Annotated in this window: 39 protein-coding genes and 1 rRNA gene (2 of these 40 cut by a window edge); 15 read left to right on the top strand and 25 right to left on the bottom strand. The window is 71.8% G+C overall.

The genetic code is table 11. The features are described from left to right. Positions 1-923, bottom strand: the 5' portion of a protein-coding gene (locus WMF44_RS21740) for a sigma 54-interacting transcriptional regulator (protein ID WP_437301016.1). Its footprint begins 475 nt before the window's first position; the window shows 923 of its 1,398 coding nt (coding positions 1-923); it begins with the start codon at positions 921-923; the stop codon falls past the left edge of the window. A 422-nt stretch (positions 924-1,345) separates the two neighbouring features. On the opposite strand from WMF44_RS21740, the gene WMF44_RS21735 reads away from it, so the two are divergent. Continuing rightward, positions 1,346-2,962: a cellulose binding domain-containing protein gene (locus WMF44_RS21735; RefSeq protein ID WP_437301015.1), complete on the top strand. Its 1,617-nt coding sequence runs from the start codon at positions 1,346-1,348 to the stop codon at positions 2,960-2,962. A 297-nt stretch (positions 2,963-3,259) separates the two neighbouring features. Further along, positions 3,260-4,276 carry a glycoside hydrolase family 11 protein gene (locus WMF44_RS21730; RefSeq protein WP_437301014.1) on the top strand — a complete coding sequence of 339 codons (1,017 nt, stop codon included), beginning with the start codon at positions 3,260-3,262 and terminating at the stop codon, positions 4,274-4,276. An 87-nt stretch (positions 4,277-4,363) separates the two neighbouring features. Here WMF44_RS21730 and WMF44_RS21725 read toward each other — a convergent pair whose 3' ends face one another. Next, on the bottom strand, positions 4,364-5,164 hold the full coding sequence (locus WMF44_RS21725) for a DeoR/GlpR family DNA-binding transcription regulator (protein ID WP_437301013.1): 801 nt from the start codon (positions 5,162-5,164) through the stop codon (positions 4,364-4,366). A gap of 190 nt (positions 5,165-5,354) precedes the next feature. Between WMF44_RS21725 and WMF44_RS21720 the strand changes: the two genes are divergently transcribed. After that, on the top strand, positions 5,355-6,572 hold the full coding sequence (locus WMF44_RS21720) for an MFS transporter (protein WP_437301012.1): 1,218 nt from the start codon (positions 5,355-5,357) through the stop codon (positions 6,570-6,572). 65 nt (positions 6,573-6,637) lie between these two features. Here the strand turns inward: WMF44_RS21720 and WMF44_RS21715 are convergent, their stop codons facing one another. Then, positions 6,638-7,267, bottom strand: a complete 630-nt coding sequence (locus WMF44_RS21715) for a class I SAM-dependent methyltransferase (protein WP_437301011.1) — start codon at positions 7,265-7,267, stop codon at positions 6,638-6,640. Positions 7,268-7,405: 138 nt separating this feature from the next. On the opposite strand from WMF44_RS21715, the gene WMF44_RS21710 reads away from it, so the two are divergent. Beyond that, positions 7,406-8,671: a sulfotransferase family protein gene (locus WMF44_RS21710; protein ID WP_437301010.1), complete on the top strand. Its 1,266-nt coding sequence runs from the start codon at positions 7,406-7,408 to the stop codon at positions 8,669-8,671. A 30-nt stretch (positions 8,672-8,701) separates the two neighbouring features. Here WMF44_RS21710 and WMF44_RS21705 read toward each other — a convergent pair whose 3' ends face one another. The 3 genes from WMF44_RS21705 to WMF44_RS21695 form a co-directional block, all read right to left on the bottom strand. Next, a complete protein-coding gene (locus WMF44_RS21705; protein WP_437301009.1) occupies positions 8,702-9,535 on the bottom strand; it encodes an alpha/beta fold hydrolase in 834 nt (277 codons plus the stop codon). Positions 9,536-9,657: 122 nt separating this feature from the next. Beyond that, positions 9,658-9,810, bottom strand: a complete 153-nt coding sequence (locus WMF44_RS21700) for a hypothetical protein (RefSeq protein WP_437301008.1) — start codon at positions 9,808-9,810, stop codon at positions 9,658-9,660. A gap of 155 nt (positions 9,811-9,965) precedes the next feature. After that, positions 9,966-12,287 (bottom strand): response regulator, encoded by a 2,322-nt coding sequence (locus WMF44_RS21695; RefSeq protein ID WP_437301007.1) that lies wholly within the window; start codon positions 12,285-12,287, stop codon positions 9,966-9,968. A 984-nt stretch (positions 12,288-13,271) separates the two neighbouring features. On the opposite strand from WMF44_RS21695, the gene WMF44_RS21690 reads away from it, so the two are divergent. Beyond that, a complete protein-coding gene (locus WMF44_RS21690; RefSeq protein WP_437301006.1) occupies positions 13,272-14,741 on the top strand; it encodes a serine/threonine-protein kinase in 1,470 nt (489 codons plus the stop codon). A 15-nt stretch (positions 14,742-14,756) separates the two neighbouring features. On the opposite strand, the gene WMF44_RS21685 is transcribed toward WMF44_RS21690, so the two are convergent. After that, the gene (locus WMF44_RS21685) at positions 14,757-15,572 is read right to left on the bottom strand and encodes a helix-turn-helix domain-containing protein (protein ID WP_437301005.1); all 816 of its coding nucleotides are present in this window, start codon (positions 15,570-15,572) and stop codon (positions 14,757-14,759) included. A 192-nt stretch (positions 15,573-15,764) separates the two neighbouring features. On the opposite strand from WMF44_RS21685, the gene WMF44_RS21680 reads away from it, so the two are divergent. Beyond that, positions 15,765-16,163, top strand: coding sequence for a hypothetical protein (locus WMF44_RS21680; RefSeq protein WP_437301004.1), 399 nt, complete (start codon positions 15,765-15,767; stop codon positions 16,161-16,163). 6 nt (positions 16,164-16,169) lie between these two features. On the opposite strand, the gene WMF44_RS21675 is transcribed toward WMF44_RS21680, so the two are convergent. From WMF44_RS21675 to WMF44_RS21660, 4 genes are all read right to left on the bottom strand, one after another. Then, positions 16,170-16,877: a DUF4336 domain-containing protein gene (locus WMF44_RS21675; protein ID WP_437301003.1), complete on the bottom strand. Its 708-nt coding sequence runs from the start codon at positions 16,875-16,877 to the stop codon at positions 16,170-16,172. Positions 16,878-16,942: 65 nt separating this feature from the next. Further along, complete coding sequence (gstA, locus tag WMF44_RS21670; RefSeq protein ID WP_437301591.1) at positions 16,943-17,548, bottom strand: glutathione transferase GstA; 606 nt, start codon at positions 17,546-17,548, stop codon at positions 16,943-16,945. A 44-nt stretch (positions 17,549-17,592) separates the two neighbouring features. Further along, the gene (locus WMF44_RS21665) at positions 17,593-18,348 is read right to left on the bottom strand and encodes a Uma2 family endonuclease (RefSeq protein WP_437301002.1); all 756 of its coding nucleotides are present in this window, start codon (positions 18,346-18,348) and stop codon (positions 17,593-17,595) included. Positions 18,349-18,630: 282 nt separating this feature from the next. Further along, positions 18,631-19,896 carry a formylglycine-generating enzyme family protein gene (locus WMF44_RS21660; protein WP_437301001.1) on the bottom strand — a complete coding sequence of 422 codons (1,266 nt, stop codon included), beginning with the start codon at positions 19,894-19,896 and terminating at the stop codon, positions 18,631-18,633. A gap of 434 nt (positions 19,897-20,330) precedes the next feature. Here WMF44_RS21660 and WMF44_RS21655 point away from each other — a divergent pair, with 434 nt between their 5' ends. Then, a complete protein-coding gene (locus WMF44_RS21655) occupies positions 20,331-21,476 on the top strand; it encodes an acyl-CoA dehydrogenase family protein (protein WP_437301000.1) in 1,146 nt (381 codons plus the stop codon). A gap of 156 nt (positions 21,477-21,632) precedes the next feature. Beyond that, the gene (locus WMF44_RS21650; protein ID WP_437300999.1) at positions 21,633-22,499 is read left to right on the top strand and encodes a hypothetical protein; all 867 of its coding nucleotides are present in this window, start codon (positions 21,633-21,635) and stop codon (positions 22,497-22,499) included. Between the two features lie 100 nt (positions 22,500-22,599). On the opposite strand, the gene WMF44_RS21645 is transcribed toward WMF44_RS21650, so the two are convergent. Further along, positions 22,600-28,614, bottom strand: a complete 6,015-nt coding sequence (locus WMF44_RS21645; protein ID WP_437300998.1) for an AAA family ATPase — start codon at positions 28,612-28,614, stop codon at positions 22,600-22,602. 64 nt (positions 28,615-28,678) lie between these two features. After that, positions 28,679-29,665: a response regulator gene (locus WMF44_RS21640; RefSeq protein ID WP_437300997.1), complete on the bottom strand. Its 987-nt coding sequence runs from the start codon at positions 29,663-29,665 to the stop codon at positions 28,679-28,681. 554 nt (positions 29,666-30,219) lie between these two features. Here WMF44_RS21640 and WMF44_RS21635 point away from each other — a divergent pair. The 4 genes from WMF44_RS21635 (at position 30,220) to WMF44_RS21620 (ending at position 36,867) form a co-directional block, all read left to right on the top strand. Next, positions 30,220-31,920, top strand: coding sequence for a hypothetical protein (locus tag WMF44_RS21635; protein WP_437300996.1), 1,701 nt, complete (start codon positions 30,220-30,222; stop codon positions 31,918-31,920). A 319-nt stretch (positions 31,921-32,239) separates the two neighbouring features. Further along, a complete protein-coding gene (gene tkt, locus WMF44_RS21630) occupies positions 32,240-34,228 on the top strand; it encodes a transketolase (protein WP_437300995.1) in 1,989 nt (662 codons plus the stop codon). Positions 34,229-34,387: 159 nt separating this feature from the next. Next, the gene (locus WMF44_RS21625; RefSeq protein ID WP_437300994.1) at positions 34,388-35,326 is read left to right on the top strand and encodes an AEC family transporter; all 939 of its coding nucleotides are present in this window, start codon (positions 34,388-34,390) and stop codon (positions 35,324-35,326) included. 230 nt (positions 35,327-35,556) lie between these two features. After that, a complete protein-coding gene (locus WMF44_RS21620; RefSeq protein WP_437300993.1) occupies positions 35,557-36,867 on the top strand; it encodes a PAS domain-containing protein in 1,311 nt (436 codons plus the stop codon). Here WMF44_RS21620 and WMF44_RS21615 read toward each other — a convergent pair. From WMF44_RS21615 to WMF44_RS21595, 5 genes are all read right to left on the bottom strand, one after another. Next, positions 36,818-38,374 carry an Hsp70 family protein gene (locus tag WMF44_RS21615; RefSeq protein ID WP_437300992.1) on the bottom strand — a complete coding sequence of 519 codons (1,557 nt, stop codon included), beginning with the start codon at positions 38,372-38,374 and terminating at the stop codon, positions 36,818-36,820. The two genes, WMF44_RS21620 and WMF44_RS21615, sit on opposite strands and share 50 nt — an antisense overlap. 62 nt (positions 38,375-38,436) lie before the next feature. Continuing rightward, a complete protein-coding gene (locus WMF44_RS21610; RefSeq protein WP_437300991.1) occupies positions 38,437-39,015 on the bottom strand; it encodes a Uma2 family endonuclease in 579 nt (192 codons plus the stop codon). Between the two features lie 146 nt (positions 39,016-39,161). Further along, positions 39,162-39,959: a hypothetical protein gene (locus tag WMF44_RS21605; RefSeq protein ID WP_437300990.1), complete on the bottom strand. Its 798-nt coding sequence runs from the start codon at positions 39,957-39,959 to the stop codon at positions 39,162-39,164. A gap of 337 nt (positions 39,960-40,296) precedes the next feature. Further along, the gene (locus WMF44_RS21600) at positions 40,297-40,695 is read right to left on the bottom strand and encodes a PEGA domain-containing protein (protein ID WP_437300989.1); all 399 of its coding nucleotides are present in this window, start codon (positions 40,693-40,695) and stop codon (positions 40,297-40,299) included. A 192-nt stretch (positions 40,696-40,887) separates the two neighbouring features. Continuing rightward, entirely contained in the window at positions 40,888-41,274 is a 387-nt protein-coding gene (locus WMF44_RS21595) for a VOC family protein (protein ID WP_437300988.1), read from the bottom strand. Positions 41,275-41,557: 283 nt separating this feature from the next. On the opposite strand from WMF44_RS21595, the gene WMF44_RS21590 reads away from it, so the two are divergent. Then, positions 41,558-43,390 (top strand): M2 family metallopeptidase, encoded by a 1,833-nt coding sequence (locus WMF44_RS21590; protein WP_437300987.1) that lies wholly within the window; start codon positions 41,558-41,560, stop codon positions 43,388-43,390. Between the two features lie 16 nt (positions 43,391-43,406). Here the strand turns inward: WMF44_RS21590 and WMF44_RS21585 are convergent, their stop codons facing one another. From WMF44_RS21585 to WMF44_RS21565, 5 genes are all read right to left on the bottom strand, one after another. Further along, a complete protein-coding gene (locus WMF44_RS21585) occupies positions 43,407-44,228 on the bottom strand; it encodes a GNAT family N-acetyltransferase (RefSeq protein ID WP_437300986.1) in 822 nt (273 codons plus the stop codon). 287 nt (positions 44,229-44,515) lie between these two features. Next, positions 44,516-45,061, bottom strand: a complete 546-nt coding sequence (locus tag WMF44_RS21580) for a hypothetical protein (RefSeq protein ID WP_437300985.1) — start codon at positions 45,059-45,061, stop codon at positions 44,516-44,518. A gap of 439 nt (positions 45,062-45,500) precedes the next feature. Further along, entirely contained in the window at positions 45,501-46,802 is a 1,302-nt protein-coding gene (locus tag WMF44_RS21575) for a cytochrome P450 (protein ID WP_437300984.1), read from the bottom strand. 277 nt (positions 46,803-47,079) lie between these two features. Next, a complete protein-coding gene (locus WMF44_RS21570) occupies positions 47,080-47,433 on the bottom strand; it encodes a hypothetical protein (protein ID WP_437300983.1) in 354 nt (117 codons plus the stop codon). A 716-nt stretch (positions 47,434-48,149) separates the two neighbouring features. Continuing rightward, positions 48,150-48,836, bottom strand: coding sequence for a DUF1349 domain-containing protein (locus tag WMF44_RS21565; protein WP_437300982.1), 687 nt, complete (start codon positions 48,834-48,836; stop codon positions 48,150-48,152). Between the two features lie 94 nt (positions 48,837-48,930). Between WMF44_RS21565 and WMF44_RS21560 the strand changes: the two genes are divergently transcribed. Then, a complete protein-coding gene (locus WMF44_RS21560) occupies positions 48,931-49,440 on the top strand; it encodes a hypothetical protein (RefSeq protein WP_437300981.1) in 510 nt (169 codons plus the stop codon). 19 nt (positions 49,441-49,459) lie between these two features. On the opposite strand, the gene WMF44_RS21555 is transcribed toward WMF44_RS21560, so the two are convergent. Both WMF44_RS21555 and WMF44_RS21550 read right to left on the bottom strand, forming a co-directional pair. Beyond that, positions 49,460-54,073 carry a HEAT repeat domain-containing protein gene (locus tag WMF44_RS21555; protein ID WP_437300980.1) on the bottom strand — a complete coding sequence of 1,538 codons (4,614 nt, stop codon included), beginning with the start codon at positions 54,071-54,073 and terminating at the stop codon, positions 49,460-49,462. A 44-nt stretch (positions 54,074-54,117) separates the two neighbouring features. Next, the gene (locus tag WMF44_RS21550; RefSeq protein WP_437300979.1) at positions 54,118-55,677 is read right to left on the bottom strand and encodes a hypothetical protein; all 1,560 of its coding nucleotides are present in this window, start codon (positions 55,675-55,677) and stop codon (positions 54,118-54,120) included. 1,528 nt (positions 55,678-57,205) lie between these two features. Between WMF44_RS21550 and WMF44_RS21545 the strand changes: the two genes are divergently transcribed. After that, positions 57,206-57,671 (top strand): 16S ribosomal RNA (locus WMF44_RS21545); it runs 1,091 nt beyond the window's last position.

Genomic DNA, 57,671 nt, shown 5'->3' with positions numbered 1-57,671 from the left:
ATCCGGGCCACCGCGAGCCGGAAGAACAGATCGTCCCGGAACCGACCCGCCTGGATCTCCCGCTCGAGATCGCGCCGCGTCGCCGCGAGCACCCGGATGTCCACGCGGATCCAGCGGTTCGAGCCGACGCGCTGCACCTCCGATCGCTGGATCGCGCGCAGCAGCTTGGCCTGCAGGCTGAGGTCGAGATCGCCGATCTCGTCGAGCAGCAGCGTGCCGCCGTGCGCCTCCTCGAAGACGCCGCGGCGCGCCTCGTTCGCGCCGGTGAAGGCGCCGCGCTCGTGCCCGAAGAGCGCCGACTCCACGAGCGTCGGCGGCACCGCGGTGCAGTCGAAGACAACGAACGGCCCAGCCGCCCGCGGCCCCTGCTCGTGGAGCGCCTCCGCGAGCACTTCTTTGCCGGTCCCCGTCTCGCCCTCGATGACGACGGGGACGCTCGAGGCCGCGAGGCGCTCGCACAGCGGATAGAGCCGCCGCATCTCCTCGCTGGCGCCGAGGAGCCTGCCGAACTGCACGGCGGGCGACAGCTCGGCCGCCTGCGTGACGCCGAGCGCCTCGACGCGGAGCACGGTCTCGCCGATCCGGACGAGCTCGCTGCCCTGGAGGTACGCGTCGCCGACGCGGATCCCCTGGACGAAGGTGCCGTTCGTCGATCCGAGGTCGGTGACGCGGAGCCGGGCGCCGGCGAGCTCGAAGGCGGCGTGGCGGCGCGAGACGAGCCGGTCGGTGAGGGGGATGTCGCAGGCGGGGCTCGTGCCGGCGAGCACGCGCGAGGGCAGCCCCGGCGCCACCGTGAACCGGCGGCCCTCGTCCGGGCCCGCCATGACGGAGAGGGCGAAGCTCGCGGCCGCGGCCGCGGCGGGGCGCACCGGCCCGGGCAGGAGTTCGGTGGAGGCGGCGTCGTCGTCGCTCAGCGGAGGCATGCTGCCATCTCAGCAGGCCTCCGCGCCGACGTCACGTGAGGCAGATCGCACCCAATGGATCGCCGGGATCGCTCTCGTACGCACTCCCGGTAATGATCCGTTGACCTGTCGCTTCGAAGCCCGATTCGGCGCTGCTCCGCGCTGGCACGCGCCGTGCTTGAAATACGGTCGTCGCGCCCAGACCGGGCGACGGCGGATCGGCCCGACAACGACAGCGGGCGCCGCTCGACACGAGGCTCGGAGTCGACCGCGGCCCGGAGATGTCGCGCGACGCGGGCGTGAAAGGAGCACGATTGACGATCATGAACTCGAACTATCTACATGCTGTCGAGCAGATGAGATGGACTGGCCGGCGCACACGTGTGACGCTCCTCGAAAGGATGGCCGAGCTCTTGCGGGCTCGTGCCCTCCGCCTTGCGTGCTTGAGCATCTTCGTCGCGCTCTCGACCTGCGGTCACTCGAGCGGTAGCTCCGCCGGAACGACCGACTTTACCGTTCAGTACAGCAACTATGACGCCGCCGCGCCGAACGACACCATCGTCGAGGCCGGGATAAAAATTCGCAACAACACCGCTGCCTCGATACCGCTGAGCAGCATCGTCGTGCGCTACTGGTTCACGAAGAACGGCGCGACGACGGTGACCCCGGCGTGCTGGTGGTGGAGCGCGGGCTGCGGCCGAATCACGCTGACGACCGGGACAGTGGCCTATACGGGCGCCGATCGCTACGTGCAGATCGGCTTCACCAGCGCCGCCGGAAGCCTGGCTCCGGGGGCGACGACCCAGCCGATCGACCTCGGGATCGAGTTCGACACGGACGTCGTCGAGACCGACGATTACTCGTATGGAAACCAGACGGCCTTCTCCAGCTTCAGCCGTATCACCGTGCACGACGCCGGCTCCGCGCCCACGGGCGGCCTGCGCAGCGGTACGCCGCCGAGCGGCGCTGTGTCGCCGCCTCCGGCGCCGATCTCCTTGACGGCGACGGCGTCGAGCGCAAGCGCGATCTCCCTGAGCTGGGCGGCGAGCAGCGGTGCGACGAGCTATGACGTCTACCGATCGACCACGTCGGGTTTCACGCCTGGCACGGGAAGCCGCATCGCCAGCGGCGTGACCTCGACCAGCTACAACAGCACCGGCCTGGCCGCGTCGACCACCTACTATTACAAGGTCACGGCCCTGAACGCGGGCGGTGCGTCTGCCGCCTCCAATCAGGCGAGCGCGACGACCCGGGCCGGCAGCGCGGTCACGGCCGAGTTCTTCGACGATTTCAGCTACAGCGGGACCAGCGACGCCAACTTCACGAGCTGGTGGTCGGTGCGGAGCTGGTCGGGGGCGCCAGGGGTGAGCGGCGCGTCGTGGCTGGAATCCAACGTTTCGCTGGTCGCTGACCCGCAGAGCTCCACGAACAAGCTGATGCGCCTCAAGGCGAGCACGAGCGGCACCGGGCCGACCACCTCGCAGGCCGAGGTGATCACCCACGCGCAAAAGTTCCGCTTCGGCACCTACGCTGCCAGGGTCAAGTTCAGCGACACCCCGCTGTCCGGCACGCGTTTCTACGCCGACAAGCCCGTCGAGACCTTCTTCACCTTGACCGAATGGGCTGTCGGCGACCCGGACTACTCGGAGCAGGATTTCGAGTACATGCCCAACGGCGGCTGGGGCCAGGGCGACACGAACACGATGTGGCTGACCTCGTGGGAGACGTCGGACGTGAACGTCTCGAGCTCGGTCTCCGCGAACTTCAACGGATTTCACACCCTCGTTCTCCAGGTTACCAGCACGTCCATCAGCTATTACATCGATGGGGTGCATCGCGCGACGCACGGTTCCATGTACGTTCCGGAGGTGGATCAGTTCATCTTCTTCAACCTCTGGTACGATGAGCTCGATGCCGCAAAGGGCAGCTCGCGGACATACCACGAGGACGTCGACTGGGTCTATTTCGCCGAGGACGCGACCCTGTCGTCGGCCGAGGTCGACGCGAAGATTGCTAACTTCCGCTCTTCGTCGATCTCCCGTCGAGACACGGTGCCTTAGACCGGAGATCACCTTCCTCGGATGCAGGCCCGCCTCGGCGTTCTCGGTGCTCGGCGTACACGAGCCTCAGGACCCTGGTTGTCTCACCTGGATGGCCGAACGGGTTCTGCAGATCGCGGGAGGGCCTGTCGAGCTGGCGCTCGACGCCGCGCCGGTGAGCTTGTCGAGCAGCGCATGGAACGGGATGTTTGCGCGGGTCTGGAAACTTCTGCCCGATGCGGCGAGCCGACGTCGAGCTCTCCTTCCAGCGGTTCGCCTCCCTTGATCACCCCGTGCAACCCCTGGCATGCTCCAACCATGAAGGTTCTCGCTCCGTCCCGTTGGTCGTTGGGTACCCTCGCCGCTTGCCTCGCTGCCGCGGCTTTCACGGGCTGTTCCGGCTCGGGGGAAGGGAAGGACGACGGCGGGAGCGGCGGATCGATCGCGGGATCCACCGGCGCGAGCGGAGGCGGTGGTCAACCGGGCGCCGGGGGCGCGGACGCTACCTCCGCTACCGGAGGCGTCACGGGGAGCGGCGGCGCGAGCAGCAGCAGCAGCGGGCTCCCTGGTGCGGGCGGAGCGACGGGTGGAGGTGGCTCCCCCGGCGACGGCGGCGGGTCCACCGGCGAAGGCGGGTCCACGGGCAGCGGCGCGACCACCTGCCCGCCGGCGACCCCCCTGACCGGAGGCAGGGAGTATTGCTCGAACAGCAAAGGCAATGCGGGCAATGGTTACGGTTATGAGCTCTGGGCGGAGGGAAGCGGGACGGGCTGCATGACCGTGCACGGCGTCGACGCCGCGTTCAGCGCGGAATGGAGCAACGTCGAGGATTTCCTTGCGCGCGTCGGGCTCGACTTCAACCAGACCCGGAAACACGCCCAGATCGGCACCTTCTCGGCGGAATTCGCGCATACCAAGACGGAGGAGGACGGCGGCTTGACGTACATCGGTATCTACGGCTGGACGGTCAACCCGCTGCGCGAGTTCTACATCCTCGACGACTGGGGGAGCATGAAGCCGGCAGGGTTTTCTTCCGACGGGACGCCACGCGACGAGGTCGGCACGCTCACCGCCGATGGCGAGACCTACGACGTGTGGAAGAAGACCCGCGTGAACAAGCCGGCCATCACGGGGGATAGCGAGACGTTCGATCAGTATTTCAGCATCCGGCGGACGGCTCGCACGTGCGGCACCATCTCCGTTTCCGAACACTTCACCAAGTGGGAAGCGCTCGGCCTTCCCCTGGGGAACCTGCACGAGGTCAAGCTGCTGGTCGAGTCCCAGAACAACAGCGGGACGATCAAGTTCACGACGGCGAAGGTCGTCGTGAAGTGAGCGGAGGCGTCCAGACACCTCGAGCTCGGCATGGCCAGCGCGAGCCTTCGCCTCCTGGAGTCATGGCAGGCTCTCTGACCCGCTGGTTCAGGCCGGCTCCGCCTCGAGGTCCTGCGTGACGGTGACGCCCGCGGCCCGGTAGGGCGCGAGCGCCTCCTGCGACACGCCGCGCTCGGTGAACAGCCATGTGAGCTCGCTCAGCGGCGCGACAACGTACGGCGACACGGTGCCCAGCTTGTCCGCGGTCACCAGCGCGACGACCTCGGCCGAGGCCTCCACCATCGCCCGCTTCACGTACGACTCGTCCAGGTCCAGCGTGGTGACGCCGAACGTGGGATCGAGCGTGCACACCCCCAGGTAGCAGAGGTCCGCCCGGATCTGGCGCACCCCCGCGATGGTCACCCCGTCGGCGGCGGCCAGCGGGTCCTTGCGCACGCGCCCGCCCAGCAGGACCAGCTCCACCCGCGGGTGCTCCGAGAGCGCGATGGCGACAGGAGGGCTGTTGGTCACGACCGTCGCCTCGAGATCGCGCGGGAGGTGGCGCGCCACGGCCACGTTGGTCGTCCCGCTGTCGATGAACACGACCTGACCCCGCTTGATCAAGGTCGCCGCGGCCCGCGCGAGCTCCTCCTTGGCCTTCGGCCGCTCCCGCTCGCGCGCAGGGAAGCTCGGGTTCACCCGCGAGACAGGCAGGCCGCCGCCGTGAACCCGCTGCAAGAGCCCCTCGTTCGCCATCTCGCGCAGATCACGCCGGATCGTGTCCTCCGAGACCCCGAAGGCACGGCTCAGCTCTGCCGCCACCACCTTCCCGTCACGTTCCAGCACCGCGAGAATATGCTGGCGCCGCTCTGCCACCATCAGGCCGGACGTGTCTGCGTTGTTTTGCACGATTATTCCTGTTTGTGCACGAAGTTGCTTGCTCCGGTCCCGTCCGGCCCCATGATCTTTCCCTGATGTTCACGAAAATGCACGAACCTTCCGGGGAGCCTCCAACTTTCAACGCCGTCCTCCGGACGGCCTTCCCCGGGCCGCGGCTGTGCGCCAGCGGCTCGCCTGGTCCAGCGCGGGGGGTGCCGTGATGGGCGTCCCCCTCTCGCCCGTCGATGACGTCGCGCGCGCTCGGCGCGCCGTCTCGGTCATGTTCGTGGCGAACGGCATCGCCTTCGCGTCCTGGGCCGCGCGTGTCCCTGCGGTCCGCGAGCGGATCGGGCTGCGCGACGGCCTGCTCGGCCTCGCCCTCCTCGGCCTCGCCTGCGGCGCGATGCTCGCCTTCCGCGCCGCCGGGCCGCTCGTCGCCCGCTTCGGGAGCCGCCGCATCACCCGGGTCTCGGCCCTGCTCCTGTGCGCGGCGCTGCCCCTGCCCGCGCTCGCCCCTTCCTTCGCCGCGCTCGTCGCGGCCCTCCTGCTGCTCGGCGTGTGCAACGGCCTCATGGACGTCGCGATGAACGCGCAGGCCGTCGAGGTCGAGCGGCGCTCCGGCCGGCCCATCCTCGCCTCGGTGCACGGCATGTTCAGCCTCGGCGGGCTGATCGGGGCGGCCCTTGGCGCGCTCGCGGCCGACAGGGCGCTGTCGCCCGCGGCGCACCTCGCCGCCGTCGCCGCCGTGCTCGCCGCGGCCGTCGCGCGCGAGGGCGGGGCGCTCTCGGCCGACGCGCGCCCCGAGCCCGCGGCCGAGGCCGGCCCCGGGACCGCACGCTCGACAGGGCTCCTCCTGCTCGGCCTCGTCGCGTTCTGCTCGTCCGTGGGTGAAGGCGCGATGGCCAACTGGTCGGCCGTCTACCTCCGCGACGAGCTCCACACCACCGCGGCCTTCGCGGCCACCGGCTACGCCGCGTTCTCGCTGGCGATGCTCCTCGGGCGGTTCTCCGGGGACGGGCTGACGCAGCGGTTCGGCGCCGATCGGGTCGTGCGCGCGGCAGGGGTCGTCGTCGCGGGCGGGCTCGGCGCGGCGCTGCTCGCCAACGCCCCCGTCGCCATGCTGCTGGGGTTCGGGTGCGTGGGTGCCGGCCTGTCCGTCGTGGTGCCGCTGGTCTTCCGCGCCGGGGCGAGCGCCCCCGGCGTCGCGCCCGGCAAGGCGCTGGCGACGCTCGCCACCCTGTCGTACGGCGGCTTTCTCGTCGGCCCTCCGGCCATCGGCCTTGTCTCCGATCACCTCACGTTGCGCGGCGGCCTCGCCCTCGTCGTGGCGCTGGCCCTCGTGATCGTCGCGGTTGGCCCGGCGGTCATCCGCGGGCCCGTGTCCCGCGCCCCCGCCGCCCGCACGCCCGCGCGCCCGCAGGTGATCAGGGCGCACTGACCGCGGGCGCCCGCGCGTCTCCGCCCGCTCGGGGCGATGGAGCGCAAGCTGCTCGCGCCGAGGGCTCAGCGCTTGCGCCACACCGTCGCCAGCCAGGGCTGCTGCTCGCGCGGCCGGCCCGCCGGTCGATAGTAGTGCTCGATCTCCTCGAACCCGGCGGCTGTCACGTGCTCCCGCCACCGCTCGAGCGACCAGTAGCAGCCGTACCTGTCACCCGACCACCCCTCCCGATCGTCGCCGCGCGGGTTCGAGCAGAAGAGGACGCCGCGCGGGCGGAGCGCGGCGTGGAGCTCGCGGAGCACGCGCGGCAGCTCCTTGCTCGGGACGTGGAACAGCGACGCGTTGGCGAATATCCCGTCGAAGCGCCCGGCCTCGAGGTCGAGGCGCAGGAAGTCCTGGTGGAGCACCTCGCAGCCCGCGTGTCGCTGCGCCATCTCGACGAACCGCGCGGACCCGTCGAGGCCGACCGGGGTGTGCCCCGCGGCCCGGAACGCCGCGAGATCGCGCCCGGGGCCACAGCCGAGATCGAGGATCGTGAACGGGCCCGCCCCCTCCAGGGCCGCGAGCAGCGCGGCGCGGTTCTGCGAGACGTCGTGATCGCGCGTGCCCTCCCAGAACGACAGGGCGTGATCGTCGTAGTGAGCCAGGGTCCTCTCGGTGAGCGCGGAGTGCCGGGGGTCGCTGTCGTCGTGCATGGCGGCAGTGTGGGCCGGGAGCGCCCCGCGGAAAAGGACGGCGAGGCGCTCGTGGCGCGGCCGCCGCCCGGCCCGCGCGCGCCCCGCCCGTTCGGCGCTATCCCTCCGTGCGGCGCGCGCCTACCCTGAGGCTGGCGCATGCACGGACCCACCCGATCGACCCCTCATCCGTACCGCGTGTCGCTGCCGTTCCGCGCGCTCAACGCGGTCGGGGCGCGGATGGGGCGCTCTGCCCTGCGCGCGCTCGCCCCCCTGGACGTCGACGTCCTGTCCGAGCGCGCCCGGCGGCGCACGGGCCTGACCGATCCCGGCGAGGGCTGGTTCTGGGAGGGGCTGCGGGTCCTCTCCGCCTCGCTCGAGGACGAGGCCGATCTCGCCCTGCTCGGGAGGCTCGGCTTCGGCGACGAGATCGAGCGGCAGATCGCGAATCGCCTGCTGCTGCGCGAGGACGTGCGGCGCGAGCCGCGGATCGCCGAGCAGCGCACGCCGCGCCCGATCTTCATCGTCGGCTATCCGCGGACCGGCACGACGCTGCTGCACAACCTGATGATCCTGCACCCGGACGCGCACGCGCCGCGCCTCTGGCGGCTCCAGGCGCCGTCGCCGCCGGTCCGCCCCGAGGACGAGGCCGGCGATCCCCGGCGCGCGGCGGCGAGGCGCCGCGTCCGCTTCGCGCACGCCGTCTGTCCGATCTTTGCCACCATCCACGAGCTCTCCGCGGACGGCCCGGAAGAATGCGTGTTCCTGATGCAGAACACCCTTCTCCCCTGTGTCCGCGCCGAGACGCCGTCGTACCGGAGGTGGGCGCTCGCGCAGGACCTCGTCCCGGACTACCAGCATCACCGCCGCCAGCTGCAGGTCTTGCAATGGGGGCGCCCCGAGGGGCGCTGGGTGCTCAAGTCTCCCTTCCACCTGCCGTCGATCGCCGCGCTCCTGCAGGTGTATCCGGACGCGTGCGTCGTGATGACGCACCGCGATCCGCTCCGGGTCGTCCCGTCGTTCTGCAGCCTCGTCGCGGCCGCGCGCGCGATGCACCAGCGGCGGGTCGAGCCGCGCGCGGTCGGCCCGGGGGCCCTCGAGCTGCTCGGCGCCATGATGGACCGCTTCCTCGAGGCCCGCGCGCGGCTCGATCCGGCGCGGTTCATCGACGCGAGCTACGAGGAGCTGACCGCGGATCCCGCCGGGCTGGTGCGGCGCATCCACGAGCGCTTCGGCCTCGGGTTCGACGGCGCCGTCGCCGCGCGGATCGAGGGGTGGATGCGCGAGCACCCGCAGCACCGCTGCGGGGTCCATCGCTACGCCCTCGACGAGTTCGGGCTCACCGAGCGGGAGGTGCTGGACCGGTTCGGGGGTTACCTGGAGCGGTTCGGCGCGCTCGCCGCGGGGAAGCGGGGGCGGAGCTGAGCCAGAGAGCGGGAGCGCCGTAGTCCGGGCTCAGGCGGCGTCGAGCCAGGCCTCGAGCTCGGCGGCGAACGCCGCCGGCGCGTCGAGCATCAGCCAGTGGCTGGTCTCCGGCAGCACGACCGCCGTGAGCGCGGGCCTCAGCGCGTGCAGGCTTTGCGGCCATGCGTTCGAGGGGGCGAGGATGGCGTGGGCGCGGGCGCCCGGGGCGGCGAGGTAGCGGTCCAGCGCGTTCACCGCCTGGAACTCCAGCAAATGCCGGGACATGCCGAGCATCCGGTCGTGCGGCGTGGCGGCGACGCGCGCCAGCACCGTCTCCCGGGTCGCGGGCGTGCTGCCCGCGAGCGCCTCGCTGAAGGTGGCCACGGCGGTGTCACGCCAGCCGTCCGCCGCGAGGGCGGCGAGGTAGGGCGGGAAGTGCTGCGCCTGGACCTCCGCCGGGATCTGCGTGAAATCCCGGGGCGGGTCTGCGAGCAGGAGGCGCGCGACCCGCTCCGGGTGGTCGGCCGCGGCGGCGAGCGCCACGAGCGCGCCGTAGCTGTGGCCGACGAGCGCCACGCGGGGGAGCGCCAGGGCGTCGAGGACCGCGAGCACGTCGGCCGCGCACGCGGAGGGAGCGTAGTCCGCGTCGGGCGGGGGCTCCGACGCGCCGTGCCCCCGGAGGTCGATGGCCACCGCGCGCCGCCGGCCGGCGACGTGCGCGAGCGGCGCCTCCCAGAAGCCGGCGTGGCCGACCATCCCGTGCACGAGCACGACCGGCGGCGCCTCGCGCGAGGAACCGGCGCCTGCGTCGGGGCGGGGGACGGCGGCCGGATGATCGACGATGTGGAGCGCGCCCGCAGGGCCCGCGATGGTCAGGGAAGGCATGGGCGTCTGCTACCTCGGTGTGTATTGCCGCGTGAAGGAGCCGTATTGCGCTGCGAGGACGGAGCGTAGGCGAGGTGCCTGTTCGAAGCAAAGGGGCTCGCCCAGGAGCGCGTCGCCGTGGGCTACACGCAGGTCGATGTCCTCGGAGCCGAGGAGAGCCGGTCGCCGAGCCGATACGGCTCCTTCAGGAGCACGTGTTCGAGGTGAACGACATGCCTGTTGACGATCGGGCTCCCGCAGAGCGCCCCACAGAGCGTCTTCTCGCTCTTTTCCACGAGACCCTGAGTTGGCCCGCCGTCCGCTCCCGGCACCAGGGGGAGGGCTCGAGTTCGTCCCAGGTCCCACGCGACGGACACCCTCTCCGGGGGCCGGACGGCCTGGCGGCGCCCCATCCACCCGGACGCGAGCGTGCCTGTACGGCCGCGAGCCGCTACGCCTCCGCGCGGTGCAGCTTCTGGACGAACGCCGCGAGCCCCGGCGGCGACGACGTGAAGTGGATGCGCACGACGTCCTCGGCGCGCGCGTCGAGCTCGATCACCTTCGCGTGCAGCTCGCCGCCGAGCTGCTCGGCGAGCGGGCCGGACGGGTGGATCTGGAGGTTCGTGAAGGGCGCGGGCCGGGGATGGATCCGCAGCACGGCGCCGAAGGGCGAGAGCCCGAGGATGAAGGCGGACTGCGGCTCGCCCTCGACCCGCTTGCCCGCGAGGCGCGCGCACACGACCGGCAGCGGCGTCGAGAGCGAGAGGATCTCGACCCGCCGCTCGGGCAGGTAGAGCCGCTCGGGGTTGTCGAGGCCCAGGACCTCGTGGACCAGCACACGGTTCGAGAACCCCTTGACGGCCAGCGCGTGGCTCTGGCCGAGCAGGAGCCCCGCGCCGGCGGCGCGGCGCGTGGTGTCCGCGATCAGGATCTGGCGGCCCACCGTGCACGACTCGATGCGGGACGTCAGGTTCACCTGCGCGCCGACGACGCCGTATTTCGTGCGCGCCTCGGAGCCGATGTTGCCGACGACGACGGGGCCGGTGTTGAGCGCGATGCCCATCTGCAGCGTCGGCAGGCCCTCGGCGCTGTTCTTCTCGTTCACCGCGTCCATCGCGATCTGCATCTCCAGCGCGCAGGCGACCGCGCGGCGGGTGTCGTCGCCCGCCGGGAACGGGGCGCCGAAGAGCGCGAGGATCGCGTCGCCGATGAACTCGATGATCGTGCCGCCGCGCGCGACGATGATGCGCGCCATCTCGCCGAGGTAGCCGTTCAGGAGCCGCATGACGACGTCGGGCGGCATGCTCTCGGTCATCGTCGTGAAGCTGCGGAGGTCCGTCATCATGATGGTCACCTCGCGCTCCTCGCCGCCGAGGAGCTGGGCCTCGGGCGAGGAGAGCAGGCGGTTCACCACGTCGTCGCTCAGGTAGCGGCCGAACGTCTTGCGGATGAACTCGCTCTTGACCGACAGCTCCGCCGCGAGCTGCGAGAGCTGCTCGCGCGAGCGCTTCAGCGTGAGCTGCGTGTCGAGCCGCCCGAGCAGGATGTCGAAGTCGATCGGCTTCGTCACATGGTCGTTGGCGCCGAGCTTGAGCGACTCGACGACGTCCTCGCTCGCGCCGCGCGTCGTCACCATGATCACGGGGAGCTCGGCCTGCGACCGGCTCTGCCGCAGCGCGGAGAGCACGCCGAGGCCGCTGATGCCGGGCATGTTCACGTCGAGCAGCACGGCGTCGAAGCGCTCGCGCGCGGCGAGCCCGAGCGCGCGTGGTCCGTCCTCGGCGGAAGCGGTGCGGTAGCCGTTGTTCTGCAGCACCCGGCAGAGGACGTCGCGGTTGCCTCGGCTGTCGTCGACCACGAGGATGGTGCCGCGCCCGCTGCCCTCGATCTCGGCGTGGATCGCGGGCTCCTCGTGCGGGGAGGGGATGCTGACCTTCACGCTCGAGGGCGCGTCCTCGTCGCCGTTCTCCATCGCCTGCACGATGGTGAGCAGCTTGCGCGACGCGAGCTCGATGTTGCGGATGTCCTCGATGTGCTGCGGCGCGACCTTGCCCTGCAGCGACGCCACGAGCAGGCGCGTGTAGCCGAGGATCTGGTTGATGGGCGTGTACGGGTCGTGGCCCCCGCCGTGCGGCTCGTGGAGCCGCTGCGGCTCGCGCCCCGCGGTCGGCCGGGCCGGCGGCGCGGGCTGATGCGCGGCGGGCAGCCCGCCGGTCGCCGTGCGCCTGGCCGGCGACGACGCCGGCGCGTGGCCACGGCCGGCGTCGTCGTGGCGCGAGCCCTCCGGGACGCGCGAGCTCGGCGGCTCGGGCGGCTGGGTCGCGGGCGCCGCGGGGGAGCCCTCGGGCGGGTCCCACCGGTCGAACGGATCCTGCAAGGTGTAGCCGCTGCGCGCCGCGGCCGCGGGCGCAGCCGCCGGCCGCTCTCGCCAGCCGCGCGCCTCCTGCGACGCATAGGCGCCGTGCGGAGAGAGCGGGACGCTCGGCCGATCTCTCCGCACGCGCGCGTCGGCCGGGAAGTGGCTGCCGCGCGCCGGGGGCGGCGCGTGCTGCTGAGGAGGCGGGAGGGTGCTGCCCCCGCGGTTCGATGCGGGCGCCGGCGGCAGGGCGCTGCCGTTGCCGGCGCTGTTGCGCGTCGGAGGCGGCGCTGACGGCAGGGCGGTGCTGCTAGCGCTGGCGCGCGACGGGATCGTCTCCGGCGGAGTCCCTCGCGACGGCACGGGGCTGACCGTTGCCTTTTTGTGCGCGTCCTTGTCGGAGGGGGATCGGCTCATGGTTCCGGCGATTCTACGCCTGCGCGCGTAGACGCAACCATGGATGACACCCGCGCTTCATTTTTTATCGCACCCCTACGCCTCGGCTTCAGCCTCGGCGCGGGTGGATTTCCTCCGCCGGCGTACGCGCGAGCCGCGGGTGTCCAGGCCGTCCTCGGGCGGGTGAACTCTTTCAGTGAGCCGGCATCCAGAAGACGAGAGGCTTCAATCCCTCTCTTTAAAAGACAACCCGCCTGTCGCGGCGCGTGATCCGAGGAAGCGCGAGCGCACCGCGCGGGTGGAGCTCTGGACAGGCCTGCCCTCCGATGTCGGACGATGCCGGCACCCCAATGGGTCTCGCCCCGTCCTCGTGACTCCCGCGCTGGATGAGGACACGAGCGCCGTCGTCCTTGCCGCCCGGAAGGTGGTTGTGAAGGCAAAATGAAAGACTTTTTTCGAAGTCAAGAGGTGATGAGCCCTCGCGCGCCCCGGTGGGGCTCATCTGGCGTCGCGAGGTGAGCCCATGGATGAAGCCGCCGCGGATCGCGCGCCATGGCCGTACGACAGGCACGCTTGTTCCCGGGCTCCCCACCTGATCTTCAGGTGGCCTACCTTCAACTCCGTTGTTCAGCGTCACCGCTCGCGACGACGGGTGCTTTCGGCCGGCCGGACGGCCCTGGCGCTCGGCATGCGCTCATGCGCCGACACCGGCGCACGGTGGATGTCCGTCCACGTGGCCGTGCCTCACAGGAGTGCTCCGTGGCCCCTGCGCTCCTGGGGGATGTAAGTGACGGGTTGGCTTCAATGTGCGCGGGTGCGCGACACGCGCGCAGAGGTGACTGACGCAACCGGCGCGACCGACGTGGCGGAGAGCACTTTGTTTCTCTTGCAGAGGTATTGAAGGCGTCGTAGTGATCTATTTACGCCATTCGGGCGAGTCTTCGGCTGGAGCTGACGGAACCACCGGCTCGGGCCTGTGCGAGTGCGAGAAGGAGTAGCAGAGGTATGCCCCTGCACACCGGACAGATGGTGACGCCTTCGCTGAGGCTCGTGCGCATCCTCCGGCGCGGCGGGATGGGGAGCATCTGGGTTGCCGATCGGCTTCCGCTGAAGGCCCAGGTCGCCGTGAAGTTCATGTCGCCCGAGTACGTGGATGACCCGGGCTACGTCGAGCGGTTCCGGCGAGAGGCGGTCGCTGCGGCGCAGATCACGAGCCCGCACGTCGCGCAGGTCCTCGATCACGGCTTGACGGCGGAGGGCATGCCGTACATCGCGATGGAGCTCCTCCGCGGCGACGACCTGAGGACCCGTATCAGCCGCCAGGGCCGGCTGCCGCTCGGCGAGGTGGCGCGTATCGTGGCGCAGACGGCCAAGGCGCTCGGGCAGGCGCACCGCCTCGGCATCGTCCACCGCGATATCAAGCCGGACAACCTGTTCCTCACCCAGGTGGATGGGGAGACCTTCGTCAAGGTGCTTGACTTCGGTATCGCCAAGCGGGTCCGGGACCTGCGGGTCACCTCGACGGGGAACGTGGTCGGGACGCCGCTGTACATGAGCCCGGAGCAGCTCGTCAGCCCGAGGGATCTCGATTTCCGTGCGGATCTCTGGTCGCTCGGCGTCGTCGCCTACCACGCGATGACGGGGCGGACCCCGTTCTCCGGAGAGACGCTCGCGGCGCTCACGCTCGCCGTGCACAGGGGGCGGTTCACGCCCGCCAGCGCGCACCGGATCGACGTGCCGGCCGCCGTCGACGAGTGGATGGCGAGGGCCCTGCAGCAGGATCCGAGCGCGCGCTTCGGGTCGGCGAAGGAGATGGCAGAGGCGCTGGAGCGTGCGCTTTCGTCGCGCAAGTGGGGCACCGAGACGCCGGCTCCGGCGGCCGGGGACGCGGCTGCGGAGAGCGTGGTCGAGGCGCCGCCCGTGAGCTCGCAGGACGGCGTGGTCACCCGGCGCAACCCTGTCATGACGTCCCCGTCGATACCGGTCGTGGAGGCGGATCTCTGCGAGGACGACGGCGGCGATGGCACGACGGCGGTCCTTGGCGCGGCGTCGGGCCGAAAGAAGCGCAAGAGGCCCTCCGCGCGGCTCGCGGCGGTCGCCGCGATCGGCGCCGTGCTGGCCGGCGCCTGCCTGTTCTTCGGCGTCCGGTTCGCCGCGCCCGCTGCCGACAGCGCCGCGCTCGCCGCCGTCGCCCCCCGCGCGGGGCTGGCGAGCTCGACCGAGTCGACGCTCCTCGCCAGCGTCGTGGAGGCACCCCGGCCGCTGCTCGCGCCGGAGCTCCAGGAGCCCGTCCAGGCCGCTGCGGCGCAGCCCGAGAGCGCGCCCACCAGCGAGGCCTCGCGGTCGACGACGAAGAAGAAGCCCTCCGCGCGCCCCACGCGATCCCCCGGGCGGACCAAGACCGTCCCGTCCACCGGGCGGCACACCCGGCGCATCAAGCCTTTTCCCCGCAACGACATCGCGATGCACCGGTAGCGCTCCCGGCGCTGCTCATCGCGATGCACGGGCAGGCGCCGTCGCGCGCAGCGCCTCCGCGGTCGCCTGGTCGGCGGGGAAGAACGACTCGACCGCGAGCTCGGACAGGGTGACGTCGATCGGCGTGCCGAAGACCATCGTCGTGCTGAGGAAGCTCAGGATACCGCCCTCCGTCCTGAGCCTGAGCGGCACCGCGACGGCGACCGGGGCGGGCTCGCGGGCGGGCTCAGGGCGCCCCGATCCTTCCTGCGATGGATAGCGGATGAGCTCCTCGTAGAGCGTCACGAGGGCGGGATCGGAGCTCACGTCGATCTGACGGCGCAGGCGGGCGAGGAGGTGCGCGCGCCACTCGGGTGAGTTCTCGATGCGCGGCGCGAGGCCGCCTGGGTGCAGGCTCAGGCGCAGCACGTTGATCGGGGGCTGGAGGAGGGCGGCGTCGGCGCCAGCCAGCAATGGGCCGATCGCGCCGTTCGCGGCGACGAGGGTCCAGTGCCGATCGATGGCGACCGCCGGATAGGGCTCGTGGCCGGCGAGCACCAGATCGACCGCCCTGCGCGCCGCCGCGAGCGCCGGATCGCCGAGGCTGCGCTCCGGATAGAGCGGCGCGTACCCCGCCGCCACGAGGAGCTGGTTGCGATCGCGCAACGGCACATCGAGGCGCTCGGCCAGATGGATCACCATCTCGCGGCTCGGCTGCGCGCGGCCGGTCTCGAGGAAGCTCAGGTGGCGTGTCGAGATGTCGGCCTCGCAGGCGAGGTCGAGCTGGCTCATTCGACGGCGCTGACGCCACGCGCGCAGGAGACCCCCGATCGGCGGGTGTGAGCTCGTCATCGCGCGTCGACCCTAGCACGCCGGAAAATGACGCCCATTACCTGGGAGGTAATCGATCCCATGCCGAGGGCGCCCCAAGGTGAGCGGCGTCAGGGGCGCTGCGGACACCCGGCGCGCCACGCGCGTCCGATGTCGAGCGGTCCCGCCCACCGAGGGGCGATGAGCCCCCGACCGCAACGAAAGGAGCCCACCATGTCGTTCGTGATCTCTCCTCGCTTCCTGCGCCGCGCCCTCCTCGCCGACGCGGTCATCAGCGGCGCTACCGGCCTCCTCATGCTCGCGGCCGCGGCGCCCCTCGCCGGCCCGACCGGCCTCCCCGAGGCGCTGTTCCGATGGGCCGGCGCGAGCCTGCTCCCGTTCGCGGCGCTCGTCGCGTGGCTCGGCACGCGCGAGCGTCCGGCGCGGGGGGCCGTCGTCGCCGTGGTCGTCGCGAACGCGCTCTGGGTCGTCGACAGCGCGCTCCTCCTCGCGCTCGGCTGGTTCGAGCCGACGGCGCTCGGCCATGCGTTCGTCGCGGCGCAGGCGCTCGCCGTCGCGCTCTTCGCGGAGGCGCAGGTCATCGGGCTGCGCCGCGCGCAGGCGGCCGCCTGAGAGCCCTCATCTCGCCGGCAGGAGCCGGCCAGCCCCCGCGCCGATCCACGCGAGCGCGCGGCGCGTCCGGTCCTTCGCCTCGCCTTCGATGACGTCGCCGTGGGCGACGACGACGCGCTCGAACTCCCACGCGAGGACGTCGGCGACGCTGCGCGCCGCCGCGGCGCGGTCCCTCATGAGCACGCGCCACACGTGGTCCTGGGCGGTCTTCCTCCACACGCCGCCCACCCAGAGGAAGACCTTCATGGCGAAGCTGCGGGCCTCATGCACGTTGAACAGGAGATCCGTCACGATGAGCGTCCGCGACCGCGCGTGCAGGAACACGTGCTCCGCGATGTACGGCACGCCCTCGACGAGCCGTACGCCGAGATCGTCGCCGATCTCCGGCGCCACGCCGGATCGGGGTAGCGGGGTGAAGCGGAGGCCGGACAGCTTCTTCTCGAGCCCGGGCGCCCCGAGCACGCTCGCGCGCGGCCAGCGCTCGGTCGCGGCCCTCAAGAAGACGTGGTGGAGGCAGCTCGGGGCGACGAGGGCGCGCACCTCGCCGAGCGCGTCGATCTCCCGGGCGGTGTGGTCATCGAACGCCAGCGGCGCGTGGATGACGATCCCGCCGTCGGCCCGCCTCACGACGGTCGCGCGCGCCGGCAGATCTCCGAACGGCAGCCGGAAGTCCCTCTCGTACGCCCACACCTCCTCGGCGATCGCCCGCAGCATGCCGTCATGCAAAGCCGCGCGTGATCGTGGTGTCAAGGCGTGTACCCCAGGGACTCGAAGGAGGCCTATCGCCTCCGCTCGGCCTCGACGGCGGCCTGCACCGCAGGGCGGGCGCCCACGCGCTCCCTGTAGCGGCCGAGGACGGGCCATCCGCCGAGATCGACGCCCGCGAACCTCGTCCACGTCGTCACGGTATAGAGGTACGCGTCCGCCACCGTGAACCGCTCGCCGAGGAGGTACGTCGTGCGCTCGAGGTGGTGCGCCACGTGGGCGAAGCGCCGGCCGAGCAGCGTCCTCGCCGCGTTCTTCTGCTCGTCCGGCGCCCGCGGCTTGAAGAGCGGCGAGAACTGCTTGTGCAGCTCGGTGCTGATGAAGCTCAGCCACTCCTGCAGCCGGTAGCGGTCCAGGGTGCCGGCCGGGGGCGCGAGCCCGGACTCGGGCCTCCGATCGGCGATGTACTGGACGATCACCGGCCCCTCGGTGAGCACCTCGCCGCCCTCGATCTCGAGCGCGGGCACGTAGCCCTTGGGGTTGATCAAGGTGAAGTCGGCGCCCGACCGGGTCTTCTTCGTGCCGAGGTGGACCTGCTCGAGCTCGAACTGGAGGCCGGCCTCGCGCAGCGCGATGTGCGGAGAGAGCGAGCAGGCGCCAGGGCTGAAATAGAGCTTCATCATGCGCTTCACAGGAGGAGCGAGAGGAGCGCGGGCGCCGATCGCTACTTCAGCGTGTCGGGATCGACGCCGAGCTCCCGGAGCCTCGCTGCCAGCCGCATCGCCTGCTGCTCGGCGGACTCGGCGCGCTGCTCGGCGGACTCGGCGCGCTGCTCGGCGGACTCGGCGCGCTGCTCGGCGGACTCGGCCCGTTTCGCGAGCTCCTTGCCAGCAGGCACGAGCTCTCCCTCGGGGGTGAAGAAGCGGAGCTGTCCCTCCTCGACGCCAAGGAAGAGCTCGAGCTGAGCGCTCCAGAGGCGTCCGGAAGCATCGGGGGAGAGCGGCTCGTACTGCCCGTCGACGAGGTGGAAGCCCGAGAGCTCGAGCGTCTCCGGATGGAACCAGAAGTAGTCCGGCGTCCGGAAGACGTCCTGGTAAATCTGCTTCTTGAGGCCGCGATCGGCGCCCTCGGTGCTCTCCGAGAGCACCTCCACGATCACGTTCGGGTACCGGCCGTCTTCTTCCCAGACGACCCAGCTCTTGCGCGGCCTCCGCTCGGTGCCGAGCACGACGAAGAAATCCGGGCCCCGGAAGTGCTCGGTCTTGAGCTGCCTGGGGCTGAAGTAGATGGTCAGGTTCCCCGCGGCGAAGAAGTCGGACCGATCCTTCCAGAAGAGCTCCAGGCTCTCGAGCAGCAGGATCATCTGGACGAGGTGCTGGTAGGTCTCCATCGGCGGCTCGTTGCTGTACAGATCGCCCGGCGGAGCGACGACGCTCGGGTCGACGATCTCCGCCGGCATCGCGAAGGCGAGGGACGTCATGTCGGAAGCCTGCCGGAGGATCCACCTCGCAGCAAGGTCCGCGGCGCACCTCGCCGTGTCCGCGTAGCCGCTCGACAGCTTGCGGATCCCGGCAGGTGATCGTTTCGAAATCCACCCTTCTGTGGCGTCCCCGCCACAGGGTGCCTCGTGTTCGTCCTGCTCGGCCAGCGCAGCGTCCGTCGCTGCCGCACGCCGGCGCGTGATGGCACCGCGCACCGCGCGCTCGAGCTCAGCTCGCTCGCGTCCGGTCGCACGATGGCCGCCCTCGGCGACGGCTCGGCGCTACGGCGTGCGCGCGCAGCGCACGCCGACGCCGTAGTCGCCGCGATAGTTCGCCGGATCGTAGGAGACCGCCGAGCGATTCGACGACAGGAGGTAAGGCATCAACCCCGTGTGAAAGCCGCCGCCCGGCAGCACCCGGTTCGTGGCGCCGGTGAGGTTCGCGCAGTCCTCGCAGGGGCTCACGTAGTTCGCGTAGACGTCGAGGTTCCACTCCCACACGCTGCCCGAGAGATCCCACTGTCCATAGCGCCCGACGCCGAGCGGCGTGCTCCCGACGTCCGGCACATTCACGACGCCCGTACAACCGCCTCGCCTGCCGCTCGGATAGTAGCAATCGTAGATCGCGTACTGGTTGCCAGAGCCGGGATCCATCGAGCCCCAGGGGTACATGCGCTGCTCGTCTCCACCGGCGGTCGCGTATTTCCATTCGGCTTCGGTCGGCAGAAAGCCGCCGTCCCAGATGCAGAAGGCGTGGGCCTCGTACCAGTTCATGAACGTGAGCGGCAGCATCTCGTTGTCGCCGGCGTTCGCCGTCCAGGTGCCGTACACGGTGGGGGTCAGGTTCTTGGTCCACGTGGCTGCCGCGCCCGGGCCCGTCGGAATGTACCTGTCCCAGCTCGAGTTCCACCCGGACTCGAAGCTTCCGCGCTTCGCGCTGTCGGCCACGCCCTGGCCATCGTTCAAATGCGTGTGTTTGCCGCTGCCCGCCGCGGGCGGGGAGCCGCCGGCGACCAGGTAATCGACGTACTGCCGGAAGCGGCCCACGGTCATCTCGTATTTGTCCAGGCGAAACGAGCTCACCGTCGCGGGATCCCTCGTGTTGGTCGCTCCGCTGCCGTTGTTGCTGTACGTTCGATAGAACGTGCCGCCCGTGACCAGCAGGCTCGTGCAGCAGCTCTCGTTGCCGTCCGGGCCGCACGTCGAGAGCCCAGGTCCGCCGGGCGCGCAGCTCGGCGGCTCGTCGACGTTCGCGCTGCCGCCGGAGCCACCGCTCCCACCGCTCCCGGCCGAGGCCGAGCCGCTGCCCTGACCGCTCGTGCTGTTGCCGCCGCTGGATGTGCCCGCGCCTCCGCCGCTGCTGCTCGTGGCGCCGCCGCCGCTCGTGGCGCCGCCGCCGCTCGTGGCGCCGCCGCCGCCCGCGTCACCGGCGCTCGAGGCATCGGTGTCGTCGCTGCCGCACGCCGCAGCGCCAAGCGCGAGGGCGAGCGCGGCGCACCACGCACCGTGCCGTTGCCGCCCGCGTTCATGGAGCGCGGCGGCTCCCACGTAGGAAGCCAGTGCGCGCGTTGCGCGGCGAGCCGCCGCGTCGCATCGGAGCTGCATTGTCTGTTGCCTGCGGAGCATACGTGGAAAGTACTCCACTCGAGCTATCATGTATCCACAGAAATCGGAGACAGCTACGCTCAGGAAGTGTTGTTGTAAATTTGCTGTCTTATGCGTTGACTTCAACCATTTGCCGACACATCGATCGAAGATCTGCGCGCCGCCATTGGCTCGTGTTCATCGCTCGAAGCGTGCAGCTGGGACCATTTTATCGCGTGGGTGCACAAGGCTCGTCGCCGAGCTTCGGGTATACTGGAGCGACCGGAACCATGGTTCGGGGCTGCAGCCTCCAGCATATGGAGGCGCGCGGCGCCGCCGGCGCCCCGCTGGGTCGGGGCGCTGGGTCGCGTCGCCGCCGCGGCCTACACTCCCTTCGCATGTCCCCCGGATCGCCCACGCCGCCCGCCACCGCCGGCTCCACCGCGCTGATCGAGCGCGCCCGCCGGCTCGCGGCGCTCGTGCTCGCCCCTTCGGCCAACGCCACGGATCAGGCCGCGGCGGTTCCCCGAGAGCACATCCGCGCGCTCGCGGACGCAGGTCTCCTCGGGATCGCGACGCCCGCATGCTACGGCGGCCACGGCGCCCCGCCGCAGGTCGCGCGCGAGGTCCTGGAGATCCTCGCGGGCGCCTGCGGTGTGACGGCGTTCGTCCACATGCAGCACGCCGCCGCGTGCCCGCTCATCGCGCGCGGCGACAACGAGGCGCTCAAGGAGCGCGTCCTGCCTCGTTTCGCCTCGGGAGAGCGCTTTTGCACCGTGGGCTTCTCGCACGTCCGCCGCCCGGGCCCGCCGATGGTCAGGGTCGAGCCCGACGGCGGCCGGTTTCGCTTCGAGGGCGCCGTGCCCTGGTTGACCGGCCATGGGATCGCCGACGATGCGGTCATCGCCGGCGCGCTCCCCGACGGCCGCCTGGTGTACGTCCTGACGTCGCTGGAGGCGGGGGATTCCATCGAGGTATCGCCGACGCTCCGCCTGAGCGCGATGAACGCCTCGGCCACGGTGTCGCTGACGCTGCGCGATCTGCGCGTCGGGCCCGAGCAGGTGATCGCCATCCTGACGCGCGAGCAGCAGGCCGCCCGCGACGTGGCGGGCCTGCTCACGCCCTCGGTGCTCTCCCTGGGCGCGGCCGGCGCCGCCGCGGCCCTGCTCGCGGACCTGGCGGAGCGCCGCGGCAGCGCGCGCCTGGCGGGCGCCGCGCGGGCGTTCGAGGACGAGAGGCAGGCCGCCCGCGCCGAGGTCGATGCATGGGCGGACCGGCCGGAGGCGGAGGGCCATGCAGAGCACGCGGTCCGCGTTCGGGCCTGGTGCATCGATCTGGGCGTCAGGGCCGCGCACGCGGCGGTCGCCGCGACCGGCGGCAGCGCCAACCTCCTCGACCACGCCGCGCAGCGCCTCTTCCGCGAGGCGATGCTCTATTCGCTCACGGCCCAGACGCGCGACCTGCAGATCGCGACGGTGGAGCGGCTGCTCGAACGGGCGACCCGGCCCCAGGTCGGGGTAACGCCCGCGTCGACGGTGCGATGACGGTCGGCGAGGTGGGGATGCGGCGTCACCGAGGGCCTCCTCAAAAACGTTGCAGTCTCTCCCGAGGCGCTCCATGGCTGAGTCTGGATGGCGGGTCAGAGCAGGAGCGCGCCCCCGCCGCCCTCGCCGGGCGTCCTCGGCGCCCCTGGAGGCCGCATGAACCGCCCGACGCCCCCCGTTCCCTGGTCCCCGCCCCTCTGGCTGACGCCCGACAGGATCGTGCTCGCCGCGGTCGTCGCACTCGCGGCGGCGGCGGCGCTGCCCGCGGTCCAGGGGATCCCGACAGCGCGCCACAAGATCGAGGTCCAGCCGGGGGCCGTCGCGGTGGTGGCCCTCTCGACGGCGTTGCTCAGCTTGATCCTGGTCCGCTTCGCGCTGCGCGCGACGACCGCCCGAGTCGCGTCGCTGCGGTGCGTCTGGGGCGGCGCGCTCGCTGGTGCGCTCAACGCCGGCCTGTCGCTCGCGGGCATGGGCGTCATCAGGCACGGAGATATGGGCAGCGCCCTCTGGGAGTTCGTTGGGGGCTCCCTGTTCGGCAGCATCTTCGGGGGGCCGCTCGGCTTCGTCTTCGGGGCCTCGTACGCCGTCGTCGTCGTGAGCGCCGTGCGCGCGCGGCTGGATCCTTCGCACGACGGCCCCGATCGGGTGCTCACGACCGTGGGCGTGTGGCTCTTCCTCGGGGGAGCGTGCGCGGAGCTCGCCCGACAGGGGGTACCCGTGGCGGTGTCGCCGTCGCGCCTTGCCGTCCTCGGGCTTGGGCTGGCCGCGCTCGGCGCGGCGCGGCGGTACGCCCGACGGGCATGGCTGGCGCGCGTGGCCGCAGGCGTCGAGCCCGCGTGGCAGCTCGACGTGCTCCGCGGTGAAGAGCAGGGGGCGGGGCTCCTGCCGCTCATCCGGCCCGGTGGGCGGCTCCAGGACGGCGTGCTGCTGTACAGGGCGCCTGGGCACGATCGGTACCGCAGCGTCGCGCCGAGCACGCCGGCTGCGCTCACCACCCTTCCAGAGGCTCGCTCAGCAGGCTGAGGGCGACCCGACCCAGGTTGGCGACCGGACCCAAGGTCAGGGCGACCTGGAGGCTCTCTCCCTCCCACCCTGGGCATCGTCCCCCGACCGAGGGGACTCGCTACATCGATTCCTGCGGATCCGCGCGGCCGTCGGCGCCGCCCGCGCCGACTGGGTCGTACGCGCCGACGAAGTCCCGCAGCTTCCGGGTCTGGTAGCTGCGTGCCAGCGTCGTGAGCTGCTCGATCCAAGGTCTGAGCCGCGGATCGTGCTGCGCCATCCGCTCCGCCTCCTCCACGATCTTGTGGACGAGCCCCTTCTTCGCGAGCGCCGACAGGATCGCCAGCTGTTCGGTCGGAGGCGGCGCGAGGTGCCCGCCGCCTCCGGGCTCCTTTGCCGGCGCATCCCGGGCGGGGGCTTCCTCGCGGCGAAGCCACTCGATGCCCAGCAACCGCGATATCTTGTCCAGGAGCGCGCTCGCCACGATCGGCTTGGGCAAGAAGTCATCGCAGCCGGCGCTGGCGCACTGCTGCCGCTCGGCCTCGGACACGCTCGCCGACGAAGCCAGGAGGACGACTTGCCGGAGCTCGGGCATGCGCCTGAGGCGACGCGCGGTCTCGTAGCCGTCCATGTCCTTCATGTACACGTCCAGCAGGATGAGCGCCGGCGCGCGCTGCGCCGCCATGCGCAGCGCCGCCTCACCGCCGTCCGCCTCGCGCAGCTCGAAGCCGAGCGGGCCGAGGAGCCCGCGCACCACCGCGCGATTGTCGGAATTGTCGTCCACGATGAGTATCGTGCGGCGCTCCCCCGGATAGCCGACGATCGTGTCCCACCCCCTGGCGTCGCCTGGGCTCGCCGCGAGCTGCGCCTCGGCGAGCGGGAGCGTCACGGTGAAGACGCTGCCCTCGCCGATCTCGCTCTGCACCTCGATCGCACCACCCATCTGTTGCACGAGCTTCCTCGTGATGGCGAGGCCAAGCCCTGTGCCCTCGCTCTTCGCGCGCAGCTCCCCCACCTGCTCGAAGGGCTCGAAGATGCGGGACAGGTGCTCCGGGGCGATCCCAGGACCCGTATCCTCGATCCGGAACCGCACCATCCGCCCTGCGGGGACGGTCTCCTCCAGCACCTCGACATGGAGGGACACGCCTCCTCGCTCGGTGAACTTGATGGCATTGCCGAGGAGGTTCAAGAGCACCTGCATCAGCCGCTTCTCGTCGGCGCGGACGGCCTCCAGCGCAGGGCCGCGCAGCTCATGGGAGAACGTGATCCCCTTCGCTTCGGCGCGCACCCGGCACAGGTCGACCACCGTCCGCACGAGCGCAGGCAACCGGAACTCCGTCAGGACGGAGTCCATCTTGCCCGCCTCGATCTTGGCCAGGTGCAGCAGGTCATTGATGAGCGAGAGCAGGTGCTCGCTCGACTTCTGGATGACCCGCAGGCCCTCCCGCCACGCCGGCGGGACGTCGGGCGTCCTCTCCAGGATCTGGGCATGACCCATGATCCCGTTGAGCGGCGTCCGCAGCTCGTGGCTCATGCTGGAGAGAAAGTCGCTCTTGGCCTGGCTGGCGCGCTCCGCGGCCTCCTTGGCGACGCGGAGCTCGGCGGTGCGCTCCTTGATCTTGGCCTCCAGGTCCCGGTAGAGGAGGGCGTTCTCCACGGCGATGGCGGCCTGCGCGGCGAGCACCGACAGGAGCTCCACCCGCCGCTCGGGGAACGCCGCGGGCACCTCGCGATGCTCGAGGTAGAGCACGCCCACGAGGCGCCCTCGATGCGACAAGGGGAGCGAGAGGAGCGAGAGCACGGAGCGCGAGGCCAGGTGCGGATCGGCCGCGAAGCGCGCGTCCGACCTGGCGTCGTCCACCACGACCGGCTCGTTCGTGCGCGCCACGTAGTGCGCCACCGTCCTCGCCACCTCGCTGCTCTGCGAGAGCGGCTCGGACAGGCCCGTCTCGATGCGGCCTCCCTCCACCGAGAGCCGCGCCACGACCGAGAGCTCTTCGCCTTCGCCCAGCAGCAGGACGCCGCGCTGCGCCCCGGCGCTCTCCAGCACGAGCTCCATCAGACGCCCGACGACCCGCTCCGGATCGAGCTCGCTCGACAGCGCCTGCGCCGCGCGCACCGCGGTGTTCACGTCGAGCTGCGCGCCGCCGGTGACCCCCGTGGTGGTCAGCGTGGCGACGCCCGTCGTGCGGCGGCGCTCCGCCGTCGCGGGCTGGGCAGGCGCACGGAGCAGGGCCGGCCATCTCGCCTCCAGGTGGGCCACCACGGCGTGCGCTTCCCAGCGAACATAAGCGTCCCTGGCCTCGCGCAGGTACAGCGCGGCGATACGGCTCCTGCCCGCCTCGAGGTGAAACTCGGCGCAGAGCTGCGCCGCCAGGGCTTCGATGTGAAAGAACCGCTGCTCCCGCGCGAGCTCGATGGCCTCGTCGTACCTGGCCATGGCCTCGTCGGTCTTGCCCTGCACGCGGGCGTGCTCGGCCTCGAGCAGGCGCAGCTTGTGGAGGAAATTGTCCGCGCTCCCCTCGGCGAAGTACCTCAGCCGCGCGAGGCCTTGCTCGATGTCGTCGCGGAGCCCGGCCCGCTCCGCCGCGTCCGCGACCTCCGGCCAGCACCTCGCGGCCGCGAGCGCGAGCCAGAGCGGTATGTCCGTGACCGGGGGAAAGCCGAAGATGGACACGCGGAGCTGCTCGGCCTCCCGCGCCCGCGAGAGGGCCATCGGGTACGCGCCGGCGACGAGGAACAGGTGCGCCTCGAGGATGCGCGCCAGCTCGGCTGCCATCCCGTCTCCGTCAGCCAGGAGGGAGCGCGAGCCCCGTGAGAGCGGCTCGTCCGACAGGAGCCTCCCCGCGCCGCCGGCGGTCGTCAGGAGGTCGCACCACGACGCGATCGCCTCGAAATAGTGCGTCCCGAGCGCGGTCCCCGCGCGCTGCATCAACCCCCAGCGCGCCGCCCGGTGCGCCTCGAGCTGCCCGAGCGGCTGGCCGCGCCACACGCGGTAGTAGAACAGGTCGCCTTCCAGCCCCCAGCTCGCCCCCTGGAACGAGCCGACCTTCAGGCCGGTCGCGCAGGTTCGCTCGAAGATGGGCCCCATTTCATCCGCGGGGCGGGCGTAGGCCGTGTACTGCCCCTGGAAGGACAGACACTCTGCCAGAAAGGGCGACGCGACGCGCTCGGCTGCGCGCACGCCAGGGCCGACCCAGCACGCGGCGCGACGATACATGCCTGTGGTGAGCGACCAGACGTTCGCGAAGCAAACGATGATGAAGGGAGAGACCGGCGTGAGCGCGCGCCGCTCTCGCACCCTCAGCACGGCGCGGGCGATCACGAGCCCGGACAGCACCGGCGCACCGCCGATCGCCGCGCACACCATGAGGTGCATCGTCAGCGCATCGATGAGCACCTGCTCCGGGGAGGGATCGAGGGGCATCCGCTCGAACGCGTCCGGGTCGCGCTCGAACCATCGATCCAGCTCGGCGGACTCCTCGAGGAGCGCGGCGCGGCGCGCCTCGTCCGCGCCCGGAAATGCGATGTCCTGCTCCGTGAGCGCGGCGAGCCCGAGCTCGACCCCTCGCGCGAACTGGCCCGCCGCCTGGGCGCTGCGGACGCGCATCTCGTGCGCCGAGAGCCTCGTGAGCGCCGGCAGCGGCCTGGCGAGCAGCCGCGCGCACCGCGCCTCGACGTCGTCGAACTCCCGCAGCAGAAAGGCCCCCTCGATCTGCTCGAGCGCGAGCTCCGCGCACAGCGGCGCGTCCTTGCGCCAGGCGTCATCGCCCAGCAAGCCCTGCGCGGTCTCGGCGAGGCTCAGGAGGAGCCGGTACGAGCTCGCCGCCTTCGCGGCGCGCGCGGCCTCGAGGTTCAGCCGCGCCAGCGCCTCGCGCTCACCTGCGGAGTCCATCCGCGCCGAGCCCAGGTTGAGGTGCCGCACCAGCTCCAGGAGCTCTTGCGGTGTGCCCCCCTTCGCCCGATGCCGCGCCCACAGCCGCCGGCCGATCTCCAGGTGCGCTAGGACGCGCTGCGCCGGCGGGGCCCGCTCGTAGCTCGCCTGCTGCACGCGGTCGTGCAAGAAGCGGTAGTCAGCGTCGAGCGCTCCTTCTCCAGTCCCGGTTCCGGTCCCGGCCTCTCCCAGCGCCTGCGCGGTCCGGTAGGCTCCATCGGCCGGCACCACCAGCTCCTCCCGCAGGGCGGGCCAGAGCGCGCCGGTCACCCGGGCGCGCTCCCATCCGCTGAGCCGCTCCAGGTCGTGGAGGTGGAAGGCGTGCCCCGCGCACGCCGCGAGCCCCAGGAGCTGCTGTGTCGCTTCAGGCATCTCGAGCAGCTTGTCCGTCAGGAGGGCGACGACGTTGTCGGTCACCTGCGCCTGCTCGATCTCCTTCTGGCCCCAGCGCCACGCGCCGCTTTCCGGGTCCCGCGCCACCTTGCCCTGCCGGTGCAAGGACAGCAGCAGCTGCTCCATGAAGAACGGGTTTCCTCGCGTTTTTTGCCCCAGGATGCGCGAGAGCGGCTCCACCCGCGCCGCCTCGCTGTTCAGCGCCCGGGCTGCCCATGCCTGCACGTGCTCCGCCGACAGGGGGCGCACCGACATCCTCGACACCCTCGCCCCGCTCTCCTCGACCGACGCCACGAGCCTCCACAGCGGGTGCTCGGGGGGCGCCTCGTTGTCGCGGTACGCCGCGATCACGAGCAGCTCTCTCCGCTCTGCGTCGGTCAGCAGCGTCCTCAGGATCTCCAGCGTGGCGCTGTCGGCCCACTGCATGTCGTCGAGGAACATCACGAGCGGCGCGTTCGGCGTCGTGACCGCCCGCACGAAGCTCAGCCAGGTCAGCCTCTGGCGTGCGAGCACCTGCTCGCCGTGCACCGGCGGCACCGGCGCGAGCTTGCCCATGATGAGGTCGAGCTCCGGCACCACGTCGGCGATGAGCCGGGCGTTGTCCCCCACGTCGGCCCTGATTCGCTCCTGCCACGCCGTGAGCGCCGGCCTCGGGCTCGCCAGCCACTGCTGCATCAGCGCCCCGAACGCCTGCGCCATGGCCGCGTAGGGCGTCGACCGCGCGAGCTGGTCGTGCTTGCCCGAGATCAGGAGCCCGCGCCCCGCGCGCGCGATGTCCTGGTAGACGGTGCGCACGAGCGCCGTCTTGCCGATGCCGGACGGGCCGCCGATGAGCACGAGCTCCGCCGCGCCCCCGGCGGCGCGGGCGAAGGCCGCGCCCAGGAGATCGCGCTCGTGCTCCCGCCCGACGAGGACGTCCGGCAGCCGCAGCCTCTGCGAGAAATCCTTGTCCCCGAGCGTGAAGCGCTCCACCGCGCCGCCCGCTCGCCACATGCGCAGCGCTCGCTCCAGGTCCTCCGCTGCCCCCTTGGCCGTCTGATACCGCCGGTCAGGGTTCTTCGCGAGGAGCCTGGTCACGATCGCCGCGAGGCCCGGAGGCACGTCGGGGGCGACCTCGTCGAGGGACGGCGGCTCCTTGGCCAGGTGCGCGTGCACCAGCGAGAGCGGGTCGCGCTCGGTGAACGGCAGCCGCCCCGAGAGCGCCTCGAAGAGCGTCACTCCGAGCGAGTACAGATCGGTGCGGGGATCGAGCGCTCGCGCCGTGCGGCCCGTCTGCTCGGGCGACATGTACGCCAGTGTCCCCTCGAGCCCTTCGGGGATGCTCGCCGCCGTCGCCTCCAGCGGCAGCGACGAGGCGATGCCGAAGTCGAGCAGCTTGACCTGCGCGTACGCCGCGTCGACCAGCACGTTCTGGGGTTTGATATCCTTGTGTGTTATGCCGGCCGCGTGCACGGCCTCGAGGGCTCGAGCGAGGAGCGCTCCCAGCCTCAGCCCCGCTTCCACCGGCAGGCGCCCGCGCTCGGCGAGCTCTAGATCCAGCGACCGGAAGCCGGGGTCCTCGATCACCAGCGCGACCGTGCCGCCCCGCGGCAGGAGCTCCCGCGCCCGCGCCACCCCTGACACCTCGCTCAGCTGTGTCAGGATGTGATGCTCATGCAGGATGCGCCCCGTCACGCGCGCGCTCGGCGCGGCCGCCACGGGGAGCTTGAGCACCACCCTGTCGCCGGAGGGACGATGGACCGCGCGGCACACGCGGGTCTCGGCCCCTTCGTGCATCACCTCCCCCACAACGTAGTCTCTCAGATCCATCCCGGTTCAGCTCCTCTTCGGGGCCGGCGGAGACGCCGGGCGAACAACGGAATTCTCCGGTACTTCAGCGCTCGGGCTTGCGCTGGCGGCGGTCGCGTGTCCGCAGCGCGTGCTCCACGCCCGACTGCAGGGTGGCCTTCGTCACGAGCTGTTCGAGCTGCAGATCGAGCGCCACGAGCGTTTGCGCTACCTCTGCGCGGATGCCCGTGACGACCGTTTGCGTGCCGAGCAGCGAGAGCCCCATCGCGGCTTGCACGAGCATGCGCGCAACCGTCTCATCTACTGCTTTCACGCCGGTGATGTCAATGATGAGATAGTCCGCCCTGCGCTCGCTCGCCCCGCGCAGCGCTGTCTCGACCGCCTGTCCGGCGCGCTCGACGTCCACCGCGCCGATGAGGGGCATCACGAGGACGCCATCGATCATCGGGATGAGCGGAGCGGACAGCTCGAGGAGCCGCTCCCGCTGGGCCGCGATGATCTGCTCTTGCAGCGCCGCCCTGGCCGCCTCGGCGCGCTCGCTCTGCGTCAGCTGCTGCGAGAGCCGCTCGTTCGTGTCGCGCAGCATCTGCACGGCCTGCGCCAGCGCCTCCTCCGCCTTGGCGCGCTCCCGGATCTCCTCCGAGAGCCTCGTATTGCGCTCCTCGAGAGCCCGCGTTGCGCGCCGGAGCGAGATCTGGGTGTGCACCCGCGCCAGGAGCTCGGTCTTCTCGAACGGCTTTGTCACATAGTCGACGGCGCCCACGCGGAAGCCCTGGAGCCTGAACCTCGCTTCAGCGAGCGCCGTCATGAAGATGACGGGGATGCCCTGCGTCGCCGGATCGGCCTTGAGCCGCCGGCACGTCTCGAACCCGCTGAGGCCGGGCATCAGCGCGTCGAGCAAGACGAGGTCCGGCTGGGCCCGGCTGACCAGCTCGATCGCCTCCTCCCCGTCGCGCGCGACAGCGACCTCCAGGCCATCCGACATGAGCGCGTGCGACAGCACGGTCAGGTTGTCCGCGCTATCGTCCACGATGAGGACGAGGCCAGAGAGCGGCGTTTCTTGTTCTTGCATGGGTCTCTGCCGGCTCAGCGCGATCGCGCGAGCCTCGTGCGCCCGGTCGGCGTGCCCCAACGGACGGCGAGCGAGCAAATGCGTACACTGTGAGCCGGCGGCCCCATCACAGGAAACATTCCGTCTTCTCTTCTTCCGTTCGTACCACGGGCTGTTCAGCCTTAACATACCCTTTGTAGGCGGAAGCGGAGAGGGTTGTAGGGTGCGGTGGAGAGGGTAGGCTGAGCCACACGGGTCATCCATTCCATCGACGTACGCATGAGTACGCATGAGATGGGCGGTTTTCGCCTCGTTCCGAGGTCCCATGTCGGCTCGCCTCACTTGCTTTCCTCCGCGAGGAGGCCTCCGCTTTTTTCGGCTCTCACGCTCCATCGGGCTTCTCGCGAGATGAATGTGCGCACGCGCCGGCGCATCTAGCGCCTCGTGGCCCGCGCTCCTCTCGCGTCCAGAACCAGGGAAGCGCTCGGGAACCCGTCGTCAATACGCGGATCGGAAAGGTGGAGCACGTGAGGCACGGAGATGCTCGGGTGTGGCAGGGGCTAAGAGGGGCTGCGATGCTCGGGATGGCGCTGACCCTCGGCTGCACGACCGGCGGCGGCCAGGGAGGCGCGGGGGGAGAGCCGGCGACCGGCGGCGGCCAGGGAGGCGCGGGGGGAGAGCCGGCGACCGGCGGCGGCGGGCAGGGAGGCGCGGGGGGAGAGCCGGCGACCGGCGGCGGCGGGCAGGGAGGCGCGGGAGGAGAGCCGGCGACCGGCGGCGGCGGGCAGGGAGGCGCGGGGGGAGAGCCGGCGACCGGCGGCGGCGGGCAGGGAGGCGCGGGGGGAGAGCCGGCGACCGGCGGCGGCGGTGGCGGCACAGCGGTTTGCGAGCCGGGGTCGCACCTGAGCTGCTATTCGGGGCTACCGGGGACGCAAGGCGTGGGGCTCTGCACCGCCGGTGTTCAGACCTGCCTACCAGACGGATCTGGCCATGGCCCGTGCACCGGCGAGATCACGCCGTCAGCTGAAGACTGCGCCTCGGAGGCCGACGAGGACTGCGATGGTACGGGGCAATGCTCGCTTCCGCCGCTTTGGTCCGCCGCGCTGGGCGGCGCCGGCGCTGACGCCGCCTACGGCGTCGCGACGGACGCCGCGGGCAACCTCTATGTGACGGGCGCGTTCGTGGGGACGGTCGATTTCGGGGCGGGGCCGCTCGTGAGCGCAGGATCCGCGGACGTGTTCGTGCTCAAGCTCGACCCGGCAGGCCATGCGATATGGAGCAGACGATTCGGCAGCAGTCCGTACGGGGAAGCCGGAACCAAGATCGCGCTCGACGCGAGCGGCAACATCCTCCTCGGCGGGACCTATGGCGGCGCCACCTTCGACGGGCCGCCGCCTGTGGACTTCGGAAGCGGCCCGCTCCCCTGGGCCTATGACTTCTCGCCGAGCGCCGTCTTCTTCGTCAAGCTCGATCCGGACGGGAACCACCTCTTCAGCCACGGATACATCACCGGGAGCACCGCGAGCTCGATCAACCTGCGAGACATCGCGGCAGGCGCCGGGGGCACCTCCGCTGCGCTGTTCGTCTACCCGAGCTCCGTCGACACCGGCATGAGCGTGAGAACCTACGATGCGGCGGGCGAGTACATGTGGGGCTTCTCCCATCGGTCGTTCGACAGCCCGGGCGGGATCGCCATGGACAGCGCCGGCAACGTCCTCTTGGCCATGGGGCACACCGAGGGCCCAGGGTTATGCCCCTGCGCCTACTATTTCCATGTCGAGAAGCGAGACCCTGCGGGCACCACGCTCTGGCGAAAGCTCCTGTCCGGACCGTCGGCGCCGAACTTCTCGGATGACGGAGGAGTGGCAAAGGACGTCGCCGTCGACCCCGAAGATAATGTCGTGGTCGTGGGCCGCAGCCTAGGAAATCTGGATCTCGGCGGTGGGCCAGTCCCCGCCGGAACACACTTCGTGCTGAAGCTGAGCCCGCTCGGCGACTATCTCTGGCACCGAGAGGCTCCGAGCGACGCCGTGGTCACGGACTCCGCCGGCAACATCCTCGTCCTGGGAGCGCAGTCCCTCGTCAAGCTCGATGCTTCCGGCGCGGAGCTCTGGCGCCGCACGTTCACGGGCACGCCCGCCACGATACGAGGCTTGACGACCTATCGCGCCGACCGCATCGCGCTCGTCGGCGACTTCACGGGTACAGCCGACTTCGGCGCCGGCCCGCTCACCGCCGCGGGCAAGGACGGCTTCGTCGCGGTCTCCGCCCCCTGACGCACGCGAGCGCGCCGGCGTCGGGCGTGCTCCGCGGCGGCTCGGTCCAGGCTGGGCGACCCCGACGACGGCCCAGGTGGGGGTGAAAGCACGACCAGCGGCCGGGGCTCCGTGAGCGCCAGCTGGAGCGACGTTCGCCGAGGGGGGATTGATGACCGGCTCGACCCGATCTCCGCTCCGCGGCCCCGCGCGCCTCACGAGCGCCTGGACAGTCACGCGAGCGCCGAGGCGCGCTCGGCGCGGTCCAGGCGCCGGGCGGCGGGGTGGGGGGCCTCGCGAAGGGGCGCGCTTCGCGACGAAGTAGGTTAGAGTGCGCGCCATGCCTGATTTCGCCAAGCTCGCCGCCGCGGCCTCGATCGCCCGCGGCCTCGCCATGGATGCCGTCCACGCCTGCTCATCCGGTCACCTCGGCCTACCGCTAGGGGCCGCCGAGATCGGCGCCGCGCTCTACGGCGACATCCTCCGCCACGATCCGAGCGAACCGCACTGGTTGAACCGCGATCGCTTCGTCCTGTCCGCCGGTCACGGCAGCATGTTCCTCTACGCCTGGCTGCACCTCTCGGGCTATCCGGTGTCCCTCGACGACGTCCGCCGCTTCCGGCAGTGGGAGTCGAAGACGCCCGGCCACCCGGAGTACCATTACACCGAGGGCGTCGAGGCGACGACGGGCCCGCTCGGCCAGGGCGTGGGCAACGCCGTCGGGCACGCGGTGGCCGCCAAGATGCTCGCCGCGCGTTACAACACGCCCGAGCACACGATCTTCGATCTCAACGTCTACTGCCTCGCCGGCGACGGCTGCCTCCAGGAGGGCGTGGCCGCCGAGGCGGCCTCCTTCGCGGGGCACTTCAAGCTCGACAACCTGATCCTCATCTACGACGCCAACGACGTCACCCTCGACGCGATGGCGATCAAGACCCAGAGCGAGGACACGGCCAAGCGCTTCGAGGCCTACGGCTTCGAGGTGCTCCACATCGAGCAGGGCAACGATCTGGCGGCCGTCCACCGGGTGCTCGCCGAGGCGCGGGCGTCGAAGAGCGGAAAGCCGAAGTTCGTCGTCGCCCACACCCTCATCGGCAAGGGGATCCCGGAGGTCGCCGGCACGCAGAAGGCGCACGGCGAGGGCGGCGCCAAGTTCGTGGATCAGGCCCGCAAGAACCTGGGGCTGCCCGCGGAGCACTTCTACGTCAGCGAGGAGGTGAAGCAGTTCTTCGCGACGCGCAAGGAAGAGCTCGCCAAGGTGCGGGGGGCGTGGGAGGCGACCTTCCAGGCCTGGCGCGCGAAGAACCCGGAGCTCGCCCGCCAGCTCGACGACGGCCTCGCGAAGAAGCTCCCCGCGGACCTCGACGCGCGCGTCCCCGCCTTCGCCGCCGGCACCAAGGTCGCCACGCGCAAGGCCGGCGAGACCGTGCTGCAGGCGGTCGCCGAGGCGGTGCCCGCGCTCATCGGGTCGAGCGCCGACCTCTACGGCTCGACGTTCAACTACATCGCGTCGAGCACCGACTTCGATCCGGAGCACCCCGGCGGCCGGAACATCCGCGCCGGCATCCGCGAGCACGGCATGGGCGCGATCATGAACGGCATCGCGTACCACGGCGGCCTTCGGCCGAGCGGCGCGACGTTCCTCGTGTTCGCGGACTACCTGCGGCCGAGCGTCCGCCTGGCCGCGCTGTCGCACCTGCCGGTCATCTACATCTTCACGCACGACTCGGTGGGCGTGGGCGAGGACGGGCCGACGCACCAGCCCGTCGAGACCGTCGCCGGGCTGCGCGTCATCGTCGATCTGGACGTCATCCGGCCGGCGGACGCCGAGGAGACGGCCGGCGCCTGGATCTCCGCGCTGGAGCGCAGCGACGGCCCGACGGTCCTCGCGCTCACGCGCCAGGCCGTCCCGCTGCTTCCGGGCGACGCCGCCGCCAAGCGCGAGGGCGTCCGGCGCGGCGCCTACGTCCTTGTCAAGGAGACGGCGGCGCTCGAGACCATCCTGATCGCGACGGGCAGCGAGGTGCAGCACGCCGTCGAGGCCGCGAAGCGCATCGGGCCCGGCGTCCGCGTCGTCTCGATGCCCTGCGTGGAGCGGTTCGCGCGCCAGGATCACGCCTACCGCGAGGCCGTGCTGCCCGCCGCGTGCACGCGGCGCGTGTCCATCGAGGCGGGCGTCACCTTCGGCTGGCACCGGTGGGTCGGCTCCAAGGGGATCGCCCTCGGCATCGACCGCTTCGGCACGAGCGCCCCTGGCGACATCGTGATGGACCGGCTGGGCATGAACGCCCAGGCGGTGGTGCAGGCCGTGCAGGACCTCGTGCCCTGACCCCCTGAAGAAGCGCGGGAGCGCCGGGACGCAACGTTCCTCGGCGCTCCTGGCGCTGTCTCGATCTCCCACCCCGCTGCCTCCCCACCCCGCTGCCGGCCGGCCGCATGACCGGCGAGAGCGCTGGACGCCGCCCGCCGCCGAGCTAAAAGCGGGCCCGTGCCGTCGGGCGACCTGATCTCGCAGCTCCTGGCCCTCTTCGCGGTGCTCGGGGTCGGCGTGCTGCTGCGCGCGCTGGGCCGGGCCGGCCAGGCGGACGCCGCCGTGCTGCACCGGCTGGTCATCGACGTCACCACGCCCGCGCTGATCGTCACCGTGCTCCGCCGCTCGGGCATCGGCCACGGCGCGTGGGGCGCGGTCGCCGCGTCGACGGTCGCGCTCTTCGCGTCCGCCCTCGCGGGGGTCGCGGTGGCGCGGGCGCTCGGGCTCCCGCGCGCCGCGCAGGGCGCCGCCGGCCTCGTCGGCAGCTTCTCCAACACCGGCTTCCTCGGCGTGCCCGTCGTGCTGGCCCTCTACGGCGACGCGGGCGGCGCGGCGGGGACGGCGATCCTCGTCGACAGCATCGTCACCGCGTTCCTCCTGTGGACCTTCGGCGTCGCGCTCGCCGCGCGCATGGGCGGGGGCGGCGGCGGGGATGGGCGGGGCCTGCTCGCGGTGCTCCTGCACCCCAACGTGCTGTCGATCGCCGTCGGCCTCACGCTCCACGCGGCGCCGATCCCGCTGCCTGTGTGGCTGGAGCACGCGCTCGGCGCGCTCGGGAGCGCGACCCCGACGCTCGTGTTCCTCGCGCTGGGCCTCAGCCTCGACCTCGGTTCGCTCCGCGGCCGCGTGCGCCCGCTCGCGGCCGTCGCCGCCGTGAAGCTGCTCCTGTCGCCCGCTGTCGCGCTCGGCGCCGCGGTCGCGCTCGGCCTGAAGCGGCCCTCTTCCGAGGTGGCGGTGCTGCAGTCCGCCATGCCGACGTCCATGGTGTCCGTGATCGTCGCCGCGCGGTACGGCTGCGATGGCCAGTTCGCCGCGGCCACCGCGGTCGTGACCACGCTCGGTGCGCTGGCGACCCTGCCGATCCTGGTCGAGGCGCTGCGCCGGATCGTCCCGTAGCGCGCACTCCGCTTCCCCGCTCATCAACGCGGCGACCCCACGCGGCCTGACGCGACCCATAGCGCAGGTCCCGCGCAGGTGTGGGCGCCACCACGCGCTCAATCGCTGAAAGCCAAGCTCAGCAAATCGGCTTGGCAATGCTGGACGGAACATGTAACTGTCCAGCGTGTAATAATGAATGTCTACGACCTGGGCGCGATGGCCACTCGCGAGCTGAAAAGGTAGAGCCGATGACCCCGGGAGGCACGGACATCGAGGGACTGCAGGCTGAGCTGGAGCGGCTCCGCTGCGAGGTCAAGGCGCTGGAGCAGCGCGCCCAGGCCGCGGAGGCGCAGGCGGCGCTGTACCAGGGCGTCTTCGAGCACCTGCCGGTCCCGTCGGCGCTCTACGGCGCCGACGGCGCACTCGTGGACATCAACCGACGGAACCGCGAGATACTGGCCGTTCCGTCGAAGGAGGCCATGGTCGGCAAGCACAATATGTACGAGGACCCTGTCGCCTTGGCGGGCGGATACACTGCCCACTTCGATCAGGTGATCCGGAGCGGCGGAGGCGTGATCATGGCGCCGACCGCGTACAACACGGCCGACGCCGGCCTCGAGCGCACCGAGGACCGCACCGTCTGGACCGAGACCAGGATGTCGGCGGCCGACGTGGGCGGCGCGCGCTACGTGATCGGGATCAACCTCGACGTGACCGACAGGATGCGCGCCCAGCAGGCGTACCAGGACAGCGCGGCATTCGTCACCGCAATCGTGGAGCACGCGCCCAGCGCCGTCTACGTCAAGGATCTGAACGGCCGCTACGCGCTCGTCAACAGGCACTTCGAGCGGCTCATGGGCCTCTCCCGCGACGCGGTGCTCGGGCGCGCCGATCCCGATGTCATGCCCTCGGAGCTCGCCGAGGCGTTCGCGCAGTTGGACCGGCAGGTCATCGCGACGGAGGCGCCGCTCGTCAAGGAGGAGCAGCTCCTGCTCGATGGCCGCGTCCATGCCTTCGTGACAACGAGGTTCCCGCTGCGGGATTCACGAGGCAGGCTGCATGCTGTGTGCGGGATCTCCGTGGAGGTCACCGAGAGCCGAGCGGCCGAGGCCGAGGCTCAGCGGCTTCAGGACGAGATCATCCACCTGCAGGAGGCCAGGCTGCGCGCCCTCTCCACGCCGCTGCTGCCGATCGCGCCCGGCGTGGTGGTGATGCCGCTCATCGGCAACATCGACGCGCCGCGGGCCCAGCAGGTGCTCGAGATCCTGCTGGCAGGCATCGTCGCCCACCAGGCCTCGATGGTGATCCTCGACGTCACGGGCGTGCCGACCATCGACACCCAGGTCGCGAGCGCGCTGGTGCGGACGGCGCGCGCGGTGAGCCTGCTCGGCGCGCAGGTGCTCCTGACGGGGATCCAGCCCGCCATCGCGCGGACGCTCGTCGAGCTCGGGGCGGATCTGGGCGGGCTCCTCGTGCGGTCCACGCTCGATTCGGGCATCGCCTATGCCCTCACGCCCCGACCTGGTAGACGCGCCGGTACCCCGCCTCCACGTCCGTGATCGTCACCTCGACGATCCCGTGTGAGGTGATCGCGTACTGCTCCTCGATCAGCGGCCCCTCGCTGCCCATCCGCTCGACGGTCACCCCGCCGAGCTCGGCGGCGCGGTCGCGGAGCCGCCTGTCGAAGGGGAATACGATCTCGTTGAAGGCCGTGATGTCGCCGTGCGGCACGCCGAGCCGGTCGAGCGCGGCGCACTCGACGAACCGGTAGCGGCCGACGTTGTGCGCCGCCCGGTACACCCGCCGCGAGACCACCGGCGCCTCGTGGCTCGACGGGATGCGCGCCTCCCGGTCGAAGATCGGGTCGAAGACCACCTCGTCCCCGCCGCTGCCCTCCCGGAACACCCCGAAGTGGCGCGAGAGCCGGTCGGAGAGCTCGAAGCCCGCGTCCTCGTCGACGGCGATGGCCAGGCCGATCGCGATGGCCGCCGAGGGGTAGGGGGAGCGATGGACGCGGCGCCCGAAGCGCTCGCGCAGCGTCCGCGCGACGATGGGCAGCGAGCTCGCGCCGCCGACGACGTAGATCCCCGCGATGTCGGCGAGCGCCTCGCCCGCGCCGGCGTCGAGGCGCGCGATCACCGGCTGCATCGCCGTGATGGTCGACTCCACGAGGGGCACGCACCGGTCGTAGTAGTCGGCGGTCGCGATCGTCACCTCGCTGGCGGGCGAGAGGTCGCCGAGGCACGCCTCCAGGTCGATCACGATGCGCCGGGAGTTCGGGTTGAGCCGCTCCTTCGCCTCGCGGCACTGGTCCACGAGCGCCGCGAGCGCGCGCGCCGGCAGCCCCTCACGCTCGATCTTCTCGATCTTGCCCGCGTCGAGCGCCATCGAGGCCAGCGCGGCGTCGAAGTCGTCGCCGCCGAGGTGGTTCAGGCCCGCGGTCGTCACGGCGTCGTGGCTGCGCCCGGTCATGTGGACCAGCGACGCGTCGAACGTCCCGCCGCCGAGGTCGTAGACGACGATGTGCTCGCGCTTCGACGTGATGGTGCTGCGGTGGCGGTGCGTGTACTCGAAGCCGGCGGCCGACGGCTCGTTCAGGAGCGCGATGACCTCGAAGCCGGCGCGGCGGAAGGCGTCGAGCGTCACGAACCGCTGCGACCCGTGCGCGTTCGCCGGGGTCGCCACGACCGAGATGAGGCGCCCGTCGTCGTCCTTCTTGGGCCCGTTCGACCGGTTCAGGACGGCGTCGCGGAGCGACCCGAGGAAGAGGGTCAGGAGATCGAGCACCCTGAGCTTCGTCCCGCCGATCTCGACCTCGACGTCGGGCGACGCGCGCGGGCCGGAGAGCACGCGCTTGAACGACCGGAGCACGGTCCACTCGGGGTCCGAGGCGACCGCGAGGGCGTCGAAGCCGAACCGGAGCTCCCCCCGCCGCTCGGCGGCCACGGAGGGGTAGAAATCCACGGTGTCCCCCGCCGCGTCCTGGAAGCTGACGACAGGGTAGTTTCCGCGATCGCAGCACGCGACCACGGTCCGTGTGGTTCCGAAATCGATCCCGAGGCGCAAGGTAGGGTCTCCTCCGGCCCCATGCTGCCACATCCGGCCGCCCGCGGTGAAACTCTGCGAGGTCAGTCGGCTTCTATCTCGAAGGCGCCGTCGTAGATGGCGTCGACCGAGATCTGGGCGCCGTTCGCCAGGGCGATCGTATCGCCCCGCTCGAGCACGCGATACCGCCAGGAGCCGTCCCCCTCGCGTCGATAGTGCTCGATACGCACGTGCCATGGTGAGACGAGCAGGTAGTCCGTCAGGCAGGGGAGCCGCTGGTACCCTTCCCACTTCTCGCCCCGATCGAAGGCCTCGGTGCTGCGCGAGAGCACCTCCACGATGGCAGTGGGGTTCGAGAGGACGTCGCCGGCGCCTGGCTCGGTCTGCACGCCGCCGCGCACGACGACGACATCCGCGTAAACGTAGCGCTCTCCCTGTCTGGCCGAGATCCGTTGATCGGACGAGAGCACGTGGCACCCCCTGCCGCGCACGGCCGCGCGGAGCTCTGCGCCCGCGGCGGTCGACAGGAAGTTGTGCCGCGGGCTGCCGCCGGCCATCGCGAAGACCTCACCGAGGTGGTACTCGTGCTTCGCGGGCTGCTCGCGCTCCCACGCCAGGTACTCGGCGGCGCTCATGCGTCGGCTGGCGGCGCCATCGCCCATGGCACGCAGCTTAGCGCAGCGGGCGAGGGCTGGCGACAGACGGGGGACGGCTGGCGCGCCGCCGCCACATCGGCTCGGCGCGCCGGCGATCGCGGCGCCGCCGCGGGCAGCGCGTGCTGGCGCAGGTCCTGGGATCCCCGTGAAGCTCAGCTCATCGGCTCGCCTTCCTCCGCGTCGGCCCAGAGCACCTTGCGCTCGTACACCCACCCGCTCGTGGACAGCTCCAGGCGGACCAGCGCGAGCTCCGCTTCATGGCCGCCGACGCAGCCGTCGAGCGCGTGACGCCGATCGACGACAGCTGCCAGCCGCCGCGGGCCGTCGCTCCACCGTGCGGCAGGTGCTCCGCGCTGCAGCTCGTCGCGGACGTGCCCTGGTGTGCGGCCGCCGAGGCGCTCGTCGATGAACTGCTCGGCTTCTCCGCCGAAGAGCACGCGTGGGAGCGTGAACTCGTGGCTGCCGAGCCCCTGAAACACCGCGAGCAGGTCCAGCACACCGAAGGCGCCGGCCATGGACTCGAGGAGCGCTGAGTCGGCGGCCCTCCAGAGATCGCGATGTACGAACCTCGCGAGATCGATGTCGCCTGGCTGCGGCGGCGCCTCGCCGCGCACGCGCTGGACGAGCGCCGCCCACCCGTCCCCGCCAGGGGCGCTGTCGAGAGCGCAGCCGCGCAGGTGCTCGAGGCGCATCCGATCCGCCGGCTCCGCATGCATAGCCCCCTCGCGCGCTCGATCCTCGAGGGCATCTCGGGGCACGACGCCTCCCGCCAGGGCCCACGTGAGCGCCCGCCGCGCGGGAACGTAGATGTATCGGTTCTCTCCTCTCTCGAAGAGGATGAGGTTGCGGCGCTGGTATTGCCAGAACCACTGGCTCACTCCGGTGACGGACCACGAATCCAAGAGCCCCGGAGGGTCGATGCGCACCGTATCGAGCTCGCTGGTCTTCAAGTAGGGCTCTTGGGCCCCGAGCATCAACGCGGTCAGCGCTGTGTCGGAGGTGACGACATCGCCGGCAGCGTGGGGTGGCGAGCCGTCGCGCCGCGGCTCGCCGCGAGGGGCCGGCGTCCTGTAGCAGGAATGGCTGATCCGCGAAGGCTCATGGCTCGAGGGCTCGACGGCTCGCCCGAGCAGCGTTGCCCGCAACCATTGACGGAAGCTCCATCGATCACCCATCGGGTCGAAGATAGCGACGATGGTTACCAGGTCGCTCCCCGTTCGCCATGGCCCATCCCGCAGGGGAGATCTCGCGCTCCTCGCGCCCGAGCACGCGTTCGCTCTCCTGACGCTACTTCTTCTCGCCCTGCTTGTCGCCCGTCGCGCCGCCGCTCGCCTCCACGAGGGAAGGTGGCGGGTCCGACTGGACCGTCTTCGCGTCGCCGGGCTCGAGCGTCACCATCATGGTCCGGTTGCCGCGCTCCGGGTCCACGAACGTCACCTCGTGCGATCCGGGCGCGACCTTGCGCCCCGAGATCGGCGTCGTCCCGATGGGCTTGCCGTCCAGCAGGATCTCGGTCGGCTGCGCGGCGATCACGTCGAGCATCGGCGCGTCGTCGAGCGGAGGCTCGGGCTCCGGCTCGGGCTCGGCGGCGATCGGCGCCGGTCGCGGGGGCTCCGGCGGCGGCGTCGGGGCGCCGCCGCAGCCGGCGATGGCGAGGGTGACGAGGAGGGTGGAGGTGCGAAGCATGGACCCAAAGCTAGACAGGAAACGCGCGGGAGGAAATGGTGAGGTTGACCTTACCGCGCAGCGCTCCGCCACGGCGCGCTCGCTGCGGCCCAGGCAGGGCGCGCAGGCCCACCGGGGGGATCCCCACCGAGACGGCGGCGAGCCTCTCTCAATCGAGGAGGGGCTCTTTCCCCCGATCGAGCGATCGCCCGGTCATCCGCCGCCGCTGCCGTAAGGACGGGTGATGATCTCGAGGAAGTGTCCGGCGGGATCGGGGAAGTAGACGCCGCGCCCGCCGTCATGGTGGTTGATCTCCCCGGGGTGCTGCGCTCTGGGATCGGCCCAGTACGGGATCTGGCGTTCGCGGATTCGACCGAAGATCTCGTCGAACTCGGCCTCGCTGACCAGGAAGGCGAGGTGCTGGGAGCGGATCTCGCCAGGGGTGTCGATGAAGTCGAGCGTGACGTCGTTGTCGAGCCGCACCGTCAAGAAGTGCCCGAACGGCACCGGCGCCGAGAGGCCCAGGATCTCGGTCAAAAAGGTGGCGGACGTCGTCTTGTCCCGCGCCGGGACGATGGTGTGATTGAGCTGGACGGCCATGCTCACTTCCTCCCTTTCATGGGCGGTTGCCCATCTCCGGCGGATCTTGAGCGATCTCGCGGCGAGAGGCCACCTCCAGGCTGGCGCGATGACCTGGATCGAGCGGACTTTGCCGCCTCTCGGCCCTCGCCGCCGCGCGCCCGGGAGGATTGCTGGAGCCGGCGAGCGGCCTTAGGAGCCCCACCAGGATCGCGGCGCCGAAGCGCACCCCGCGCCCTCTGCGCGTCCGGGGTGGAGGGACGGTCGTACGCCGGAGCTGTCCGCGATCGAGGAGCGGCGAGAAATGGTGCGCATTCCGATGTTCGTCGTCGCGTTGCCCTGCAGCATGCTCGCGCTCACGGCGGCCTGCTCCGACCCCGCCCCGCCCACGCCGCCGCAGCCCGCCACCGACCCGGCGGCGGAGGAGGCCGCGCGGTTCATCGAGGCGGCCGAGGCGGAGCTGCATGAGCTCAGCACCTACAACAACCGCGCGGCGTGGGTGGCGGCGACGTACATCACCGTCGACACCGAGATCCTCGCGGCCGCGGCGAGCGCGAAGCTGCTCGGGGTGCAGGCCGATTACGCGAAGCGGGCCGCCCGCTTCCTCGACCTCGATCTGCCCTATGACGTCCGCCGCCGGCTCGAGCTCCTGCGAACGTCCCTCACGCTCTACGCGCCCGCCGATCCCGCGAAAACGAAGGAGGTCGCGACCATCGCGTCGAGGCTGGAGGCCATGTACGGAGCGGGCAAGTACTGCCCCGCGAGCGGCGAGTGCCTCACTCTCGAGGACCTGAGCAGGACCCTCGCGAAGAGCCGCGACCCCGAGGAGCTGAAGCGGGCGTGGGTCGGCTGGCACACGGTCTCTGCCCCCATGCGGGCCGATTTCACGCGGCTCGTCCAGCTGGCGAACCAGGGCGCCCGCGAGCTCGGGTTCAAGGACACAGGCGACGCGTGGCGCTCGAAATTCGAGATGCGGCCCGGCGTGCTGTCGCGGGAGGTCGATCGGCTCTGGGGGCAGGTCAAGCCGCTCTACGACGCGCTCCACTGCTACGCGCGGGGCCGGCTCGCCGCGAAGTACGGCGAGGACGTCGCGCCCGGCAAGGGCCCGATCCGGGCGGATCTGCTCGGCAACATGTGGGCGCAGGACTGGAGCAACCTCTACGATCTCATGGAGCCCGAGGGCGCCGCGCCGATCTACGATCTCGACGCCGCGCTGCAGGCGAAGGGGTACACGCCGATCGAGATGGTGAAGACGGGCGAGCGCTTCTTCGTCTCGCTCGGGTTCGAGCCGCTCCCGGCCACCTTCTGGGAGCGGTCGCTCTTCGTCAAGCCGGCGGATCGCGACGTCGTCTGCCACGCGAGCGCGTGGAACATCGATGACGAGGAGGATCTGCGCATCAAGATGTGCATCGAGATCACGGCCGGCGACTTCCAGACGATCCACCACGAGCTCGGCCACACCTTCTACCAGCGCGCGTACAACCACCTGCCGCTCCTGTACCGCGACAGCCCCAACCCCGCGTTTCACGAGGCCATCGGCGACACGATCGGGCTCTCGGTCAGCCCGGAGTACCTCCAGCGGATCGGGCTCGTGGACCAGCTGCCCCCCGCCTCCAGCGATCTCTCGCTCCTCCTCCGCGAGGCCCTCGGCAAGATCGCCTTCCTGCCGTTCGCCGTCTCGGTCGACCGGTGGCGCTGGGGGGTGTTCTCGGGGGACATCCAGCCGGCGGGATACAACAAGGCCTACTGGGAGCTCCGGAGGAGGTACCAGGGAGTCGTGCCGCCGGTGCCTCGCTCCGAGTCGGACTTCGATCCTGGCGCGAAGTACCATGTGGCCGCGAGCGTCCCGTACATCCGGTACTTCTTCGCCCATATCCTCCAGTTCCAGTTCCACCGCGCGCTCTGCGAGGCAGCGGGGTACAAGGGGCCGCTCCACCGCTGCACGATCTACGACAGCGACAAGGCCGGCGAGCGTCTCCGGCGGATGCTGGAGATGGGGCGGAGCCGCCCGTGGCCGGAGGCGCTCGAGGTGGTGACGGGATCGCGGCGGATGGATGCGGCGCCGATGCTCGACTACTTCGGGCCGCTCAAGGACTGGCTCGATCAGCAGAACCGCGGCAAGACGTGCGGGTGGTAGGCGGGGGCGCGCGGGATCAGGCCTGCGGCGGCGGCAGGTAGTCCGCCGGCGGCGTGTAGAAGGCGAAGCGCGTGACCGCGTGGTAGCCCATCACGTCGTACACGGGCCGCCCCAGGTCCGTCGCGTGGAGGACGGTCTTCTGGGCGCCGGTGGCGCTCAGCGCGTCGTCGAGACAGCAGCGCATCACCGCCTCGGCGTAGCCTTTGCGCCGGTGCTCGGCCGCGGTGGCGACGAAGCCCACGTACCGGATCCCCGCCACCATGAACGTCGCCGCGCAGCATACCGGCTGGTCGCCCACGTAGCCGACCCGCCCGAACGCCCGGTCGTCCCACAACGCCTCGTGGGCCAGGGCGGCGCGCCCGGTGGGGAGCGGGAGGCCATAGGCGACGGAGTTGAGATCGGCGACGGCGGCGCGCGCCTCGGCGTCGCCCACGCGCCTGAGCTCCAGGCCGGCGATCTCCCGCCGCGGGGTGGGGAGCGCGTCGGCCACCATGCCCATGATCGACACCGCAGGTTGGAAGCCGAGCCCGGCCAGGAGCTCGGCGGCCGCTTCCGCGTCGCCGCCGGGCGCCCAGCTGTCGGACAGCGCGAAGAACCAGGGGACGCCGCCGGTCCGGGCGAGCTCGGCGCCGATGCGCGCGCGGCGCTCCAGATCCGTGAGGTTGCCGGCCGGTGAGGAGAGCGTGGCGATGTTGAGCAGGGCCATGCCCGTGCCCGAGAGGATGACGGAGACACCGTCCGTGTGCTCGATCCGGTGGCCGGGGAGGCGGCGGCTGAAGTGGATCCAGGCGGCCAGGAACTGCGCGTTGCACTCTGCGATCTCGAGCGGGTCGGACATGGGAGACCTCCTCTGGACCGAGATATACCGGGCCGGGCGCCCGGCGATCGAGCTTTCGCCGTCGCGCGCGCGGGCCCCGCGGCGCTGCCGTGGCCGTCGGCTCGGCAGCAGCGAAGCGCTCTCGCCGAGCAGGATGATCCGATCGAACCTGGCGGATCAGGGCGCCGGATGTGACGAAGCCAACGCGAAGGTGCCAGTCCCAGAAGGACGCGGACCACGGGGCGGAGGTGCGCCGACGGGCGCGAGGGGGCCGAGGTGAGCGCCGCTCGTTCCCCCCTCGGGCGGCCTCACGGCTCGACCGACCCCAGCGTGTGGCAGTTGTTGCACGAGAAGTCGCCATTGCCGGTCGTGGGGTCGTACTGGACGCGCTGGAGCAGGCTGGCCATCTCGGGCACGACCTTCTCGAACATGAAGGTGCTCCACTCCGCGCGCTCGGGGTGCTCCGGGTCTTGCACGTACTCGAGGAACCCCTCCTCGGTGTCGGGCAGCACGGCGATCGCCGGGCTCGGCATGGCGTAGGCGCGCGTGGGCCCGTCGGCGCCGTGGCACGTCGCGCAGTCCATGGTCTCGAACGCCGGGTCGTACGCCACGAACACCTCCTTCATCCGCGGCAGGACGTCGCTGTTCATGTACGCGACGCGCTGCTCGAAGTTCATGTCCTTCCACGCGGTCGGCTCCGGATCGCTCGAGCCTCCCGCGCCGCCGCCCCCGGTCAGCTCCGGATCGCTCGAGCCTCCCGCGCCGCCGCCCCCGGTCAGCTCCGGATCACTGCCGTCCTCCGCGCCGCCGCACGCGGCGACGAACAGGCACGCTGCCATCGAGACGCGCCTCACGACCGCGCTCCTCGTCCGGCGATAGGAACGCGGCGGCGCGTGTTCCGGCCGCTCCCGCGCTGCCTTCGCGTCATTGGTGGCCGGTTCCGCGGTGATCATGGATCGCATGTCGTATCTCCTCTCCTGGGTCGTGCTGGTTCGAAGCGGGTCGTCCGGACGGCACTGACCGGATGCGCCCTGGTTCTACCGTCACGACGAACGGGCGGGCCCGAGATCGACACGCTCAGCGATGTTTTTTTGCTGCCGCCATCTGTCGACAACTGCTTGAAACTGCTGGGTCAACAGCGCGCCATTGCGGCGAGGCTCAACGTCGACTGAAGTCGCCCGACGCCGACTGATGTCCACTGACGCCGGCTGATGCCCACTGACGCCGGCTGATATCGGCTGATCTCGACGGACGCCGATCGGGGCAGGGGTATGGATGCTTTCTTCGATCCTCTCACGAGGGCGACGCCGCGCCGAGCGTCACCGGCACGGCCGTGGGCTTGCGGAAGAACAGGCTGGGCGCGTAGCTCGGCCGCGCCGCGGCGGCGAGGCGCAGCCCGGGGAACGCCGCGCGCAGCGCCTGCACGGCGCACCTCACCTCGATGCGCGCGAGGGGAGCGCCGATGCACGTGTGGACCCCCCAGCCGAAGCCGAGGTGCCGCCCGCGCGGGGGGGCGACGGGGCGGGTCACGTCGAACCGATCCGGGCTCGGGAAGACCGTGGGGTCGTGGTTGGCGGCCCCGAAGAAGGCGAACGCCGTGGCGCCCGCGGGGATCTCGACGCCGCCGACGACCGCGGGCGCCGTCGCGCGCCGCGGCTCCATCTGCACGGGCGCGTCGATCCGGAGCGTCTCCTCGATCGCCGCCTGGAGCAGCGCCGCGTCGCCGCCGATGGCGTCCCAGAGCGCGGGCGCCTCCAGCAGGCGGAGCACGAGAGAGCCGATCAGGCTCGCGACGGTCTCGTAGCCGGCGAAGAACAGGACGATGATATGCGAGATCATCTCGTCGACCGACAGCGGCGCCTCGCCGTCGACGCGGGCGCCGATCAGGGCGGTGATGAGGTCGTCGGCAGGCTCGGCGCGGCGCCGCTCGATGAGGGCGGTCAGGTAGCGCTCGTAGGAGACGAACCGCCGCGCCGCCTCCACCTTTCGCGCCGTGTCGGCCGTCGGATCGTAGAGCGTGAACCGCTCGTCCTGGCAGGCCCTGAGCAGGGGCGCGTCCTCGAGCGGTATCCCGACGAGGGCGGCGCTCATCTGCAAGGGGAGCGGGAAGGCGAGCGCCTGCATCAGATCCACAGGGCCGCTGCCCGGGTCCATGGCGCGCACCAGCTCGTTTGCGGCCCGGGCGATCGCCGGCTCGAGGGAGGCGACCCTCGCCGGCGTGAACCCCTTGGAGAACAGCGCCCGCGCGCGCGTGTGCCCGGGAGGGTCGTTGTTGAAGAGCGCCGGCGGCAGCTCGTACACGCCCTGCTTGAGCTCGGCGATCACCTCCGGCGGCAGATCCGGCGGCAGGTCGAGGATGTGCGCGGAAGAGAACGCGACCGGCTCGCGGAGCACCTGCGTGAGCTCGGCGTGGCCCGTGACGAGGTAGGCGGAGAACGCCTCGCTGTAAGCGACCGGCGCCTCCCGGTGCGCCGCCTGATAGAAGGCGCGCGCGGGGTCGTCGGCATAACCCGGCGAGAAGGGCTGGAACAGCGCGCCGACCCGGCGCGCGCTCGCGCCGGCCGGCGTCCCCTGAGGGGTGTTCTCTTCAAGCATCGGCCCCGAGGCTACCGGGTCCGGCGAGCGAGGGAAACAGCCCGGGAGATCGGCAGAACGCCCGCCCGAGGAGGGCGCTCGGCGCGCAGGCGCAGACGAGGACCGCGGCGATGGTCATGCTCGCGGCGCGGCGCGCCGAGGGGCCAGCGTGCACCACACGAGGTGCTCGCGGTGCCGAGGGGACCGCGACCGCCCTCGGCGTCGCCTCGATCTCGACCAGGCGGTTCACGCTCGGCCGAGCCGCCCCGCCGCGCGCGTCCGCCTGATGGGATGGGACCTAGAGGTCCTGGAGGGAATCACATCCGATGCTCCTGCCGAGAGAGTGGCAGGAGATGGCGGTCTCCGGCGCCAGGTCCGGGCGATGGATGTTGGGAGTCCGGTAACAGGTGGACTGGTCATTGCCGACGATCAGATATGCCCACCGCCTCCCCGTCGGGGTGGGGCCCGACATCGTGCAATCGAGCCTGCTCCCTGCCACGAACCCGGTCACGATCGCTTGCTCGGTCTCGCCGGCTTCTTCGCTGTCGACCGACGGATCCATGGAACCCACGCAGGCGGAGCCGGAGACGCAGACGAGCCCTGTCACCAGCGCCATGCCGAGCCAGTTCTGGAGATTGCGACGATTGCTCATACTTCCCCTCTTTCTACGACGTAGACTCGTTGCCGACGACGGAGACTCGTCGCGGTGGAGCCCCGGTGGTCACCGTTCGCGAGCCTCGTCGGATTCACGAGCAAGAGCTATGCTCGGGGCGTCTGTCACCCGACGCTACAGCGTCACTGGCTTGACTTCACTTGACTTCAGATATCGAGGCATCTCCGCTCCCGGGGAAAAATCGTGCGACAGGGACACGGAGAACGTCACGAGAGCCAGGGAAACGAGCGACATCGAAGATGGATACGATCGCCAGGGACACGGAGCCTGGCGACAGGACATGGAGAACGCCGCCAGGGACACGAAATCGAGCGACCTGGATGTGGAGATCCTGGTCAGGGACACGATCAGCGCCGACAGCGAACTACGGAGTTGCCGGCAGGGACATGCGGACCGCCGTCAGGGCCGAGGTATGGCGTGCCAGGGACGACGCACGGCGTGCCAGGGACAAGACGCGGCGTTGCCAGGGACAAGACGCGACGCGCCAGGGGACAGGACGCGGCATGCCAGGGACAGGACGCGGCATGCCAGGGACAGGACGCGGCATGCCAGGGACAGGACGCGGCGCGCCAGGGACACCCGGGCGCGCCTTCGCCTGTCCCTGGCGCCGCCGTCACGCCGGCTCTTGCGCGCTCATGGGCGCCGCGGGGGAGCGCGCAGGACGAGGCCGCGCGCGCCATCGCGCGGCTCGCGCTTCACAGCACGTGCGGGAGCGGCAAGGCGAGCCCGGTGAGCGGCGGCATCTGACCGGCGCGCGCCAGCGCGTCGCCGTACACGGCGTCTCCGCTGCGGAGGTCGCCGAGCCGGCGCGGGGCGAAGCGGATGTCGTCGAAGACCGCTGTGCAGCCGTCGCCTGCGGGCGACTGGGCCGAGAAGCCGACGGCGAGCTCCGCCGTGCTGCCCAGCGAGAAGCTGCGGACGAGGCGCCATGTCGTCCCGTCGGTGGAGGCGTGGAACGCGCACACCCGCCCGAGCCGCGAGACGCGCAGCCAGACATGATCCGCGTCGACCTCGAAGGATCGGCGGTCGTCCGACAGGCCGCGGGTCACGACGGAGACGACCGTCGGGGCGCCCTCCGGCGAGAGCTCGAAGCAGAGCTTCGCCCACGAGCGCTCGTGCGCCCAGAGGAGCAACACGCCCGCGTCGCGCACCGCCGAGAAGCCCACCGTCACCCGCGCGCTGGCAAGGAAGTCCCCGTGCGGCGTCCCGAGCAAGCGCGGCGCGTTCAGCGCGCCCCGCGTGCGCTCCGGATCGAGGAACAGGTCGGTCTCGCCGCCCGCTGTGACGGTCAGGCTCGACGCTTTCGCGGCGCTCCAGCTCCTGGGCGGTACCTCCCAGCGGAGTGGTGTGGGCCACGGCGTTAGGTGCACAGGTTCGCTCACCTCGTCTCCCTCCCCTGCATCGCGTCGATGGTACCGGAGTGTGCTCCTGTGTTGTCGTGGAATCGTTTCGGTGTGTATGGAGGATCTCGGTTCTATGCGAATTACCGTCCTTCTGATCTCTTGCTGCTCGATTGGAATCCTGGCAGGGTGCTTCACCTCGCGGAAGGGACCGCCGGAGTTCCTGCTCGGCGCGAGGGCGGTGCGCACATCGCCTGGTGGTGATGGTGACCGGGACGAGAACGCCAGCACCGGGGTCACCGGCACCGGCTATGCGGACGCAGCGGCCGCCCTCGCCAGTGCGGCCGGGTCGACCGTCGCAAACCGCGCGTTGTACGATACCTGCTACGCGGCGTGTCCAACCGGGACGGCGTGCGACGCCGCCACAGGGATGTGTTTGCGGCAGCCGTGCGGGGGGAAATGCCCGGCCGACTACCGCTGCAAGGTCGTCGAGGGGAAGGAGGCCTGCGTCCTCGGCGAGCCCGACCGCGGCGTCATGTCGCCGCCGGCCGCGCCCGGGGCAGGGGAGCTCGGGCCGGGAGCGGCGCCCGGGGATGCGCCGGGGCCGCGCATCACCGGGGATGCGCCGGGGCCGCGCGTCAACTGAGGAGCGGCGCCCCGCGCGATCACCGCCCCTCGATCCGCCTCATCACCTCCGCATAGACCTCGCGCCGGTCCGGCCGAGCGCGGCCCAGCGCGTCCTTGAGCGCGGGGAGCGCCGGCGCGCCCACGTGCCCGAGCCCCTCCGCGGCCGCGCGGCGGACGACCGCGTGCGGGTGCAGGAGCAGGCCCACGATCGCGGGGAGCGCCGGCGGCCACGGCGCAAAGCAGAGGATCCGGATCGCCGAGCGGACAACGTCCGGCAGCGGGTCCGAGAGCAGCGCGCACGTCGCGCGCAGGTAGGCGGCGCGATCGACCGCGTCGCGGAGCAGCCGGTGCGCGTGGAGCCGCACCCGGGGGCGCCGATCGCCGAGCAGCTCCACGAGCAGCGCCGCGAGCTCCCCGTCGGGCGCCCCGGCCAGCGCCGAGAGCGCCCGGCGCGCCTGCTCCGCGTCGCCTGCGCGCGCGAGCCGCACGAGCTCCTGCCGCGACAGACCTCGGTCGCTCGCCTCGGGCGCCTGCGGCTCCGGGCGCGCGCGCAGGGCCTCCAGCGCCCGCGCGTCCTCGGCCGCACGTCCCCCTCCGGGCGGCCGGAGCGGGCCGTCGTCGAGCGAGAGCCGCCCGGCCAGATCGGCGCGCCCCTCGGCGCGGAGGCGCTCCACCACGGCCTCGAGCTCCGGCGTCCGGAGCAGCCGCTCGCTGGCGACCAGATCGAGGTAGCCCCACGCCCCCTGCCGGAGGCGATCGACAAGCCGAGCCGCCCGCGCGTCGGGCGCGACGCGGCGGATCGCCTGGGCCGCCGCCGCGCGCGTCGCCGGCGCGCCCGACTCCCACCACGAGAGCAGCTGCGGGAACAGGCGCTCCGCTTCCGGCGGCATCAGCTGGGCCGCGAGGCGCGCCGCGCGCTCCCGGCGCGCCTCGTCGGCCGGGTCGCCCCGGAGCTCTTCCTCGGAGAGATCGAGCAGCGAGTGCGCCAGGGAGGGCAGCCCCGGGCGGTCGACGCCGTGCACGTCGCCGCGCAGGTAGGCCCGCAGCACGGCGGCGCGGGCGTCGGGCTCCGGCCAGGAGAGGAGCGCGACGGCGGCGTGGGTCCGGAGCTCGGGCGCCGGCGCGGCCAGCATCGACAGCAGGCGCTCGCGGAGCGCGGCCGAGCGCGGCTGGTCGAGATCGAACGGCCGGGGCACCCGCGCCTCGCCGCTCGGCGCGGCCGCCTGCTCGGCGAGGGTCCAGGGCGGCGCGCCGATCGGCTGGAGCGACTCCATCCAGTCGAGCAGCGCCGGCCGCGCCGGCTCGGCCGCGGCCGGGAACACCTCGATGAGCGCGGCGAGCTGCGCGCGCGAGCCGAGGCCGCCGCGCGGCCCCGCCCTGAGCGCCGCGAGCGCCGCCGGCTCCAGCGCCGCGGCCCGGAGCGCCGCCCGCCACGCGGCCGCGCCCTCGGGATCCTCGCCATCACCCGCCTCGGCCGTCACCCCGAACGCCTCGCGCAGGATCGCCGGCTCGGCCGTCCACGGATCGGCGGCGGCGCGCGCCATCGCGAGCGCCTGGTCCACGTCGGCGCGCCCGAGGATCGCCCCGCACCGCCGCAGGAGCGCGAGCGGCGATCGGCGCGCCCCCGGCGCCGGCGCGAGCCCGCGCACGCGCGCCGCGACGCCGAGCGCCTCGGCGCGCGCGAGCTCGGGCGCCGCCTCCTCGAGCAGCGGGAGCAGCCCGTCGCGCAGATCGGCCGCCGCCGCGGCGAGCCCGTCGAGCAGCACCGCGGCGTGCCGGGCGTACAGGCGCGCCTCGACGGGCGACCACGGGGCGGTGGACGCGCGGACGATCAGCCGGAGCGCCGCGTCGCGCAGCGCCGGCTCGTCCGCCGCCAGGCGGAGCCACTCCGGCGCGAGCTTCCGCAGGGCGGCGAGCCACCGCTGCGTCAGCGCCGCCTGCCGCTCGAGCAGGCGCCGCGCCGTCGCGTCGTCCCAGCCGTCGCGGGCGAGCGCGGCGGCGAGCGCGTCCGCGGCGCCTGGGGGAGGCGCGGCGCCCGGCCGCCCTCGCACGCGGGCGGGGAGGCCGTGCGCCTCGATCTCCACGGCGAGCTCGTCGGCGGTCCCGGAGGCGAGGGCGATCTCGCCGTCGAGCACCCGCTCGAGCAGGCGCGCCGCCGCGGCCGATCCCTGGCGGAGCCCGCTCCGGATCGCCTGGGCCGACAGCTTGCCGCTCAGGGCGTCGAGCAGCCGGTCGCGGGCGCGCTCGTCCTCCACCGCCCCTGCGGCGGCGAGGATCGTCGCCTCGCAGGCCGGTCCGACGATCGCCCGCAGCGCGGCCTCGAGCGCCGCGCGCAGCCCCGGGTTGTCGTGGCGGCCGAGCCAGAAGACGAGCTTCGGCGCGGCCTCGGGCCCGCCCGCCCGCGCCAGGGCCTCGGCCGCCGTCTTCTTGATGCTCATGTTCGGGTGATCGAGGCACGCGGTGATGGCGGGGCAGGCCCAGCGCGCCTCCATGCCCCCGAGCGCGCGCAGCGCCTGCCTCGCCGTCTGCACGTCGCCCGCGCCCGTGAGGAGCGTCAGGCTGGCCGAGAGCGCCTCGGCGCCGTCCTCGGCGAGCAGCGCGATCACGCGCTTGCGCACGCGGGGATCGCGGTGGCGGAGCAAGCGCGGGACGCGCGAGCGCGCGGCATGACCGCGCGCCGAGCGCAGCAGGTCGACGAGGAGCGCGCGCTCGCCCGCGGACACGCCGGGCCGGTCGAGGAGGTCGAGGGCGAGGCTCGCGAGCAGCGCGTCGCCGGCGGCGCTCTCGCTCGCGGCGTCGAGGAGGCAGACAGGCCGGATCTTCCGGCGCTGGTGGAGCCGCCGCCCGAGGCCGCGGATCGCCTCCGCGACATCGTCCGGGATCGCCGGCTCCGCGGGCCGCGCGGGGCCCCGGTCGAGGTCGCGCTCGGGCGGCTCGGCCGGCCCGCCGGGGGCCCACGCCGCGGCCTGGTCCGCCGCGATCCGGAGCAGCAGATCGGCGATCGCCGGCAGGGCGCTCGCGTCGCCCGCGCGCGCGAGCGCCCTGAGCGCGTCCGCTGGCGTGCACCGCTTCACCGCGCGCTGGAGCACCGCGAGCTCCGCCGCCTCGGCCCCGGCGAGGTCGGCGGCGATCTCGGCCGGCAGGTCCCGGGGGTTCAGGCGGGCGACGAGCGCGCGCCGGTCCGCCGGATCCTCCGTCAGGTGCCAGAGCAGCGCCGCGGCGCGGTGGCGCTCGCCTCGGAGGTGCGGCGCCGTGGCCGCGCCCGCGCCGCCCTGGCCCAGCGCGGCCCGGAGCGCCTCCGCCGTGCGTGGGCCGCCGATCGCGGCGAGCGCCTCCAGGGCCGCGGCGGGCGCGCGCGGCAGGGCGGCGAGCACGTCGTCCTCCGCGGCCGCGTGGCGCAGGGCGCCCAGCGCGCGCAGGAGGGGCGCGGGTGATGGCGCGTCGCGGAGCTTCTCGGCGAGCGCGTCGCCGAGCGGCAGATCCGCCGCGCCCTGCCGCGCCATGGCGACGATGATCTCGGCGCGGCGCGGCCAGCTCGCGTCGCCGCCCGGCACCGCGGCGAGCGCCGACAGGAGCGCGCGGCGGCAGGTGAAGGCGATAGCCGCGACGTCCTCCGCGGCGATCGTGGGATCGGCGAGGGCGAGATCGAGCAGGGCCGCCGCGTGCTCCGGGGCGGGGAAGTGCCCGCGCCGGTGCAGCGCGCGCAGGCAGGCGATCGCGCTCGGGCCGAGCAGCAGCGGATCGCCCGCCGCGACGCGCAGGATGGCGCCGACGTCCTCGCGGGTCGCGTGCTCGCCGAGGAGCGTGAGCGCCCGCTGCCGGAGCCGCGGCGGCGCGTCCTCGCGGGAGACGAACGCGCGGAGCGCGGCGCCCTCGCCGTGGCGCGCCGCCGTCTCCAGCGCGGCGGCGGCCACCTCGGGGGCGCCGCCGAGGAGCTGCCCGAGGCGCGCGCCCGGGAGCGGCGCGCCGGCGAGGACGGCCCAGGGCGCGGCGAGCTCGCGCAGCGCGCCCGCGACGATCGCGGGCGCCGCCGCGTCGAGCAGCGCGGCGAGCACCGCGCGCGCCTGCTCGGGCGCGAGCAGCGCCGCGTGCAGGCATCGCCGGGTGAGGTCGAGCGCCGCGGCCGCGAGGACCGGATCGCGGCGCGCCGCGAGCTCGGGGAGGAGCGCCTCGGGCGCGGGGATCTCGGCCGGATCGAGCGCGTGGAGCGCCTGGTAGAGGAGCTCGCCGGCGGGCTCGCCGCGGACGGCCTCCGGCCGCGTGAGGATCTCGGTCCGGAGCCACGCGACGCGAACGGCGGCGGGGAGCGAGGCCTCGCGCCACGCCGGGAGGCGCTGATCCGGGAGGGAGGGCCACAGCTCGCGGTAGAGCCCGGCGAGGAGCAGCGCGACCTCCGGCGTCCTGTCCAGCGTGCGCAGCGTGCGCGGGAGCAGCGCCGCGAGCTCTCGCCGCCCTGCGCTGCCCTCGCGCCGGGCGTCCTGGGCCATCCGGGTGAGCCCGAGGTACCGCACGCGCTCGTCCTCGTGCTCGACGAGCTGGCGGAGCATCTCCTTGCTGCAGCGCGCTTCACCGACGTGCTCGACGTGCTCGGCGAGCCACCGCACGTCCGCGCGGCGGAGCGCCGCGGCGAACGTCTCGTCCAGGTGCACCATGGCGGCGCCATCGTAGACCGGCGCGCGGCGGCGCGGCGCCGGAGTTACTCCGACGGCCTGCTCCCCGTCACGGCAGCGCGCGACAGATTCAGCAGCGCCTTCGCGCGCGAGTACGCGATGTACGGGTTGTCCGTGGAGCCGCCGAGATCGTCGGCGTCTTCCCCTGGGCCCTGCGCCCTCACCGGGAGCCAGAGGTAGTCGGGGTGCATCGACTTGCCGTTGATGCCGTTGACGAGGGCGGGGTTCCTGATCCACTCGCCGCCGATCACGGCCAGCCGATCGTCGAGCTCGAGCACGTAGTGGAGCTCCACGTTCATGAGCGGGATGTTGCGCTGCGCGGGGGGCTGGAGGAGCTGCTCGGGGCTCACCTCGTCCGAGACCATCCCGTAGCGCCCGCTGACCCGGACGAAGCGCCTCGCGTACGGGTTGAACCGGTAATTGTAGCAATCCGCCCCCTGGAACCCGCCGTTACAGACGAGCCGCGCTGCCTCCTGCGCGCTCACCTCCGCCATCGCGTCGATGGCGAACGACGTGACCGGGTAGCTCCACACCTCGCGGTGCCAGGTGTAGTCGACGACGAACGCGCGCCGCGCCCGGGCGCTGGACGTCGAGCTGATGGAGCTCGCGCCCAGCCCGAGGAGGCCGGTCATGGCGATGTGCATCGTCCCGGGGTTCAGGTCGCGGCACGCCGGATCGACGGGCCTGCCGTACTGATCGCGCTGGACGAGGTCCTCCCGCGCCTCGCAGCGCCGCCCGGACACCGTGGCCGAGTCGCTGTGGTACACCTCGGTCATGAGCGCCTCGATATCGGCGGTGCGGAACAGGATGCACCCCGTCTCCACCGAAGCGCACGTGGTCACCTGGCCGCCCGAGAGCTTCACGCGGATGTCGCGCTGCGGCGGCCCGCCGTCCTCGGCGACGACGTAGGCCGCCCAGCCGTTGCAGTGTCCCCACCAGTACTCCGGGGTCACCCCTTGATACAGGCCGTGGTGCTTCAGCTCCCAGTACGTCGTCGGCCCCGCCACGCGCGTCGCCCGGGGAGCGCGCAGCCCGTCAGCCCGGCCCATCTCCAAGGTGATTGCGCCCGCGGGTGCATCGAGGGACCGGCCCTGTCCCGCGTAGAACAGGAGATCGTACTTCTCGGCCGGCGAGAGATTGTCTGGATCGGACGTCAGATCGCCGTAGTCCTTGACCGCGGAGTTCCACCGGTCCGCGATGCCGTTCCTGTTCTGCGGCCACCACTGCGAGGCGAAGGGGCCCGTGGAGTGGCCTTGCAGCAGGCTCGAGTTCAGCGCCACGTACGACCCCCTGAGCTCCGGATGCAGGCTCGTGGGCAGGTTCGCGCCGTCGATGGCCTCTCGCGTCCCGGTCAGCGGGATGAGGAGCGAGTGCGAGCCGCCGAGGATCTGCCCGGTCTCCGGCGAGAAGCCGAGCACGTACGGAATCGATCCACCCTCGATGAAGCGCGGCGTCTCCGGCCGCGCGCCGCTCTGTATCTGCAGAGCGGCCACGCCTTCGCGTGGCGGCTCTTGCTGATCCAGGTCCATACAGCCCAGCGCGAGAACCGCTGAGCCCACCGCCATCGCCCCGATGCGCATTGTCATGGCCGCTCCCCCCGACGCCTACCCTGTGCCACCTGGGTCGCCGGTGTCTGCAGAGGTCAGGCCAGCGGAGAGGAGGATGCGTCGCGCAATCGATGCACGCGCGCGGCACGCACGCGCAGCCGTGCTGCAGTGAAGGTCTCGTTAGTCCTTTGCGTACTCCTTTGCGTGCGGGCGCATGCGCTCCAGACGGCCGATGGTGCGCTCGCGCGGCTCTGGCCCGCGCACGGAGAGCGTCCACGGCGGGCTCTCGCCCGGGAGGGTCTCCTGCGGCGTCACGTCCTCGTGCGAGCCGAGGTCGTGGCGGGCGAGCTCGGGCCCGGCACGCGGCGGGCGAGCTCGGGCCCGGTACGCCACGCCGGGCCCGGCGGACGGCGCGCCGCGCGCTGCGCGCTGCGCGCTGCGCCAGCGGACGCAACGTCGTCCTCGCGCCCTGGGCGGTTCTGTCGTCCGGTGACATGGCGGGCGGCCGGTCCCGCGGACGTGTCTCGACGCCGCACCGGGCGGCGAGGCGCGGCGAGGTGCGCGAGGCGGCGAGCAGGGCGAGCAGGGCGAGCCGACCGATGCGGCGCCGGCACGCACACGACCGAGCGCTCGAGGCCATCTGGCCGCGGATCGCGCCCGTTGACACCCCCATGAAACATAGATAAGTTCACCGTCGCACGTCGTCGGAAACGCCGGCGGAAGCCGACATCTTGAGCAGCGAAGCCGCTGCGCCTCCGGATCGCTCATCAGGCGGCCGAGGCAGGTCGGCAGGATCGACCGAGTCGATCCAGTCGAAGGAAAGGGTTGACAGGTTCGAGGCAGGCCGTTAGAAGGCCCGCCCCGAGCTGAGGACCAGCAGCTGAGCAGCGGAGACGCTGCGGCTCTGGGCCGCTCGCTTGACCGGTCCAGGCCGGTCGGTGAGCAGGGCGACCGGGCGACTTCAGCGAGACTCCCCGGGAGTCCGTTCGAAGGGCCGGGTGATCGAGCAACCCGGTCAGCGAGTCGATCTTCTCGCTCGAACTTCTCGAAAGAGAACGCGAGAGAAAGGGTTGACAGGTTCGAGGCAGGTCGTTAGAAAGCCCGCCCCGAACCGGCGGATCGGAAACCGAGCAGCGGAAGCGCTGCCGGCCCGGGCCGCTCGGTTGGTTGTTGTGGATGTGAGCGGTTGTGACAAGTCGGCCTTCTCGAAAGAAAAGGTTGACAGATTCGAGGCAGGCGGTTAAAAAGCCCGCCCCGAACGACGGAGCTGGAGAGTCGGCAAGCAAGGGCTTGTGTCTCTCTGGGCCGATCGAGGCCAGCCTCAGCGAGAGGCGAGCGACGCGACGAGGTGACCCGAGAGGGGAGCCGCAGTCGAGTCGGCTCGGCCGGAGGCGGGCACGGATTGCGGATGGTCGAGGTGAGCTTGTCTCTCCTCCTCGGTCCTTGAAAACTGGGTTGTATGCCTACGAAGTGACGTGGGTCCCAAAGGCGAGCGCAAGCTCGACCTCGCACGTCATAAAGACGAGCAAGTCAGGCGGTGTTAGCCACCGTCTGATGCAACAGGATTTAACTGGAGAGTTTGATCCTGGCTCAGAACGAACGTTAGCGGCGCGCTTAACACATGCAAGTCGAGCGAGAAAGGGCTTCGGCCCCGGTAAAGCGGCGCACGGGTGAGTAACACGTAGGTAATCTGCCCCCAGGTGGTGGATAACGTTCCGAAAGGAGCGCTAATACAGCATGAGACCACGCCTTCGAAAGGAGGTGAGGTCAAAGCCGGCCTCTTCATGAAAGCTGGCGCCAGGGGATGAGCCTGCGGCCCATCAGCTAGTTGGTAGGGTAATGGCCTACCAAGGCGAAGACGGGTAGCTGGTCTGAGAGGATGATCAGCCACACTGGAACTGAGACACGGTCCAGACTCCTACGGGAGGCAGCAGTGGGGAATCTTGCGCAATGGGCGAAAGCCTGACGCAGCGACGCCGCGTGAGTGATGAAGGCCTTCGGGTTGTAAAGCTCTGTGGAGGGGGACGAATAAG

The sequence above is a fragment of the Sorangium sp. So ce426 genome, from assembly GCF_051475585.1.
Lineage (GTDB): Bacteria > Myxococcota_A > Polyangia > Polyangiales > Polyangiaceae > Sorangium > Sorangium cellulosum_B.
The sequence above is the reverse complement of the archived record's forward strand: the minus strand, read 5'-3'. Positions and strand labels throughout refer to the sequence as shown.

What these genes read in the sequence shown, in the direction of transcription:
- WMF44_RS21600 (WP_437300989.1), bottom strand. Translation starts at nt 40,695, where the DNA reads ATGCTTCGCACCTCCACCCTCCTCGTCACCCTCGCCATCGCCGGCTGC.
- WMF44_RS21550 (WP_437300979.1), bottom strand. Translation starts at nt 55,677, where the DNA reads ATGACAATGCGCATCGGGGCGATGGCGGTGGGCTCAGCGGTTCTCGCG.
- WMF44_RS21620 (WP_437300993.1), top strand. Translation starts at nt 35,557, where the DNA reads ATGACCCCGGGAGGCACGGACATCGAGGGACTGCAGGCTGAGCTGGAG.
- WMF44_RS21705 (WP_437301009.1), bottom strand. Translation starts at nt 9,535, where the DNA reads ATGCCTTCCCTGACCATCGCGGGCCCTGCGGGCGCGCTCCACATCGTC.
- WMF44_RS21645 (WP_437300998.1), bottom strand. Translation starts at nt 28,614, where the DNA reads ATGGATCTGAGAGACTACGTTGTGGGGGAGGTGATGCACGAAGGGGCC.
- WMF44_RS21695 (WP_437301007.1), bottom strand. Translation starts at nt 12,287, where the DNA reads ATGAGCCGATCCCCCTCCGACAAGGACGCGCACAAAAAGGCAACGGTC.
- WMF44_RS21585 (WP_437300986.1), bottom strand. Translation starts at nt 44,228, where the DNA reads ATGTCCGACCCGCTCGAGATCGCAGAGTGCAACGCGCAGTTCCTGGCC.
- WMF44_RS21655 (WP_437301000.1), top strand. Translation starts at nt 20,331, where the DNA reads ATGTCCCCCGGATCGCCCACGCCGCCCGCCACCGCCGGCTCCACCGCG.
- WMF44_RS21570 (WP_437300983.1), bottom strand. Translation starts at nt 47,433, where the DNA reads ATGAGCAATCGTCGCAATCTCCAGAACTGGCTCGGCATGGCGCTGGTG.
- WMF44_RS21590 (WP_437300987.1), top strand. Translation starts at nt 41,558, where the DNA reads ATGGTGCGCATTCCGATGTTCGTCGTCGCGTTGCCCTGCAGCATGCTC.
- WMF44_RS21685 (WP_437301005.1), bottom strand. Translation starts at nt 15,572, where the DNA reads ATGACGAGCTCACACCCGCCGATCGGGGGTCTCCTGCGCGCGTGGCGT.
- WMF44_RS21710 (WP_437301010.1), top strand. Translation starts at nt 7,406, where the DNA reads ATGCACGGACCCACCCGATCGACCCCTCATCCGTACCGCGTGTCGCTG.
- WMF44_RS21575 (WP_437300984.1), bottom strand. Translation starts at nt 46,802, where the DNA reads ATGCTTGAAGAGAACACCCCTCAGGGGACGCCGGCCGGCGCGAGCGCG.
- WMF44_RS21675 (WP_437301003.1), bottom strand. Translation starts at nt 16,877, where the DNA reads ATGCTGCGGGCGATCGCCGAGGAGGTGTGGGCGTACGAGAGGGACTTC.
- WMF44_RS21690 (WP_437301006.1), top strand. Translation starts at nt 13,272, where the DNA reads ATGCCCCTGCACACCGGACAGATGGTGACGCCTTCGCTGAGGCTCGTG.
- WMF44_RS21555 (WP_437300980.1), bottom strand. Translation starts at nt 54,073, where the DNA reads ATGGTGCACCTGGACGAGACGTTCGCCGCGGCGCTCCGCCGCGCGGAC.
- WMF44_RS21650 (WP_437300999.1), top strand. Translation starts at nt 21,633, where the DNA reads ATGAACCGCCCGACGCCCCCCGTTCCCTGGTCCCCGCCCCTCTGGCTG.
- gstA (WP_437301591.1), bottom strand. Translation starts at nt 17,548, where the DNA reads ATGAAGCTCTATTTCAGCCCTGGCGCCTGCTCGCTCTCTCCGCACATC.
- WMF44_RS21665 (WP_437301002.1), bottom strand. Translation starts at nt 18,348, where the DNA reads ATGACGTCCCTCGCCTTCGCGATGCCGGCGGAGATCGTCGACCCGAGC.
- WMF44_RS21720 (WP_437301012.1), top strand. Translation starts at nt 5,355, where the DNA reads ATGGGCGTCCCCCTCTCGCCCGTCGATGACGTCGCGCGCGCTCGGCGC.
- WMF44_RS21560 (WP_437300981.1), top strand. Translation starts at nt 48,931, where the DNA reads ATGCGAATTACCGTCCTTCTGATCTCTTGCTGCTCGATTGGAATCCTG.
- WMF44_RS21680 (WP_437301004.1), top strand. Translation starts at nt 15,765, where the DNA reads ATGTCGTTCGTGATCTCTCCTCGCTTCCTGCGCCGCGCCCTCCTCGCC.
- WMF44_RS21635 (WP_437300996.1), top strand. Translation starts at nt 30,220, where the DNA reads ATGCTCGGGATGGCGCTGACCCTCGGCTGCACGACCGGCGGCGGCCAG.
- WMF44_RS21595 (WP_437300988.1), bottom strand. Translation starts at nt 41,274, where the DNA reads ATGGCCGTCCAGCTCAATCACACCATCGTCCCGGCGCGGGACAAGACG.
- WMF44_RS21730 (WP_437301014.1), top strand. Translation starts at nt 3,260, where the DNA reads ATGAAGGTTCTCGCTCCGTCCCGTTGGTCGTTGGGTACCCTCGCCGCT.
- WMF44_RS21715 (WP_437301011.1), bottom strand. Translation starts at nt 7,267, where the DNA reads ATGCACGACGACAGCGACCCCCGGCACTCCGCGCTCACCGAGAGGACC.
- WMF44_RS21610 (WP_437300991.1), bottom strand. Translation starts at nt 39,015, where the DNA reads ATGGGCGATGGCGCCGCCAGCCGACGCATGAGCGCCGCCGAGTACCTG.
- WMF44_RS21640 (WP_437300997.1), bottom strand. Translation starts at nt 29,665, where the DNA reads ATGCAAGAACAAGAAACGCCGCTCTCTGGCCTCGTCCTCATCGTGGAC.
- tkt (WP_437300995.1), top strand. Translation starts at nt 32,240, where the DNA reads ATGCCTGATTTCGCCAAGCTCGCCGCCGCGGCCTCGATCGCCCGCGGC.